General features: G+C 68.2%; 31 protein-coding genes (2 of these 31 only partly in view). 15 read left to right on the top strand and 16 right to left on the bottom strand.

Going from position 1 to position 57671, the window contains the following annotated elements; genetic code table 11:
* Nucleotides 1-399 carry the end of an AIM24 family protein gene (locus tag M1L58_RS03605; protein ID WP_248657849.1) on the top strand. 1002 nt of this gene lie to the left of the window's left edge, so only the last 399 of its 1401 coding nucleotides appear in the window; the start codon falls outside the window, past its left edge; its stop codon occupies nucleotides 397-399.
* A 20-nt stretch (nucleotides 400-419) separates the two neighbouring features.
* Here M1L58_RS03605 and M1L58_RS03600 read toward each other — a convergent pair whose 3' ends face one another.
* A complete protein-coding gene (locus tag M1L58_RS03600) occupies nucleotides 420-914 on the bottom strand; it encodes a hypothetical protein (RefSeq protein WP_143932529.1) in 495 nt (164 codons plus the stop codon).
* A complete protein-coding gene (locus tag M1L58_RS03595) occupies nucleotides 911-1771 on the bottom strand; it encodes a ParA family protein (protein ID WP_248657848.1) in 861 nt (286 codons plus the stop codon). Before M1L58_RS03595 ends, M1L58_RS03600 begins: the two co-directional genes overlap by 4 nt.
* Nucleotides 1772-1968: 197 nt before the next feature.
* Between M1L58_RS03595 and M1L58_RS03590 the strand changes: the two genes are divergently transcribed.
* The 3 genes from M1L58_RS03590 to M1L58_RS03580 all read left to right on the top strand — a co-directional run bounded on the left by M1L58_RS03590 (nucleotide 1969) and on the right by M1L58_RS03580 (nucleotide 6896).
* Complete coding sequence (locus tag M1L58_RS03590) at nucleotides 1969-2424, top strand: SRPBCC family protein (protein ID WP_006867015.1); 456 nt, start codon at nucleotides 1969-1971, stop codon at nucleotides 2422-2424.
* 373 nt (nucleotides 2425-2797) lie between these two features.
* Entirely contained in the window at nucleotides 2798-6208 is a 3411-nt protein-coding gene (locus M1L58_RS03585; protein ID WP_248657847.1) for a hypothetical protein, read from the top strand.
* 232 nt (nucleotides 6209-6440) lie between these two features.
* The gene (locus M1L58_RS03580) at nucleotides 6441-6896 is read left to right on the top strand and encodes an SRPBCC family protein (protein ID WP_248657846.1); all 456 of its coding nucleotides are present in this window, start codon (nucleotides 6441-6443) and stop codon (nucleotides 6894-6896) included.
* Between the two features lie 77 nt (nucleotides 6897-6973).
* On the opposite strand, the gene M1L58_RS03575 is transcribed toward M1L58_RS03580, so the two are convergent.
* From M1L58_RS03575 to rplN, 4 genes are read right to left on the bottom strand one after another with little or no spacing between them, the layout of a single operon-like run.
* Complete coding sequence (locus M1L58_RS03575) at nucleotides 6974-7159, bottom strand: type Z 30S ribosomal protein S14 (protein ID WP_004019490.1); 186 nt, start codon at nucleotides 7157-7159, stop codon at nucleotides 6974-6976.
* A 1-nt stretch (nucleotide 7160) separates the two neighbouring features.
* A complete protein-coding gene (gene rplE, locus M1L58_RS03570; protein WP_006867018.1) occupies nucleotides 7161-7742 on the bottom strand; it encodes a 50S ribosomal protein L5 in 582 nt (193 codons plus the stop codon).
* Between the two features lies 1 nt (nucleotide 7743).
* Nucleotides 7744-8061, bottom strand: coding sequence for a 50S ribosomal protein L24 (gene rplX / locus M1L58_RS03565; RefSeq protein WP_005197643.1), 318 nt, complete (start codon nucleotides 8059-8061; stop codon nucleotides 7744-7746).
* A gap of 2 nt (nucleotides 8062-8063) precedes the next feature.
* On the bottom strand, nucleotides 8064-8432 hold the full coding sequence (gene rplN, locus M1L58_RS03560) for a 50S ribosomal protein L14 (protein ID WP_006434640.1): 369 nt from the start codon (nucleotides 8430-8432) through the stop codon (nucleotides 8064-8066).
* A 569-nt stretch (nucleotides 8433-9001) separates the two neighbouring features.
* Between rplN and M1L58_RS03555 the strand changes: the two genes are divergently transcribed.
* The 7 genes from M1L58_RS03555 (at nucleotide 9002) to M1L58_RS03525 (ending at nucleotide 27620) form a co-directional block, all read left to right on the top strand.
* Nucleotides 9002-22795 (top strand): non-ribosomal peptide synthetase, encoded by a 13794-nt coding sequence (locus M1L58_RS03555; protein ID WP_248657845.1) that lies wholly within the window; start codon nucleotides 9002-9004, stop codon nucleotides 22793-22795.
* Complete coding sequence (locus tag M1L58_RS03550; RefSeq protein WP_005197647.1) at nucleotides 22795-23052, top strand: MbtH family protein; 258 nt, start codon at nucleotides 22795-22797, stop codon at nucleotides 23050-23052. Before M1L58_RS03555 ends, M1L58_RS03550 begins: the two co-directional genes overlap by 1 nt.
* Nucleotides 23030-24250 (top strand): ABC transporter ATP-binding protein, encoded by a 1221-nt coding sequence (locus M1L58_RS03545; protein WP_248657844.1) that lies wholly within the window; start codon nucleotides 23030-23032, stop codon nucleotides 24248-24250. Before M1L58_RS03550 ends, M1L58_RS03545 begins: the two co-directional genes overlap by 23 nt.
* On the top strand, nucleotides 24240-25022 hold the full coding sequence (locus M1L58_RS03540) for an ABC transporter permease (RefSeq protein WP_006867021.1): 783 nt from the start codon (nucleotides 24240-24242) through the stop codon (nucleotides 25020-25022). The genes M1L58_RS03545 and M1L58_RS03540 overlap by 11 nt, the downstream gene beginning before the upstream one ends.
* 47 nt (nucleotides 25023-25069) lie before the next feature.
* Nucleotides 25070-25678 (top strand): ECF RNA polymerase sigma factor SigK, encoded by a 609-nt coding sequence (sigK, locus tag M1L58_RS03535; protein ID WP_040536243.1) that lies wholly within the window; start codon nucleotides 25070-25072, stop codon nucleotides 25676-25678.
* Nucleotides 25671-26495, top strand: a complete 825-nt coding sequence (locus M1L58_RS03530) for an anti-sigma factor (RefSeq protein ID WP_248657843.1) — start codon at nucleotides 25671-25673, stop codon at nucleotides 26493-26495. Before sigK ends, M1L58_RS03530 begins: the two co-directional genes overlap by 8 nt.
* Nucleotides 26496-26615: 120 nt before the next feature.
* Nucleotides 26616-27620 (top strand): alpha/beta hydrolase, encoded by a 1005-nt coding sequence (locus M1L58_RS03525; protein WP_006867024.1) that lies wholly within the window; start codon nucleotides 26616-26618, stop codon nucleotides 27618-27620.
* Nucleotides 27621-27660: 40 nt separating this feature from the next.
* On the opposite strand, the gene M1L58_RS03520 is transcribed toward M1L58_RS03525, so the two are convergent.
* Complete coding sequence (locus M1L58_RS03520) at nucleotides 27661-28038, bottom strand: LuxR C-terminal-related transcriptional regulator (protein WP_248657842.1); 378 nt, start codon at nucleotides 28036-28038, stop codon at nucleotides 27661-27663.
* A 224-nt stretch (nucleotides 28039-28262) separates the two neighbouring features.
* Nucleotides 28263-28913, bottom strand: a complete 651-nt coding sequence (locus M1L58_RS03515; protein WP_248657866.1) for a helix-turn-helix transcriptional regulator — start codon at nucleotides 28911-28913, stop codon at nucleotides 28263-28265.
* A gap of 421 nt (nucleotides 28914-29334) precedes the next feature.
* Here M1L58_RS03515 and M1L58_RS03510 point away from each other — a divergent pair, with 421 nt between their 5' ends.
* Both M1L58_RS03510 and M1L58_RS03505 read left to right on the top strand, forming a co-directional pair.
* Nucleotides 29335-30090, top strand: a complete 756-nt coding sequence (locus M1L58_RS03510; protein WP_248657841.1) for an acetoacetate decarboxylase family protein — start codon at nucleotides 29335-29337, stop codon at nucleotides 30088-30090.
* 49 nt (nucleotides 30091-30139) lie between these two features.
* A complete protein-coding gene (locus tag M1L58_RS03505) occupies nucleotides 30140-31147 on the top strand; it encodes a pirin family protein (RefSeq protein ID WP_248657840.1) in 1008 nt (335 codons plus the stop codon).
* Nucleotides 31148-31176: 29 nt separating this feature from the next.
* On the opposite strand, the gene M1L58_RS03500 is transcribed toward M1L58_RS03505, so the two are convergent.
* Nucleotides 31177-31878, bottom strand: a complete 702-nt coding sequence (locus M1L58_RS03500) for an FMN reductase (protein WP_248657839.1) — start codon at nucleotides 31876-31878, stop codon at nucleotides 31177-31179.
* On the bottom strand, nucleotides 31875-32972 hold the full coding sequence (locus tag M1L58_RS03495; protein WP_006867030.1) for an LLM class flavin-dependent oxidoreductase: 1098 nt from the start codon (nucleotides 32970-32972) through the stop codon (nucleotides 31875-31877). The genes M1L58_RS03500 and M1L58_RS03495 overlap by 4 nt, the downstream gene beginning before the upstream one ends.
* Nucleotides 32973-33126: 154 nt before the next feature.
* Between M1L58_RS03495 and M1L58_RS03490 the strand changes: the two genes are divergently transcribed.
* Nucleotides 33127-33645: a hypothetical protein gene (locus M1L58_RS03490; protein ID WP_006867031.1), complete on the top strand. Its 519-nt coding sequence runs from the start codon at nucleotides 33127-33129 to the stop codon at nucleotides 33643-33645.
* A gap of 79 nt (nucleotides 33646-33724) precedes the next feature.
* Complete coding sequence (locus tag M1L58_RS03485; RefSeq protein WP_248657838.1) at nucleotides 33725-34378, top strand: DUF4190 domain-containing protein; 654 nt, start codon at nucleotides 33725-33727, stop codon at nucleotides 34376-34378.
* A 105-nt stretch (nucleotides 34379-34483) separates the two neighbouring features.
* Here M1L58_RS03485 and M1L58_RS03480 read toward each other — a convergent pair whose 3' ends face one another.
* The 6 genes from M1L58_RS03480 to M1L58_RS03455 all read right to left on the bottom strand — a co-directional run.
* Nucleotides 34484-34798, bottom strand: coding sequence for a hypothetical protein (locus M1L58_RS03480; RefSeq protein ID WP_119033037.1), 315 nt, complete (start codon nucleotides 34796-34798; stop codon nucleotides 34484-34486).
* Between the two features lie 321 nt (nucleotides 34799-35119).
* A complete protein-coding gene (locus M1L58_RS03475) occupies nucleotides 35120-35983 on the bottom strand; it encodes a glycosyltransferase (RefSeq protein ID WP_248657837.1) in 864 nt (287 codons plus the stop codon).
* Nucleotides 35984-36072: 89 nt separating this feature from the next.
* Nucleotides 36073-36306 carry an MbtH family protein gene (locus tag M1L58_RS03470; protein WP_248657836.1) on the bottom strand — a complete coding sequence of 78 codons (234 nt, stop codon included), beginning with the start codon at nucleotides 36304-36306 and terminating at the stop codon, nucleotides 36073-36075.
* A gap of 168 nt (nucleotides 36307-36474) precedes the next feature.
* Entirely contained in the window at nucleotides 36475-36708 is a 234-nt protein-coding gene (locus tag M1L58_RS03465; protein ID WP_248657835.1) for an MbtH family protein, read from the bottom strand.
* Nucleotides 36709-36761: 53 nt separating this feature from the next.
* Nucleotides 36762-48812: a non-ribosomal peptide synthetase gene (locus M1L58_RS03460; protein ID WP_248657834.1), complete on the bottom strand. Its 12051-nt coding sequence runs from the start codon at nucleotides 48810-48812 to the stop codon at nucleotides 36762-36764.
* Nucleotides 48813-48982: 170 nt separating this feature from the next.
* On the bottom strand, nucleotides 48983-57671 hold the 3' portion of the coding sequence (locus M1L58_RS03455; RefSeq protein WP_308221786.1) for a non-ribosomal peptide synthetase. 5477 nt of this gene lie beyond the right edge of the window; the window shows 8689 of its 14166 coding nt (coding positions 5478-14166); its start codon lies beyond the right edge, outside the window — the gene reads right to left on this strand; it ends in the stop codon at nucleotides 48983-48985.

The following is a 57671-nucleotide window of genomic DNA, read 5'->3' as shown; positions in this document are numbered from 1 at the left end:
ACGCTCCGCTACGACATCCAGCGCGTCCAGGGCGCCGGCGCCATGAGCAACGCGGGCCTTTTCAACTGCGTGTTCACCGGCCGGGGGCGCATCGCGATCACCACCGACGGGACACCGGTGGTCCTCAACGTCGACGCCGCGACATACGCCGACCCGCAGGCCGCGGTCGCCTGGTCGTCCAGTCTGCGGACCTCGGTGAAGTCCAACGACTCGTTCAATCTCGGCACCCTGATGGGCCGCAGCACCGGCGAGCGCTTCACCCTCGCGTTCTCCGGCCAGGGCTTCGTCGTCGTGCAGCCGTCGGAGTTGCCGCCGGGCGGGTTCATCGGCGGCACGGGCGGCGGTGGGGCCGCGGGCTCCGGCGCCGGCGGGGTGCTGGGCGGCATCCTCGGCCGCTGAGCCCGACGACCGGCGAACGCCTACCGGAAGACGCTTCCCTTGTTCTCGGACGCTTCGACGCGTTCGACGATCCAGGCGACCAGCACCTCGGGCTTGCGTTTGCGGCTCGTCTCCTTGCGGGTGTCGAGTTCCTGCTCGGCGATAATGTCGCGGAGCTGGTCGAGGGTCAGTTCGCTGAGTCGCGCCGACAGTTCCTGGGCACCCCCGCCTTCGCGGTAGACGACGAACGGATCGAACGCACCCGGTTGACGTGTCACCCGCTTCTTCGGCGCCGCCGTTCGCTTCCGCGGCGCCGAAGCGGGAGCGCCGTCGATCGCGCCGTCGACCGGCCGCAGCGCGTCGACCACCCCGGTGAGGGCCGACGCGAACCGGGATGATTTCTCCGCCTCGGCGATGATCACGGTGGCCAGTCCCGCGATCAGCTGTGCGGCCTGCGGATTCTTCGCGTCCAGCTGCGCGAGCGCACCGCCGACGGCCTGATATTCCATGCGGCGGCGGGTGTCGTCGGAACTCATCGGATCTTCTCCTGCGCCTCGGTCATCACGTCCATGGTCAGGCCACGGAACTGGTCGAACTGTCCGGAGTTGCCGTACTTCACCCGAAGCGTCCCGTACGACGCGAACTCCGCCGCTGCGGCAACGGAATTCGCCTCGTTGATGTAGCTTGGCAAGACGTGCTGGATGGTCGGGTCACGGCGAAGGCGCATCGCCGTCGACCGGTGCACGGCCGAGTTCGCCTTGTACTTCGTGATCACCACCCCAAGCTCGACGATCGTCCGACCGATCTCATGGCCGATCTTCCGCACCCGGGTCTGGATCTGCGGGATCGATCCGTACGTGGACAACACATCCGGGATGGTCGGAATGATGTACGCGTCCGCGGCGGCGAGCCCGTTCAGGGTGATGGGCCCGATGTTGGGCGGGCAGTCGATCAGCACGTAGTCGTAGAAGTCGAGCACCGGTTCGATCGCCTCGCGGAGGAAACCGGTACCACCGTCGGGCACCCGCCCCTCGACGCGCAGCGCGCTCAGGTCCTCCTGGACCTCGATGAGATCGAGCGACGATGCGAGCAGATCCACGGAATTGACCTTCTTCACCGGTGAGACACCCCGCTCGATGGCCTCGTCGAGCCGGAAGTACCGGGTGCCCTTGACCGCATCGGAGAACAACGTGGCCAGGGTCCGACCATTCGTGTTCAGTTCGAGCCAGCGTTCCTCGCTGATCATCATGGTGGTCAGGTTGATCTGTGAATCGAGGTCGATGAGCAGCACCCGCTGACCGAACTCGGCCGCCATGTATTCGGCCAGCCCGGCGGTCACCGTGGTCTTGCCGACCCCGCCCTTCAGGCTGATCGTCGCGATCACTTTGGCCATCGAAGAATCTCCGCCTTCCCTGCGGTCATGCGTCGGCAGGGAACCGGGTCGTCCCATCGCACTGATCAGCCGCCCCGGCGTGAGAGCTTAACACCACGATGCGTAGCGAAAATGCGCACCGTATCCGTGCTTTCGCCACGGATCCCCGGAGCGTGGGTAACGTCGGGGGCACCCGCCACCACCGCAGGAGTTCGTCGATGCCCGAAGCCTCCACCTCCGTCGTGATCAAGCAGCCGCCCGAAACGGTCTGGGAGTACTGCCTGGTCCCGGAGCACGTCGCGGCGCTCACGCCGGGTGTCGTCGGCATCGTGCCGGTGTCGGAGGGCCCCACTCGCGTCGGCACCACGTGGAAGGGCCAGATGAAGGCTCTGGGACGCACGGTCGACTGGGTCGGCGAATTCACCCGCGTCGACCCCGTGAAGGGGACGGAGTTCACGTCCACCGAGTCGCCGTTCGGATTCACCATCTCCGCGACCTTCGACGACGCCCACGACGGGGTACGACTCACCTACCGCGTGCACAACGACGGCGTCGGGGGCGGGGCGATCGGCAAGGTCGCCGACGCCTTGGCCATCCGTGCCTTCCAGCGGTCGCTGGCGGCCGGCGCCCGTAAGCTGCCGCGCCTCGTCGACGAATGGGCGGCACGACACTGAGCGAGCCGCACCCCGTCCGAAGGGCACGACACGACTGTCGTCCGGTCGGACGGTTTTCACCACGCACGGTCGAGCGAGGTGAAGCCGGACAACGGATCATCTCGCCATCTACGATCCGAACCTCGGTCCGGATCGCACCGAAAGTGCTGCACAACAGCACAACCTGGACGTCACCCGTTCAGGGGTCCCGGAAGGTCGGTGCAGACGTCGAACATCCGCTTCGATCCGACCGGATGAACCCGTCCACGAAGTGTTAGTGATCGCGACGACCAGCGGCTACCGTCAGAGGCATCGACTGTGTTCGCGGTGGTGAGCTCCTCACCCGTCGTCGTTCACGGCGAATGTGCTGCTTCGTATCGAAGGTCTTCCGAAGATGACCATGTCCACTGCGCGACCCCGCCGAGTCCGGGCGCTCGCGGTTGCAGCTGCCGTGGGGTTGGCCCTCTACTCGGGAGGCCAAGCCCCCGCGACAGCTGAACCGAGCCCGTTCGGCGGCGCATCGCACAGCGTCGACGCCCCGAGCTCCGGCGGCAACTCGGGCGGCGGCGACTCCAGCAGCGGCGACTCCGGCGGCAGTGACTCCGGAGGCAGTGGCTCCGGTGGAAGCGACAACTCCGGCGGCAGCGATTCCAGCGGAAGCGGCACGGGCGGGGGCAGCGGCCCCGGTGGCGGGTCCGGGGGCGGAGACTCCGGGTCGGGAAGCACCAGGTCGGGCGATGGCGACTCCGATGGGGGCGACTCCGGAGGCGCCGCCGAGAGCGGGCCCGAATCCGGGAGCGACCCCGGGACAACCCCCGATTCCGGCGACACCACGGGCGACCCCTCGGGCCCGGTCGCAGAGAACGACATCTTCCCGCAGTTCCCCGATCCACCCGCCGAGAGCGAGGGATCATCCGCAGGCGAGGCGGCCGTGCCGCCGGCCGCCGAGGAGACCGAGCCCGACCCGGAATCCTCGTCCGACGCCACCCCAAGACACACATCCCTCGATGTCGACGTCAAGAAGGAGCCGGGCCCGGCCGGGGCCGACGCGCCCGACCGCACGCGTGACGGCTCCACGCCACCGCCTGCAGCTGATGCCCCGCGGCCCGGGGACACCGCCCTCGCCGCTCGATCCGCCGACCTCACCCGATCGAAGTTCGCCGGTGGGGTGCCACCGTCCGGCAGCCCGCCGCCCTGGACGCCCCTTCTCAAGACCTCCACACCGCCGGTCGCCGTGGCCCCGCAGCCACACGAAACCGGCGCATTGGGTCTCCTGACGTTCCTGGGGATCAACATCCTCGGGGGCGGGAGCACCGGCGCGGCCAGCCCGGCACCGTGGACGCTCCTGTGGTGGATACGGCGTTTCGGCACCCAGAGCCCGGTCGCCTCGGTCGAACCCCCAGCCACCCCTGACACCTTCGGCCTGTCGGCCGACCCGGATCGATTCCTGGGCGCAGCCGACGGCCCGGACACGACCGGTGCCGTACCACAATTCGCTCTGGTCGGCGGTCTCGTCCTCGGATCCGCACTCCTCGGCCGCAAGCGCATGTCGGCGGCGGTGACGGTCACCGCCGGCGGCCCGACACCGACCATCCCGGTACCGGACAGCAGACCCGCCGGACCGATCCCCGCACCCGCGCCGAGCCCGGCTCCGGCCGGGATCCTGCACGGCTCGTTGCGATTCACCGATCCGGACGGGAACCCGATCCCGACGACGCTGCACGGCGTCACACCCATTGGAGACCGGACCTTCCGCACCGCGAGCGGCAGTGTGCTCACCTACGACGCACCTGCGGGCACGTACACCTATACGCCCACCCTGCAGGCGCGTATCGCCGCGACCGCACCGGGGGCACCGGAGTCGGCACGGTTCGACTCGGTCATGATCACCGCCGACGACGGCCGCGGCGGTACGACCCCGATAACGGTTGCACTGCCCATCACGAGCCCGTACTCGCTAGGGCAGGTGACCGTGCCGGGCTGTCAGATCGACGAGGTCGCCATCGGACTCGAGGACGTTGCCTTCGTGACCACCCAGCGCGGGGACGGGTGCACCCAGGTCTCCGTGGTCCGGCCGAAGTCCATGACGGTGGCGTCGGTCCCCATTGCGGGTTCTCCCACCGAGCCCGACCGTGGCGTCGTCCTCGGCCCCGACGGTCGGGCACATCAGGTCACCGAACTCACCGAGATCGCCGGGGACACCATCCGGACATCGGTGCGGATCACCCGGATCGACCCGTCCGGGGCGGCGTCGACCACGGGGCCGATCCTCGGACTACCAGCGGATCACCTCCGATTCGACGACGCGGGCGTCGGATACCTGCTGACCACCTGGCCCGACGACGACGGCCGGACCTACACCTACCTCACCGCTCTGGGCCTCGACGGCACCGCGTCGACCCTCCCTCGCATCCCGGGCACCGACAGCCGACTGATCCTGTCACCGTCCGGGAAGGTGTTGGTCTCGACGTCGGACGCCGATGGAACCCGTCTTCACGAAGCCGATGCCGGGAGACTGTCGCTCGTCGGGCAGGTGTTCGACGAAGAGGGCGGCGACATCTGGGCCCGGCACGGCGACTCGCTGTACTTCGTACGTCATCGTGTCGACCTCGACGCGCCGGTCGCCACGCTCGCGATCCGTCACCCCGACGGTTCACTGGACACCGTCGACGGGATACCCGGCCGGGTGGCCTCGGTGGTGCCCACCGACACCGCCGTCTACGTGGTGTCACGGTCGCCCGATTCGGTCGTTGTCACCGCGGTACATCCCGATGGGCGCAGATCGTCCGTGGCTTTGTCCGGCGTCAGCGACTGCGACGCCGTCGCCGGACCCGATGACCATCTCTACCTCCCGCTGGCGAACCCCCTGACGGGAGAGAACACCGTCGTCGGAATCTCTCCGGACGCTGTGTCCCGTGTCGTGACCTCGGGCATCGGGCAGGCCTGGGCGCGGGCCGACGAGAGTGGCAGCGTCTTCCTCACGACGACGACCCTCACGCCGGAAGGCGAGGACATCACCACGGTGACCGTCATCTGCGGTGACGGCACGAAGCACGCGGCGCGCGTAGACGGGACCCCGATCTCGGTTCACTTCGACCGACGCGGCGCCGCCCATCTCCCGATGCTCACCACCGACCCGGCGAATGGGGACCCGCTCGTCTCCCTCGCCGTGGTGCGCCCCGACTCCGCGACCGTGGTGTCCGCGACCGTCGTCGGAGAACCGGCCGGTCCCCCGGCGATCACGAACGACGGCCGCACCTACCTGCCGCTGACCCGTTTCTGCCCCGAAACCCGTTGGCCGAAGACAACTCTCGTGGTCTTCCACGCCGACGGCTCGGCCGTCGAAGCCGGCGAGTTCTACGGCCACTCGACACACGGCCCCGCCCTCACACTCGACGACGACGTCATCCTGCTCACCGACGACGCCGGCACCACGACGATCCGACCGATCCGGATGGCGACCGGCGGCGGGCGCCACGCCGCCGATCCCACCGCGGCCATGGTTTTCGACGTCACCCCGGCCATTTCCGACATCAACATCGACACCGGCACCGTGTCGGGGTCGGTGGCCGACGCAGCCTGCCCATCCCGCGCACTGAGTTTTCTGACCACCGACACCCAGGTGGAACTCGATTCCGACAGTGGCACATTCGTTTTCACCCCGACCGAGGATCAGCGACGAGCGACGGCCGAGACGGCCACCCACGAGTTCGCGGTTCTCGTATCCGACGAATCCGGCTCGTCCACGGTGATCTCGGTGAGCGTCCCGATCGTGCCGACGAGTTTCCTCGAGACGCTCGAATAGCCTGCGCGCCAACGATCCCGCTCAGAAGGGCGGCCGCGCGCACCCGCAGGCGAACAGATCCGGACTCACGAAGCGCTTTGCCTGCCAAAGTAATTGACCGTTTTATCCGGTGGTCCCGGGCCGATCGGCGGCGTAATCTCATCCGTGCACGGAACTCGGTCAAGCAAGCACCTACCCGCCTCACGCGCGCCGTAGGCCGTCACTCCTCGTCTTCATCCATTCAGGTTCAATCATGCTAGAAGCCAGCACATCCGTCCTCATCAAGCAACCCGTCGAGACGGTCTGGGAATACACCACCGCCCCGGAGAACATCGCCGCCTATCTGCCCGGCACCGTCGAGATCACCCCGCTCTCCGACGATCCGATCGCGGTCGGCGCACAGTGGAAAGGCAAGACCAGCGTCCTCGGCCGGACGGTGGACTGGCGGGGAGAGTTCACCCGCGTCGATACATACAAGGACACGGAGTTCCAGACCATCGAGGCCGCCTTCCCGTTCAAGACCCACTCCTCGTTGGAAGAGACCCCGGAAGGCGTCCGCATGAGCTACCACGTCGAATCCGCCAGCGGTTTTGGCGGGGTCTTCGGAAAGATGGCCGACCCGATCGTCATGCGGATCTACCAACGCTCGCTGAACGCGTCGATCGAGAGTATCCCCGACCTCATCGAGGAATGGCTCGCCCAGAAGTAGCGCCCACCGACGCGAAACGGCCCCACCTCCGAGATGGAGATGGGGCCGTTCGTCAAAGCGTCAGCCTTGGGCGAAAGTCACCAGCTGGACTTCTGCACGCCCGGGAGCTCGCCCGCGTGCGCCATGTCGCGCAGGCAGATTCGGCACAGGCCGAACTTACGGAACACCGAGTGCGGACGGCCGCACTTGTTGCACCGGGTGTAGGCCCGCACGGCGAACTTGGGCTTCTTGTTGGCCTTGTTGACCAGAGCCTTCTTTGCCATGTCAGTTGTCCTTAACGTTGTTGTCCTTGAACGGGAAGCCCAGGGCACGCAGCAGCGCGCGGCCTTCCTCGTCCGTGCGGGCAGACGTCACGACGGTGATGTCCATACCCCGCGGGCGGTCGATGTTGTCGATGTTGATCTCGTGGAACATCGACTGCTCGTTCAGACCGAACGTGTAGTTGCCGTTGCCGTCGAACTGCTGGTCCGACAGGCCGCGGAAGTCGCGGATACGGGGGAGGGCGATGGACACGAGGCGGTCCAGGAACTCCCACATACGATCGCCGCGCAGGGTCGCGCGGGCGCCGATCGGCATGCCCTCACGCAGCTTGAACTGTGCGATGGACTTGCGGGCGCGACGGATCTCCGGACGCTGACCGGTGATCTTGGCCAGGTCCTCGACAGCGCCGTTGATCAGCTTCGCGTCACGGGCGGCGTCGCCGACACCCATGTTCACGACGACCTTCACGACGCCGGGGATCAGCATCACGTTGGAGTATTCGAACTGCTCGTTCAGCTGGCCCTTGATCTCCTCGCGGTAGCGAGTCTTCAGGCGCGGCTGGATCTTGGTCTCGGTAGAGGTCATGTCAGATGTCCTTCCCGCTCTTGCGCGAGATCCGGACCTTCTTGCCGGTCTCTTCGTCGACGCGGTAGCCGACGCGAGTCGGGTTGCCATCGGAATCGACGACCATCACGTTCGAGACGTGGATCGAGGCTTCCTGGGTCACGATGCCGCCGGAGGAGGCACCGCGCTCGTTGGCCGACGCGGCGGTGTGCTTCTTGATTCGGTTGACGCCCTCGACGAGGACACGCTGGGTCTTCGGGAAGGCCTGGATGACCTTGCCCTTCGCACCCTTGTCCTTGCCCGAGATGACGATCACGGTGTCACCCTTGTGAACCTTCATGCTCAGATCACCTCCGGTGCCAGCGACACGATCTTCATGAACTTCTTCTCACGCAGCTCGCGGCCGACCGGGCCGAAGATGCGGGTACCGCGGGGGTCGCTCTCACCCTTGAGGATGACGGCGGCGTTCTCGTCGAAGCGGATGTAGCTGCCATCCGCACGACGGCGCTCCTTGGTGGTGCGCACGATGACGGCCTTGACGACCTCACCCTTCTTGATGTTGCCGCCGGGGATGGCGTCCTTGACAGTGGCGACGATCACGTCACCAATGCCGGCATAGCGCCGCGAGGAACCGCCGAGCACGCGGATGCACAAGATTTCCTTGGCACCGGTGTTGTCGGCGACCCGCAGGCGAGATTCCTGCTGAATCACTCGTTAGTCTCCTTGACCTGGCTTCTTATGTACGCCGGATTTCCGACCCGACGCACACGGTCCGTTACCACCGAACACACGCCTGCCTGGGGTTTTCCTCCAGGCTGTGACACCTGGACGCTTCGCCCAGTGGGTTCGTGAGCCGATTCGCGACACAGCAGTGCCGCAGGCAACCCCACAAGTGTAGGGGAACGTGCAGGTGGGAGCCAAATCCGTACCGCAGTCGACCGTGAAGCGTTTGGCAATCTCCCAAATCGGGCAAAACTTTTTTTGAACCGGACCCATCTGGCCCGGTACCCCGCACGAAGCACCCATAGGACGAGACCGGCCGGCACTGGCGATTCAAACCGCGAGCGACCAGTACGGCTTTCCGTCCGGAACGCAGTAAGCAAACCTGCGGCCGACGGGGCACCCGACGAGTAGGTCGAGTGCCGGGGGATCTGCTTCGACCCGAACGTGACCACACGTCTCACGTCATCGGGGTCCGACGTCCAGCACGACACGCGCGACCTGACCTTTCATGACTTCGGTCCTCGACTGCCGGGCGCGCGTACACAGGGGAGGAATGCGTGACCACCGAACACACGATCCGGCCGACCAGCCCTATCGAGAACACATCCGCCCCCGACCCCGCGATCCCGATGACCGCCGCCCAGCGCGGCATCTTCTATGCCCAGCAGCTCGAACCCGATGTGCCGCTGACGATTGACGCGTACATCGAGTTCAGCAGCAATACAACCGGTTCCGACGGCGCCCCGGTGGACATCGATCCCGAAATCCTGCAGCGAGCGACGACGCTGACCGAGCTGGAGACGGAAGCCTCCATGCTGCGGCTCACCCCGACGGATGACGCCGAACCAACCCTGACCATCGACCGGTCGCGCAGATTGGTCGTCGGCACACAGGATTTCAGCGACGCCGCGGACCCGCGCGCAGCCGCGCTGGCCTGGATCGACGACCACCGGTCTAAGAGTCCGGACATGTTCTCCGATCCCCTCCTCGACACACACCTGCTCAAAATCGGTCCGGGACATTCGATCTGGTACTGCCGCGGTCATCACATCGGGTACGACGGCTATGCCGCCATGTACCTGATGCTCCGCGTCTCGTCGCACTACACGGCCATCGTCAACGACACCGCTCCTCCGCTGGCGGACACCGCGACGATGGCCGAGATCGCTGCGATGGACGTCCAGTACCGGACGTCGGAGAAGTTCCTCGCCGATCGGGAGTACTGGTCGCACCATCTGGCCGACCTGCCCGAGTCGGCCACTCTCACCAGGCGTTCCGGTCCGGCAGCGCCGTTGTCGAAGGTCAACTCGGCGACCCTCGACGACGACCTGGTCACCCGCATCCGCTCCCTGGCACGAGCCCACCGGGTGCGGCCGGCGTCGGTCATCACCGCCGCCGTCGCCGCCTACGTCGCCCGGTTCACCGATCGTGACGAGGCGGTCCTCAGCCTCCCGGTCGCGGCACGCGACCGCGACATCCTGCGAACGTCCGCGGGCCTCATCTCCAACGTCGTCCCACTGCGCGTCGCACTCGACGACGACGCCACCGTGGCCGATCTGCTCGCGGAGGTCAACGCGGAGATCAAGAGCGCCGTGCGCCACCAGAAGTACCGCCACGAGGACATCGTCGCCGACATCCTGGGAGCCGCCGGGGCGCGTCGCGGGTTCTTCGGACCGCTGGTCAACGTGATGCTGTTCTTCCAGCACATCGACTTCGGGCCTGTGCACGGTGAGCTCAACGTGCTGTCCACCGGGCCGATCGAGGACGTCTCGGTCAACGTCTACGACAGCCTCGACGGCGGTATGAGCGTCGATCTCGAGGCGAATCCGAACATCTACTCCGACGACGAGATCGCCACCCATCACCGGCGCCTCGTCGAGTTCCTCGAAGCTCTCGTCACCGCCGCTCCCGACGCCCCGGTGTCCCATGTCAGCGTGCTGCGTGAGTGTGAGTACGCGGAGTTGTCGCAACACTCCACCGGCGCCCACGTCGAACTCGGCGACCGCACCCTGGTCCACCTGTTGGACGAGGCTGCCGCAGCCCATCCCGAAGCGCCCGCCCTCATCGCAGCGCACCCGCGGGATTCGGTCGAAACCGAGCCACTCTCCCATGCCGAGTTCGCCCGGCAGACACGGTCCCTGGCAGCCGCGCTGCAGGATCGCGGCATCGGAGCGGAAAGCATCGTCGCCGTCCGACTCCGACGCAGCGTCGACCAGGTACTGGCGCTGCACGCCGTCGTCCGGGCGGGCGCGGCCTTCGTCCCGGTCGACCCGGACGAGCCGGCCGATCGTCTCGAGCACATCCTGGCGGTGGCCGCCCCGGATCTCGTCCTCACCGAGGAGAATCTGGGCGAACTGCGCGCGAACCCCGACCTACGGGAACCCGCGCGGGTCGCCGGCCCCGACAACACCGCGTACCTGCTGTTCACCTCCGGCTCGACCGGCAAGCCCAAGGGCGTGGCGATCACCCACCGTGCGATCGTCAACCGGCTCGGATGGATGCAGGAGTGGTATTCCCTCACCGAGTCCGATCGCGTCCTGCAGAAGACCCCGGCCACCTTCGACGTGTCGGTCTGGGAATTCTTCTGGCCGTTCGTCACCGGGGCCGCGCTCGTGGTCCCCTCGCCCGACGGACACCGCGACCCCTGGTACCTGCGCGACGTGATCGACGAACACCGCATCACCACGGTGCATTTCGTCCCGTCGATGCTCACCGCGTTCTCCGCAGCCCTCTCCGCCGACTCCGACACCCCGGGCGGTGCACACCGTCGCGCCACGACCACCCTGGGGTCGTTGCGCCAGATCTTCACCAGCGGCGAGGCATTGACGCCGGGCACGGTCGGTACGACCGCGGCGCTCACCTCCGCACCGATCCACAATCTCTACGGTCCCACCGAGGCGGCCATCGACGTCACCCACCACGACGCCTGCCGTGCGGACGTCCCGGTCGTGCCCATCGGCCGACCGGTGTGGAACACCAGCGTGCACGTCCTCGACCACCGCCTGCGTCCGCAGCCGCCCGGCGCGGTCGGCGAGCTGTACCTCGGGGGCGTCCAACTCGCCCGCGGTTACCGGGCACGGCCCGACCTCACCGCGGCGCGATTCGTCGCCTCCCCCGACGGGAGCGGCGCACGTCTCTACCGCACCGGCGATCTGGTCCGCATGAACGCCGACGGTGAACTGGAGTACCTGGGACGCACCGACTCCCAGGTGAAGATCCGCGGCCAGCGAGTGGAGCTCGGCGAGATCGAGGCGACGCTGGGTTCTCTATACGGTGTCGCCTCCGCGGGTGTCGTCGTCCGCGACGACCTCGTGGTCGACGGACCGGTCCTCGTCGGCTACGTCAGCGGCACCGCCGACCTGCACACCCGCGAGCTGCGCAGAGAACTGGAGTCGGCGCTTCCCTCGCACATGATCCCGACGGTCATCATGGTGCTCGACGAGCTCCCGACCACCTCGAACGGCAAGCTCGACCGCCGTGCGCTCCCCCGGCCGGAACTCCGCTCCGACCGCGAGTTCGTCGCACCGGAGACCGCGCTCGACCGGTTCGTCGTGCGCACCGTCGCCGATGTCCTGGGACTGGACCCGGAGCCGACGGAGAGCGCGCCGATCTCGTTGCGCGACGACTTCTTTGCCATCGGCGGCACATCGCTGTCCGCGACCAGAGTGGCTTCCCGCCTGTCGAAGGCGACCGGCCGGCGGATCGGTATCCGCACGATCTTCGACGCCGCGGACATCGGCGGGATCGTCGAGGCGATCGCCGAACTGGGTGTCGGAGTCGACGATTCCCCGGAGGACACCTCCCCTCGCACCGGCTCACCCGTCCTCGCCGGCTCCCCGGTACCCCTCTCACCGGCACAGCACCGGTTGTGGCTCGCCACCCGCCTCGATCCGGCCGGCGCGGCAACCTACAACATGCCCTTCACCGTCCGGCTCGTCGGCACGCTCGACACCGACGCCCTGCGGCAGGCCCTCAACGACGTCATCGTCCGCCACGAACCGCTGCGCAGCATCGTCGTCGAGCGGGACGGCATCGCCTTCATGTCGCCGCGATCGCCGGAGACGGTCTCCGTCGACCTACCGGTCCTACGGACACCGGACGTGCGCGATCTCCCCGACCGTGAGTTCGCCTCCCAGACCTTCGATCTCGGCGTCGACATGCCGATCCGGGCGCGTCTCGTCCGCACCTCCGACGATGACCACCGCCTCACCATGGTGGTCAACCACATCGCCGCGGACGGATGGTCGTTGGCACCCCTCGCCGGGGACCTGGCAACCGCCTATCGCGCCCGGCGCGACGGCAACGAACCCGACTGGAACGCACTGCCCGTCACCTACTCACAGGTCAGCGCGGATCGCCATACCTGGCTGTCCGAGAGCACCGGCGCCACCGCCGAACTCGAGTTCTGGCGGGCCGCCCTCGCGGACGCCCCAGGCGAGACCGACCTCCCACTCGACCGCCCGCGTACCGGCCGCGGCGACGCATCGGGCGCGTCGGTGACCCACACGCTCTCACCCGACACGCACCGCGCCATCCGAGATCTGTCTGCCGCCACCGGCTCCACCGTGTTCATGGTGCTGCACGCCGCCGTGGCCGTCCTGCTGCGGTCGTTGTCCCAGTCGTCGGACGTCGTCGTCGGAACTCCTGTCGCCGGGCGCGGGGACGCCGACCTCGACGGTCTCGTCGGCATGTTCGTCAACACGCTGGCACTGCGCACGGCGGTCGACAAGGACGCCGCGTTCGTCGACCTGCTGGCGCACGTACGCGACGTCGACCTCAACGCGTTCGACAACGCCGACCTGCCCTTCGACCGTCTCGTCACCGAACTCAACCCGGACCGGTCATCGCACGTCCATCCGTTCTTCCAGGTGTCGCTCGCGCTCGAGGACCGTTCGGCCATCCGTCTCGACTTCGCCGGCCTCTCGGCGACCGCGTCACGCGTCGACACCGGGTACACCACCTTCGACCTTCAACTGACTTTCACCGAGACGCAGGACAGCGACGGCGAGCCCGCCGGACTCTCACTCGAGATCGGTTATGCCACCGCCCTGTTCGACCGGTCCACGGTGACCGCGCTCTCCTCGCGTCTCGACCGCCTGGTCCAGGCGGCCACCGCACAGCCGAGTTCCGCAGTCGGCGACCTCCCGGTCCTCGACCTCCACGAACGACTCGACCTCGTTCCCGCGGTCGGCGAGGGACGGCGACCCGTCGAGCATCTGACAACTCTGCTGTCCACGGCCGCCGCGTCCTCCCCCTATCGGATCGCCATCACCGACGGCACGCGGTCGCTGACATATCGCGACCTCGACGCCGCGTCGAACCGGCTCGCGCGGTTGCTGATCGAACGGGGCGCCGGTCCCGAACGCCATGTCGCGGTGGTGCTTCCGCGTGGCATGGACTGGATGATCGCCATGTGGGCCGTGGCCCGGTCCGGGGCCGCGTGGGTGCCTGTGGACCCGGCCTACCCGCCGGCGCGGATCGCGCACATGCTCGACGACTCCGGTTCCTGCCTCCTCCTCACCGACCGGTCCGCCGACCCGCGGACCGCATTGGCCGACGAAACCGCAAGCAGCCCCGGGCACCTTCCGCAGACTCTCGTTCTCGACGACGACGAGGTCATCGAATCGGTGCGCCGGATGTCCGCCGCCCCGGTGTCGTCCGCCGAACGCCCGGCCCCGCTCGATGTGGACCAGCCCGCCTACCTGATCTACACATCCGGCACCACCGGCACCCCCAAGGGCGTGGTGGTCAGTCATCGCGGTCTCGCGGACTTCGCAGCGCAGCAGGTCACGCAGTACGGGATCACCCCCGACAGCCAGACCATGCACATGGCCTCGCCCAGTTTCGACGCGTCGGTACTCGAGATCCTGATGGCGATCGCGGCCGGTTCGACGATGCACATCATCCCCCCGGGCATCGTCGGCGGCGCCGAACTGGCCGACCTGATGCGGGAAGGCCATGTCACCCATGCCTTCCTCACCCCGTCCGTGCTCACCACCATGTCGCCCGACGACGTCCCCGAACTCGAGGCCCTCGTCATCGGCGGCGAGCACCCGAACCCGGAGGTGGTGCGTACGTGGTCGAGCGGGCCGCGGCTGTTCAACGCCTACGGCCCGACGGAGACCACGGTCGTCGCGGCGGTGTCGTCGCCGATCGAACCCGACTACCGGACACTGACCATCGGACGGCCCATTCGTGGCGTCTCCGCACTCGTGCTCGACGAGCGTCTGCAACCGGTCGCCCCCGGCGCGGTCGGCGAGTTGTACATCGCCGGTGAGCATCTCGCCCGCGGGTACCACGGGGTGCGCCCACTGACCTCGAAGAGGTTCATCGCCAACCCGTTCGGCGACCCGGGCGAGCGGATGTACCGCACCGGCGACCTGGTGCGTTGGACGACCGACCACGAACTCGAGTTCCGGGGCCGCGCCGACCATCAGACGAAGGTCCGCGGTCACCGCATCGAACTCGGCGAGATCGACGCCGTGCTCGTCGCCGACGCCGCGGTGCGTGCGGCGGTCACGACCACCCACGGCGAGGGCGACCGCGCCCATCTCGTCTCGTACGTGACGATGGCGGACGGTACCGGGGACACCGCGTCCGACGTGCGTGACCGTCTGTCGGATCGTCTTCCTCGACACATGATCCCGTCGACGATCGTCGAACTCGACGAGATCCCGACGACTCCGATCGGCAAGGTCGACCTGCGCGCGCTGCCCGCACCGGAGGCCCTGCCGGTCGAGACCGGCGTCGCCTACGTCGCGCCGCTCACGCCCACCGAGCAGACCGTGGCCGACCTCATCGCCGAACGTCTCGACCTCGAACCCAACACCGTCGGCCGTCACCACGACTTCTTCGACCTCGGCGGGAACTCACTGCTGGCGACCCAGATCGTCGGCGCTCTCGAGCACCTGACCGGTCACCGGATACCTGTACGTGAGGTCTTCGACCATTCGACCGTCGCCGCCATCGCACGCCTCGTGCCCGCGCGGGATCTCGAGCGACCGGACACGAACGTGACGCGTATCCCCCGTCTCGTGCACGATCCCGACGCACCCGTCGAGCCCGGTCCCGCCCAGCAGCAGCTCTGGTTCCTCAACCAGCTCGCCGTCGGCGAGGCCGCCGACGGGGACGGTTCCGCGACAGCCGGTTACGCGATCGCGTTCGCGCTCGACCTCCGCGGTCATCTCGACGTCGAGGCACTCGCCGCCGCGATCCGGCACACCGTCGACCGTCATGTGATGCTGCGAACCGTCTATCCCGACCTCGACGGCAGGCCTGTCCTCGAGGTGCACCCCGCCGGCGCCGCCACCCTCGATCTCGCGGTCACCGACATCACGGAAGCGCACTGGCCGGAGATGGCCCGCGCTCTCGCCGCCCGCCCCTTCGATCTGACCACCGACCTCCCGCTGCGGACCGCACTGCACCGGATCGACGGCGACGCCATGCACCACCGACTGTCGATCGTCATCCACCACATCGCCGCCGACGGGTGGTCCATGATCCCGCTTCACCGGGACATCACCCACACCTACGCCGAACTCCGTGACGGAACCACGACCGGCGCTAGGCCCATGACCGACACCGCGATCGACTACCTCGACTACCTGCGGTGGCAGGCCGAGAACCTCGCCGACCACGGTGAGCTCACGGACTGGTGGCGACGCGAACTCGACGGGATCGACGCCGGTCCCATCCTGATCCCCGACGCCCCGGCCGGACGACCTCGTCGTGCCGAGGTCGTCGAGGTGGAGTTCGGCGCCGAGATCCGTCGCCGGCTGATGGCCGTCTCCCCCGACCACGCAACCGAATTCATGAGTGTGCATGCACTGTTCGCGGCGCTGCTCCACCGTCTACACGCCGATCCCGCCACCCATGTGGGTGGCGCGTCCTCCGACATCGTCATCGGCACCCCGGTCGCCGGGCGCAACGACCCCCGTCTCGCCGACGTCGTCGGGATGTTCGTGAACTCGGTGGTCTTGAGGACCCCTGTGGACGGTCGTGAGAGCTTCACGACTCTGCTCGACTCCGTTCGCCGGCGCGACCTGGAGGCGCTCTCGCAATCCGACATGCCGTTCGAGCGGATCGTGTCGATGGTCAATCCGCCTCGTGACGGTCGGCATCCGATCTTCCAGATCGCGCTCGCCTTCGACGCGCAGACGACCGACGCCTCCACCGACAGAGCGCCATCGGGTCCGCTCGCCGACGGCTCCGGGATCTCCGACCTGCGCATCGATGCCGACGAGATCGACACCGGCGTGGCGCGTTTCGATCTCGAGCTCCGTATCCGGGACGGGCGCGCACGGTTCACGTATGCCACCGACGTCCACACCCGCGCTCGCGTCGAGATCCTGGCCCGGATGTTCGCCGAACTTGCCGACGCCGCGACGGCGCACCCCGACGTCCCCCTCGACGATCTCCACTTGACGACGACCGCAGACCTCCAACCGGTCGGCGAACCCACGGTCACACCGCGCCACCTCGCCGACATCATCACCGCCACGGCACGCCGGTATCCCGACCAGGTGGCCGTCGAGGACTCCGATCGCAGTCTGACCTACGCCGAGATCGACGAGATCTCGACGATCTGGGCGCACAACCTGCAGGCTTTCGAGGTGGGCACCGACGACGTCGTCGCCGTGGCACTCGAGCGCAGCATCGAGTCGGTGATCGCCACCTGGGCGGTGGCCAAGAGCGGTGCCGCGATCCTTCCTGTCGACACCCGCTACCCCGCCGACCGGGTCGCCCACATGATCAGCGATTCCGGGGCCCGCCTGGGCATCACGTCCGCAGATCGCTTCGCGGACGTGCCACAGGAGATCTGGTGGGCCTCTCCCGGCATCCTGGGTGTCCCGTGGGAGAGTCCGACCCCGGGCGCCGACTCGCTCGCAGGTCCGCGCCACACCGACTCGCTCGCGTACGTCGTCTACACCTCCGGATCCACCGGAAAGCCCAAGGGCGTCAGCGTGACCCATCGCGGACTCGCCGCGTTCGGTGCAGCGCAACGCGATCGCTACCGGGTGGCCCCCGGGGACCGCACCCTGCATTTCGCCTCGCCGGCCTTCGACGCCGCGATGCTCGAGTTCCTCCTGGCCTTCGAGGTCGGCGCGACGATGGTGATCGTCCCGTCGACGATCTACGGCGGCGACGAACTCGTCGACTTCGTCGACGAGCGCGCAGTCACCCATGCGTTCATCACCCCGGCTGCGTTGGCCACCGCGGCCCCGCGTCCACTCCCTCGGCTGCGCACGCTCGGAGTCGGGGGCGAGGCCTCGACGCCGGAGTTGGTGGCACGGTGGGGAACCGACCGCAGCTACATCAACTCCTACGGCCCGACCGAGACCACCATCGTCGCCGTCATGTCGCAACCGCTCCGTCCGGGCGCGCCGATCACCATCGGCACCCCGGTCACCGACTGCACCGCACTGGTCCTCGACCATCGCCTACGCCCGGTGCCCGATCACGTCCCCGGCGAGCTGTACATCAGCGGACCGGGCGTCGCCCGCGGTTACCTGGACCGGCGTGGACAGACCGCCACCCGGTTCGTCGCCCGACCCAGTGGTTCCGGTGACGTCATGTACCGCACCGGCGACATCGTCCGGCGCGACACCGACGGATCGCTGATCTACCACGGCCGCAGCGACAACCAGGTCAAGGTGCGCGGTTTCCGCATCGAACTCGACGAGGTCACCGCCGCATTGAGCGCCGCCGAAGGCGTCGACTTCGCGACGACCGTCGTCCGCGGGCACGGTGCCGACGCGGTGCTGGTCGGGTACGTCACCTCCACCGACCCGGCCGCCGCCCCGGACACCGCAGCCATCCTGGACACCGTCCGGCAGCGGCTACCGCGCCACATGGTCCCGTCGGCGGTCGTCGTGCTCGACTCGATCCCGCTGACGCGCAACGGGAAACTCGATCATCGCGCGCTCCCCGCCCCCGCCACGACAGCGGTGTCGACGTCGGGTCGCGCTTCACGCACTCTCGCCGAGACCGCGCTGACGCACATCCTCGCCGACGTCCTCGATCTCCGTCCGGACGAGGTCGGGGCCACCGACGACTTCTTCCTCCTCGGCGGCACGTCGCTCCAGGCGACCACGCTCGTCAGCCGGATCAACCGCGTCCACATCGGTGAACGGCTGCGGGTACGGGACGTCTTCGATCACCCGACACCCGAAGCGCTCGCGCAGCTGCTCGTGCTCCCGCAGGGTTGGGACGCGAGTGCACCGGACGCAGCCGACGTCATCTCGGGGTCAGTCGAAGATGCTGCGCCCATCCGGCGTTCGGACCGGCCCGAGCGGTTCCCGCTGGCTCCCACACAGCGTCGACTCCACTCGATGGCCACCGCGCACCCCGAGTCCACCGAGTACCTGATGCCCTTCGTGCTGCACCTCCGCGGAGAACTCGACGTGCCGGCGCTGCGCGGCGCACTCGTCGACATCGTGGCCCGGCACACCAGCCTGCGCACCATCTTCGAATCCGACGAACACGGCCCCATGGGGCGAGTGCTCGACGACCCGGAGGCCGTGATCGGAGACCTCACCGTGCAGTGGACGACCGACATCGCCGCCGAGATCACCCGGTCCGCAACCCGGCCCATGGATCTCACCCGGCGCGCGCCGATCACCGCGACGCTCGTCGCGGACAGCACCACCGCGAATGCCGACACCGAACACGTACTCGTGCTCGTCCTGCATCACATCGCCGCCGACGGTGCGTCGCTCCCGATCCTCGTCGCCGACCTCACCCGCGCCTACGGCGAACGCCGACGCGGCCGTACCGAGAACTGGACGCCGGCCGACATCGACTACCGTGATCACGCGCTCGCGAGCGCAGACGCCGATAGCCTCGCCGACGACCTCCGCTTCTGGGAGGAGACCCTCGCCGACGCCCCGGCGGAGACCACCGTCGCACCGCTGACGGATGTTGCACAGCCGTCCGAATCCGGAGCAGGGTCCGTGAGTCTCGCACTTCCGGCACACACGCGGGCGGGCCTGATCGCCTTCGCCCGCGAGCAGTCGACCACGCCGTTCTCGGTCCTGCACTCAGCACTGGCGATCCTGCTGAACCGGCTCGGCCTCGGCGACGATCTCGTCGTCGGCAGCCCGGTCGCCAATCGCCTCGGCCACGACGCCGACCACGACTACAGCGGTGTGGTGGGCATGTTCGTCAACGTCGTGCCGCTGCGGACGCGCCTGAAGGCGGCCGACACGGTCGCCGGACTCGTCCGCCGGGTACGCGACGCCGACGTCGACGCGCTCGACCACCGCGGCCTCCCGTTCGACGACATCGTCGCGTCGCTGAACCCGCAGCGCACCCCGGGACGGCACCCGCTGTTCCAGGTGGCGCTGTCCGTCCACGACTACACCGCCGGGAACACCGAGGGACCAACCGAGGGCCTGCCGGCGACGACCATCGAGATGGATGCGGGACTCCGCGCGTCGATCGCCGAATTCGATTCCCCGGAAGCGAAGTTCGACCTGCAGTTCACACTGACCGGCATGCGCGACGGCGACGCCGCCCTCCAGGTGACCTACGACACGGCTCGATACCGGCGACAGGATGCCGAACTCCTGGCCACGCGCCTGATGCGGGTCGTACGCGGCATGTTGGGTGACCCGGGGCGCCCGATCGGCGACATCCGGATCACCGACCCACTCGAGATCGCCGAGCGCACACCGTCACTCGGTCGCCCTGCACAGATGCCGACCACGCTCGACCGGTTGTTCGCGCAAGCTGTGCAGCGCAACCCGGATGGCTTGGCCGCCATGGCGGGATCGCCGGATTCTCCCGAGACCATCACCTACGCCGAGCTCGACGCCCGTTCGAACCGGCTGGCCCGCGTCCTGCTGGGTCGCGGCGTCGGCGCCGCGGACGCCGAACACGTGGTCGCGATGGCCGTGCAGCGGTCCATCGAGTCTCTCGTGGCGATCTGGGCCATCGTGAAGACCGGTGCCGCCTATGTGCCGATCGACCCCACTTATCCTGCCGACCGGATCGCCCACATGCTCGGCGACAGCGGTGCACGGCTCGTCGTGACGACCTCGGCCGCAACCGAATCCATCGCTGCGGGGATGGCCGGGGAACCGACACCGCTGCTCGTCCTCGACGACGCGACGACGATGACCCGATTGCAGCACTCGTCGCCGTCGCCGATCACCGATGCCGAACGCGGTTCGACGATCCGGCCCGATCAGCTCGCGTACATCATCTACACGTCCGGTTCGACCGGCCGTCCGAAAGGCGTACTCGTGCCGCATTCCGGGTTGCGTCCGGTGCACGACGAACTCGCCCACCGGTTGGCCCCCGGCCCGATGTCGCGGGTGCTGCACTTCGCGTCGCCCAGCTTCGACGCTTCGGTGCTGGAAATGCTGCTCGCCCTTGCCGGTTCGGCGCCGCTGGTCATCGTCGGACCGCAGGTCTACGGCGGTGAGGCCCTCAGCGATGTCATCGACTCCGCGCAGGTAACCCATGCGTTCATCACGCCGGCGGCCGTCGCGAGCATGTCACCGGCCGCGGTGCCCTCGCTGCGGGCGCTCGCCGTCGGGGGTGAGGACTACGGCGCCGACCTGGTCCGGCGCTGGACTCCCGGACGCACCCTGATCAACGTGTACGGTCCGACCGAGACCACGATCATCATCACCGGCAGCGAATCCCTCGCCCCCGACCGGCAATTGACGATCGGCACGCCGAACAACGGGGTGGGAGCGCTCGTCCTCGACAAGCGTCTGCATCCCGTCCCGGCCGGGGTGGTGGGCGAGCTCTATCTCATGGGACCGCAGGTCACCCGGGGTTACCATCACCGGCCGGGCCTCACCTCGACCCGCTTCGTGCCGGCGCCGATGGTCACCGGACCGCGTTTCGCCGGTCGTCGGATGTATCGCACCGGCGACCTGGTCCGCTGGACCGAGGACGGGCGACTGGTCTACGTGGGCCGCAGCGACACCCAGGTGCAGGTCCGCGGCTTCCGGATCGAGCTCGGCGAGATCGACGACGCCCTGACGACCGAGCCGGATGTCGACTTCGCGGTGACCCTCGTCGAAGGGACCGGCGCGGCGGCGAAGCTCCGCAGCTACGTCACCGCGGCCAACGCAACCGCACCGGACCCCGCCGATCTACGACGCCGCGTGAGTCGCCGGCTCCCCCGGCACATGGTGCCGACCTCGGTGACCCTGCTCGACTCCATCCCGCTGACCCCCACCGGCAAGCTCGACCGCAAGACGCTGCCCGCGCCCACCGACGACGCCGCGCGTCGCGCACCGGCCCCGGGCGGCGAGACGACGATCGCGCAGATCTTCGCCGAGGTCCTGGAGGTCGCCCCGGACACCATCGGAGCCGACGACGGCTTCTTCGACCTCGGGGGCAATTCCCTGCTGGCCACCGCCGTCACCTCCCGCCTGACCGAACGGACCGGCCGCCAGGTGTCCGCGCAGTCGCTCTTCGGCGCGCCGAGCCCGGCGGAACTCGCTGCGGCACTGGGCATCGACGGGGCGGCTCCGAGCGACCCGTCGGAACAGTCCGGCACGGCAGGGCTGGACATGCTCCTGCCGCTGCGTCGACAACGCGGTGACATCGCCGAAAGTGTCGGCGAGCCACCTCTGTTCGTCGTCCATCCGGCGATCGGGCTGTCGTGGAGCTTCACCTCGCTCCTGCCCCACCTTCCCGCCGGCCGTGCCCTGTACGGGCTGCAACATCCGGCGTTGTCCGGGAAGCCCTGTCCACGCTCGATCGGCGACCTCGCCGCCGAGTACGTGGCGCAGATCCGGACCGTTGCGCCGGAAGGTCCGTATCACCTCGTGGGGTGGTCCCTCGGCGGACTGATCGCGCACGAGATGGCGGTGCAGCTGCGCGAGGCCGGCGACGAGGTCGCCCGGCTCGTCGTGCTCGACAGCTACGTCATCTCCGAGCGACCCGACCTCGACGCCGAGGCCTCGATCACCGACCTGATGCGCGAGTTCGGCCTGGAACTCGACAGCGAAGACCTCTCCGGGACAGACGAACTCACCGTCGCCGATGCCCACCGCCTCATCTCCACGGTGGGCGGGGCGCTCGGTGGGCTCACCCGGGAGACCCTGGGCACGGTCCACGAGGTGTTCCGCCACGCCTCCCCGCTGGCCGAGAGGTGGCGGCCGCGTCTCTACGACGGCGACCTGACCTTCGTCACCGCAACCGTCGACCCCCAGCCCGGCGCGCCCGCCGTCGATGCCTGGCACTCGAAGGTGACCGGACGGGTCGTCGAGATCGAGGCGCACAGCACCCACGCACGAATGATGTTGCCCGAGCACGTGTCCGACTGGGTACATGCCATCGGTGTATCGCCGGGAGCTCCGGCGGCCGCCACACGACAGGAGAAGTGATGACCAATCCCTTCGATGACACCGACGGAGTCTTCCGGGTGCTCGTCAACCACGAGAACCAACACTCGCTGTGGCCGGAGTTCGCCCCCGTCCCCGACGGCTGGCGGACCGTCTTCGGACCGTCCGGCCACGACGAATGCCTCGAGTACGTCGAACAGAACTGGCGAGACATGCGGCCCGCCAGTCTGATCCGGACGATGGAGAGCGCACAGGACGAGGGAAGCGAGGTCACCCGTGGGGCGACACAGTATCGCTGACGACGCACCGGACCGTGGGGCGTCACCGTACGCGTTGGAGCTCCGCGGGCTGCAGAAGACCTTCCGCACCGGATTGTTCGGCCGCGGTCCGCGTGTCCATGCCCTGAACGGCCTGGATCTGTCGGTCCCCACCGGAACGGTGCACGCCCTCCTCGGCCCCAACGGCGCAGGCAAGACGACCACGGTCCGCGCGGTGGCGACGCTGATGACCCCCGACGAGGGCTCGGTCATCGTCGACGGCATCGACGCCATCGCCGATCCCGGCGCGGTCCGGAAGATCGTCGGGGTGTCCGGCCAGTACGCCGCCGTGGACGGGAACCTGACCGGTTTCGAGAATCTCCGCATGGTCGGCCAGTTGTACGGGCAACCGCGTGCAGTGGCATCGGAACGTGCCCGCGAACTGATCGCGGAGCTGAACCTCGAAGACGCCGCCGACCGACCGATGCGGACCTACTCGGGCGGGATGCGGCGTCGCCTCGACCTCGCCGGCGCCCTCATCAATCGCCCCTCACTGGTGATCCTCGACGAGCCGACGACCGGACTCGACCCGCGCGGACGACGCCAGATGTGGGAGGTCATCGCCGAGCAGGTGAGCTCCGGCGCGACGGTTCTGCTGACGACGCAGTACCTCGAGGAGGCCGACGCCCTCGCCGACGAGATCACCGTCATCGACCACGGCACGATCCGGGCCCAGGGAAGCGCGGCGGAACTGAAGTCCGCCACCGGGGGATCGATCCTCACCGTCGAAGTCGTTGTCCCCCATACGGACGACGCCGACGCGCAGGTGTCGGCGTCCCTCACCGGCATCGGCGTCGGACCCGCAGAACGCCTGGGATCGGACGGTGGCACCGGCACCGATTCGGCGCGCTGGTCGGTTCCCGTCGACGCCGGCACCCGCAGTGCCGTGGCGGCGGTCCGGGCGCTGTCGACCGCCGGCATCGAGGTCGTCGACGCATCCGTGTCGACACCCACCCTCGACGACGTCTTCCTGACACTCACCGAGCGTTCCGGTGACAGAACTCCCCCGGTCGACGAGATCGCCGACGTGCCAACCGAGTCGGACATCACGGTCGCCGAAGCGGACATCAATGGCAAGGCGGTCAACAGATTTGCCGACGTTGTCGTCGGAACAGATGACAACTTCACGGACGTAACCGACATTCCGCCCAGCCGATCGGAGCGAGCCCGTGTTCACTGACACCGCAGTACTGGTCGAGCGAAACCTGCTGACCGTCAAACGTATACCGACGCTCCTCATCAGCGCGACGATCCAGCCGCTGATGTTCGTCTTTCTCTTCGCCTACGTCTTCGGAGCGACCTTCGGCGGTAGTTCGTACCGCGAATTCCTGATGGCGGGCATCTTCACGCAGACCGTCGTGTTCAATGCCGCCTTCACCACTGTCGGTCTGGCGAACGACACCTCGGACGGGATCATCGACCGCCTCCGCTCACTGCCGATGTCCCGACTGGGGGTCATCAGCGGCCGGGTCACCTCGGACATGCTCCTGGGCGCCGTCGGACTTGCGGTGATGGTCGCCTGCGGACTGGCGATCGGTTGGCGGATCTACGGCAGCGCCGGCGACGCCGCGATAGCCTTCGGCATCATCGGTCTCTTCGCCATCGCGATGGCCTGGGTCGGCGCCGTGTCAGGTCTGGCGGCGCCGAATGTCGAAGCGGCACAGAGCATCGGCTTCCTCTGGATGTTCCCGGTGACATTCCTGTCGAGTGCGTTCATCTCCGCGCAGAGCCTCCCCGGCCCGTTGCGCACCATCGCGGAATGGAACCCGGTGACTGCCGTCGCGACCGCCTGCCGGCAGCTCTTCGGGAACGAGGCGCCACCGATGTTCCCGACCGCGACCGGATGGGTTGCCGACCATGCCGTGGGGTATGCAGTGGGCTCCTCGTTGGTCATCCTGGCCGTGTGCGTCCCTGTGTCCCTTGTCCTTTACCGACGTTCCGCGAACCGGTGATCGCCGATCGCCGGAGAAGTTCCGACCGTTCCGGTTACCGTGATGAGGTGACATCGGACGACGGCGGCGCGACCCCCGATGCGGACCACGGACGTGGACACGAATCTCGTTTGTTGCGCGATCTTCTCGAATCGGCTTCCACCGGGGACCGTGCCGCGTTCACACGCCTGTACGACCTGACGAGTTCGCGCATCTACGGACTCGCGTTCCGCGTCGTCCGCGACCGCGAGTACGCGGAGGAGATCGTGCAGGAGGCCTACCTCCAGTACTGGCAGAAGGCGGACCAGTACCACGCCGCCCGGGGGTCGGTCCTCACGTGGATGATGACCATCGCCCATCGCCGGGCCGTTGACCGCGTACGCAGCGAACAGCTCCAGCAGGACCGGATGTCGGACTACGGCGCCGTCTCCGTGGAAACCCCACGCAACATTCCGCTCGAGGTGGTTGTCCACGCCGACGAGGCGCGTACGCTACGCACATGCCTCGGCGAGCTGACCGATCTGCAACGGAGCTCCATCGAGATGTCCTACTTCGGCGGTCTGACCTACCCGGAGGTGGCACAGCAGACCGAGACCCCCTTGCCCACCGTCAAGTCCCGCATCAGGGACGGCCTTCGCCGCCTGAAACAGTGCTTGAGGACGCAGGAGGATGCCTGACCTGACCATGACAACCACCGACGCGGAGCCCGACGACCGAATGTCCGCCTGGCTCGACGACCACATCGAGCTGTATGCCGTTTCCGCCCTGACCCCGGAGGAGACCCTCCGCGCGGAACGGGAACTCGCCGCACTGCCGCCGGATGTGCGATCGGCCTATGAGGCCCGGATCGTCGAGATCCACACCACCATGGCCGGATTCGCGAGTACATACGCCCTCGAGGCGCCCTCGGATCTTCGGCGCCGGGTGCTGACCCATGTCTTCGACGAGGCTGCCGAGACCGACGGCCCGGAACCGTCGACGACACCCCAGCCCGTCCCCATCGGCGGACGCCGACAGAGTCCGCGGCGGAAGGCAGCCGTGCTCGCCGCCGCCGCGGCGACCGTCGCCGTCGCCCTCGGCGCCGGCGTGCTCATCGGCCGCACTACGGCACCGGAGCCCTCACCCGCGGCGATCGCGGTCGGCGAGACGCAACAGGAGGTCCTCACGGTCCTCGCCGCCGGTGATGCGACCGTCACGGCCGAACCCCTCGCGGACGACCACGGCACGATCACCGTCATCACCTCCGCGACCGCCGGACGCGCGGTGACCTTGATCCGGGACGTGGGCAGTCCACTCTCACCGGACAGCACCTTCCAGCTCTGGCTGGTGGGCGGATCGGAGAATCCGATCCCGGCCGGTCTGATCCCCGGCGGCGACACCGAACCCGTCGTCGTCGACGATCTCGGGGACTCGCAGGTTCTGGCGGTGACCATCGAGCCCGCGGGTGGTTCCCCGCAGCCGACCACGCCGATCCTGGCTCAGGTCCCGCTCTGAGCCGAAGCGGTACCGCCCGGTCCGCCTGTATTCGATGCCTACACTGACGACGGGGCCACTTCGCCGCCCGGCGTGACCTGCGTCGGCAGAGGTGGAAAACAGAGAAGAAGGTGGGGCGCGGTGGACGTGAACGGCAGACGGTTCTGGACGGTCCTGATGACGGTGTCGGCGCTACTCGCCGCACTCGGTTTCGTGGCCTCGCCACCCGCCGGTGCGGCACCCGGATCAAAGGTCATCGATCGCTACGCCGACGACCCCCAGCAGACGACGCTGCTGGTGCACTCGGCGGCGATGGACCGGTCGGTCGCGGTGACCGTCCTGACCCCACGCGACCGGTCTCGACCCGCCCCGGTTCTGTACCTGCTCAACGGCGCCGGCGGCGGCGAGGACTCGGCGACCTGGGATGCGCGGACCACGTACAAGAGGTACTTCGCCGACAAGAACGCCTACGTCGTGACGCCGATCGGTGGCGCCTTCTCGTACTACACGGACTGGCAGCGTGACGACCCGGTACTCGGCCGCAACAAGTGGCAGACGTTCCTGACCGAGGAGCTCCCGCCGATCATCGACGAGGAGTTCCCGACCACCGGCGCGAACGCCCTGGCGGGCATCTCGATGGCGGGGACCTCGGTGCTCAACCTGGCCATCGCCGCGCCGGGCCTGTACCGATCCGTGGCCGCGTTCAGCGGATGCGCGAGGACGAGTGATCCGGTCGGACAGCAGTACATCCGGATGGTCGTCGAGGATCGTGGCGGGGCGAACATGGTCAACATGTGGGGCCCGCTGGACGGACCCGGGTGGCGCGCGAACGACCCGTATCTCAACGCCGAGAAGCTGCGCGGAACCAACGTGTACATGACCAGCGGTACCGGACTACCGGGCTCACACGAGCAGCTGGGCGACCCGAGCATCGACGGCAGCGCCTTCGACCTGGTCAACCAGGCTGTCGTGGGTGGCGGCATCGAGGTCGCCATCGACATCTGTACCCGTCAGATGGTGCAGCGGATGCGCTCCCTCGGGCTTCCCGTGCAGGTGAACCTCCGGCCGACCGGCACCCACTCGTGGGGCTACTGGCAGGACGACCTGTACGCGACCTGGCCCAAACTGGCGCGCGACCTGCGCTGAACCGCGTTTCGGGGACCACCGCAGGTCGCGCGTCAGAGGTTCACCAGCGATCGAGGCTGGTGTATCCGTCCTGGAGTGCGCGCGCGAAGAGATGGGTCTTCGTCGGCGCCGGACGGCCCACCGCGGTGTACTTGGCACGGATGCGTGCGAGGTGGGTGCTCACGGTCGACGCCGAGATGAAGAGTCGGGCTGCCGCCTCTTCCTTCGACTCGGCAGCGAGCCAGGCGAGCAGAACCTCGACCTCACGGTCGGACAGGCTCGGCCGCGGCAGCGCCGCCGGTGCACGGTCGACAGCCGGGCGATAGTCCACAAGCCGGGCGATGCCGTTGTGGAGCATCGTTTCCGGCGAGCCGACACGACGCTGGTCCACGGCCCCCCGGGACTGTGCGGTTCGGTAGAACTCTGAAGTGGCCGTCACTGGTCCATCCCCTATTTTCTGGCGCATCGCCCACGTCCCCCGACGCCGCACGCTCCACGCGTATTCCCAATGATCTGAAAGTAGTGCTGCTGTCGGTCGCCCGGTAGACCCAGAAATGGGGACTTCTACTGTTCCGGCGCCGATCGACCACTGAATCCCCACCGTTCCCCTTTTTTAACTACTGATTCCGAACCGGGTAGTCCCTGGACCCGATCCGGATCGACCTATTGTCGACGTTCCGACGAACCTCGGCTCCGGTGCCGTTGCGGCACCGGAAGCCAGCCGTCCTCCACCGCACGCTTGAACAAATCGACCTTGGTCCGGGTCGGCCTGCCGGCGTCTGCATACTTCTGGCGAATGCGTTTGAGGTACTCGTTCACCGTCTCGGCGGACACACCGAGGGCCGCTCCCACGCGCGCCGACGTCTCCCCCGACGCGTACAGGGCCAGCACCTTCTGCAACTGGGGCGAGAGATCAACCGCGGCCAGCTCGGGGTCGCCGTCGATGGCGGCAGCCCACTCGGTGGTGAGGACCGCCCGTCCCTCGGCGGCCGCCCGGATGGCGTCGATGATGACGGACTCCTCCGCCGACTTCAGCACCACTCCGAGCGCACCCGCTCGAGCCGCCGACCGCAGGAGCGCCGGATGCTCTCCGGATGTGTAGATGACCGTGGCAACACCGGCCGCGGACAGCGTGTTTACGTTCTCCCTGGGCGTGGTGCCGTCGTCGAGGCGCAGATCGAGCAGCACAACATCGAGTGGCATTCCCGCGAGCACGCCCGCAACCGTGGACGCCGAGCACGCCAGCGAGATGTCGTCGACGGGGTCGAGCACCCGCTCGATCCCCCAGATCGGCGAACGATGGTCATCGACCATCCCCACTCTGATGGCACGGTCCACCGCCGCCGCGTCGTGCGTCGTCACCGCGTGCACCTCGCCGTCTGCGCCTGGCTCGGTGCGGCACCCTTTCGGTGCGGCGATGCGACGTTACCCTCGGGCATCGACGACGCCCCCTTTCGTCGGCTCACCGGGCGGCTTGCACACGTCTCTCAGCAATTACACAGCGTGGCGCGACCGCACACGAGGCGAACCGTATACGACAAGTCGGACATCGGCCGGTTTCCGGCCGGGACCTGCGACAATCCGTCTCGTTTTGTCGCTTCCGGTGTCCACAGGATGGAGGACATCCGCCTTCTCCGACGTCTCCACGGCCTGATCATGCAAGACTAGAACACGTTCTAGTCTTGCGTCGAACCGTTCCGGAAGACCCCACGTCAGACCAGTAGAAGGAGTACCGGTGACCGCACCCTCGTCCCACGACATCCTCGGCACCACGGTGACCATGCCCGTCGAGATCCGGCACGCGCAGTGCTTCGTCGCGGGTTTCACCGCAGACGCGGCCGCGGTCCAGCGTGCGATCGACAGCGAGTCCGCACGCCCGGGCACCCTGCGTCCGCTCCGCATCCGACCGGGACGTGCGATGTGCATGCTGGTCTTCGTCGACTACGTCGACGGCGACCTCGGGCCGTACAACGAGTTCGGTGTCTGTTTCCTCGTCGACGACCCGTCCCAACCCCCGACCTCGCCTCTCCGCGCGCTCCGCTCTCTCGCGAAGGGCGACGCGCGCGCTCTCGTGCACCGCCTCCCGGTGGACGGTGACTTCACCCTCGCGGCCGGGCGCGGGATCTGGGGCTTCCCCAAGACCCTGGCCGAGTTCGACGTCGACCACGCCTCGTCGACCCGGCACGGTCGGCTCGAGGCAGACGGTTTGCTGATCGCCGACCTGCGGATCAAACCGGGGATCAAGGTCCCGGACACGACCGCAGACACCGTGCTGCACGCCTACTCCCAACTCGACGGCGTCACCCGGCTCACGCCCTGGCGCCTGACCTCGGTGAGCGGGACCCGCACCCGCCTCGGCGGGGCGAGCCTCACGCTCGGCGACCACCCGATTGCCGCCGAACTCCGCTCTCTGCGGCTCGGCCGGCACGCACTGATGACCAGCTCGGTACAGAAGATCACCATGCGTTTCGAGAACCCGGCCGTCGCCTGAGTCGCGGTTCCCGGCACCGGGGGTCCCGACGCCGGGGAGAATGGTCGCCATGAGCAATCTGGAGGCCCAGCCGGCCGAGGTCGAATGCCGCACCGACGCCGAGAGCGCGACCAGGTCCGGGCACCTTCATCTGGAGGTCCTCACCGCACGCGACGTACCCCTCGGCGGTCCGCGCGCGATGACCGTTCACCGGACCCTCCCCCAACGCTCGCGGTCGCTCATCGGCGCGTGGTGCTTCGTCGACCACTACGGGCCCGACGACGTGGCGAGTACCGGCGGGATGGATGTGCCGCCGCATCCGCATACCGGCCTGCAGACGGTCAGCTGGTTGTTCACCGGCGAAGTCGAGCATCGCGACACGATGGGCAACCACGCGATGGTCCGCCCCGGCGAGATCAACCTGATGACCGCGGGACACGGCATCGCCCACACCGAGGTGTCGACGCCGGAGACCACGGTCCTGCACGGCGTACAGCTGTGGACCGCCCTTCCTGCCGATGCCGTCGACACCCCACGGGACTTCGCCCACCACCGCCCGGACGACGTCGTACTCGACGGGGTCACGGCCAAGGTGTTCCTCGGCGAGCTGCTCGGCACCCGATCGCCGGTGCACACGTTCACGCCGCTGCTCGGCGCCCAGCTCGACTTCGCGCCCGGCGCGGCCGTCGACCTCGACGTCGATCCCACCTTCGAGCACGGCATCCTCGTCGACGCCGGGACGATCGTGGTGGCCGACACCGACGCTGCACCTCTCCAGCGCACCGAACTGGGTTACGTCGGAGTGGGCGCACAGCGACTGACGCTGACCAACGTCTCCGACGACACCGCCCGGGTGATCCTGCTCGGCGGCACCCCATTCGGCGAGGACATCGTGATGTGGTGGAACTTCATCGGCCGCACGCACGACGAGATCGTCGGATTCCGCGAGGAGTGGATGGCCCACAGTGAACGGTTCGGTCAGGTCCGGGGCTACGACGGCGACATCCAGCACCTGCCCGCACCCGCTTTGCCGCACTCTCGGCTACGTCCCCGGAAGAACACTCCGGGCCGCGCCTGACGCCGAGCCCCGCTCCCTGGGGAGGGCCATCACGAAGGGCCGAGCAACCGGGCGAAGTTGGCGATGCCCGCCGCCTCGATCGTCTGTTGGCGCACGTCGGGTCCCGTACCACGCGCGTCGTGCTGTGTGTCGCCGACGCGGCTCCGGGTGTCTGACGCGGCACCACCCGCGGCCCGCGGCCCGATGAGCCCTGCGAGTTCGTTTGCCGCACGGTCGATTCGACCACTCAGCCCGGAACCGCCGGCCGACTCGGCGCCCGCCCAGTCCTCTGACGCCGCGTACACCCCGGTCGGCACGGTCACGGTTCGCAGGTAGGAGAACAGCGGGCGCAGCGCGTGATCGAGCACCATGGAGTGCCGCGGGCTGCCGCCGGTGGCGGCGATGAGCACGGGCTTGCCGGACATCGCGTCCACGTCGACCAGGTCGAAGAACATCTTGAACAGTCCGCTGTAGGAGGCGTTGAACACCGGGGACGCCACGATCAACGCGTCCGCGGATTCCACGGCGTCGAGAGCGGCGCGGGCCTGTCCGGAGGCGAACCCGACGGTCATGGCGCGGCCGAGGTCGACGGCCAGATCGCGCAGGTCGATCACCTCGACCTCGACGGCGGCCTCCCGCTCGCCGAGGGCGTCGGTCACCGCCGCCGTCATCCGGTCGATCAACATCCGCGTCGACGACGGTTCGGAGAGCCCGCCGTTCACCGCCACAAGGCGCACCGCACCCCCGTTCATGACCGCACCTCGATCTTCTCGCCCTCGCGGCGGGCGGCCACCAGCGAGGCGTGGGTCGGCGCGTCCGGGACGTCGGCGGGCCTGCCCTGAGCGAACCCCTCGCGTAGCTCGGGCAGGACCTCGCCGAGCAGGTCGAGCTGTTCGAGGACGACCTTCAACGGCAGTCCCGCATGGTCGACGAGGAACAACTGTCGCTGGTAGTCCCCGAAACTCTCGCGGAACGACAGTGTCTTGTCGACGAATTCGGCCGGGCTGCCCACCGTCAGCGGCGTCTGGGAGGTGAAGTCCTCCAGCGACGGGCCGTGACCGTAGACGGGCGCGTTGTCGAAGTACGGCCGGAACTCCCGCACCGCATCCTGGGATCGCGGCCGGATGAAGAACTGGCCGCCCAGGCCGACGATGGCCTGGTGGGCCTTGCCATGGCCGTGGTGCTCGTAGCGCTCCCGGTAGAAGGCGATCAGCCGCTGGAAGTGTTCCTTGGGCCAGAAGATGTTGTTGGCGAAGAAACCGTCGCCGTAGTACGCGGCCTGCTCGGCAATCTCCGGACTACGGATCGACCCGTGCCACACGAACGGGGCCACGCCGTCGAGCGGGCGCGGGGTCGAGGTGAACGACGTGAGCGGCGTCCGGAACTTCCCCTCCCAGTCGACCACGTCCTCGGTCCAGAGCCGGTGAAGCAGGTGATAGTTCTCGATCGCGAGCGGGATGCCCTGCCGGATGTCCTGACCGAACCACGGATAGACCGGTCCGGTGTTCCCGCGCCCGAGCATCAGGTCGACGCGGCCGTCGGCGAGATGCTGAAGCATGGCGAAGTCCTCGGCGATCTTCACCGGGTCGTTGGTGGTGATGAGCGTGGTCGCGGTACTGAGCTGCAGTCGTTCCGTCTGCGCCGCGATATAGGCGAGGGTCGTCGTCGGCGAGGACGAGAAGAACGGCTCGTTGTGGTGCTCACCGAGGGCGAACACGTCGAGGCCGATGTCCTCGGCCTTCTTGGCGATCTCGACGATCGCCTTGATCCGTTCGTTCTCGGTGGGTGTCCGGCCCGTGGTGGGATCCGTCGTGATGTCGCTGACGCTGAAGATTCCGAACTGCATGTCGCGCCTTCCGTTGCGTACCGATCGCGCTGCCGTGGCAGCCTCGACCACCATAACCGGACCGCGGTCCGATTAATTCCCCCTAATCGCTGGGTTAGTGTTGGCTTACTACTCCGCGGTACCGACCGCGGAGGCGCCGCATGAAGGGGAATCAATGAAGATCCGGAAGTCCGTCGCCGCCATCGCCCTGGCCGGGTCCGCGCTGTTCGTCGCCACCGCCTGCTCGTCCGAGGACGTGGACGAGGCCACGAGCAAGGTGTCGACCGCAGTCGAGTCCGCCGCATCCGAGGTCTCCACCGCCGCCGGCGACGCGATCGACGAGGTCACCGGCCTCAGCGACTCGAAGGCCCAGGACATCCTGCGCAAGGCCGTCGACCCCGCGACCCCTGCCGACGAGCTCGACTCGGTCGTCGACACCTCGGACCCCGCCACCAAGGCTGCGCTCATCGCCTTCGCGAAGGGTTCGTCGGCCGCCGGCTACACCCCCGAGGTCTACACCGTGAAGGACGTGTCGAAGGACGGTGACAACAAGGCCGTCGCCACGGTGGCCGTCGCCAGCCCGCATGCCCCGGCCCCGGTCGACATCAAGCTCACCTATGTCGACGCCGACGGCGGGTGGAAGCTCAGCGGCGATGCTGTCACCCAGCTCGCCGGAATGGCGACCGACCACTGACACCGGCCGGCACCTCCTCGTCGCCGGTAGACTCGCCCGGGTACGGCCCGTCCCGCGAGCCGGCGAGCGAGGAGGTGCCGTGCGCGTCGACATTCCCACCCAGCCGTTCTCACCGGCGATCACCGAACGTCATGAGCGATGGCCCGCGGTCAACGATCTCGACGACAATGCACTCCCGGTCGTGCCGGACGCCGCAGTAGAGGCCGCGCCTCCTGCCCTACACTCGACATCCGGTCCCGCCCCACGGCCCGCCACACGTGTCGAGACCCGTCTCCGCCCCGCGCCGAAAGATCACGCCGCCCTCCCACCGGTGGGCGACTTCTGGGGCCTGCAGAACTCCGTCGAGCAGAGTCCCGTTCTCGGCTCCACTTCTTCCGCACCCGCTCGGCTCTCGGGCGGACGGCCGGTGCCGTTCGTCGGTTCACGGCCGACCCCGATCGTCCGGCCGTTGCCGTATTCGCCGCCCGCGGCGCGGCGTACGGTCGCACCCGCCGCGTCGCTGGCGCTGACCACCGGTCTGATCGCGATTCCCATGACCCTCGCCCTCGGACTCGGCGCGATTCTCGGCATGGTCGCCATCGTCTCGGGAATCATCGGTATCAAGCAGATCAACCGGGCGCCGATGAACCGCAAGGGAACCGGCCGCGCCGTCACCGGGATCGTGTGCGGTGTCGGCAGCGTAGTCGTCGGCGGGCCGATTCTGCTGCTCCTGGCGTTGGTCTTCGGTCTCTGACGCTCTGACGACCGGCCCGTGTCGTCGAATCCTCGGCCTCATAGAGACATCGAGACCTGCCCGGCTGTACCGGGCAGGTCTCGATTCAAGTTGTGGGTGCGGAGACTAACTCACCGCACGTAGATGGGTACGCGCCGGCGCAACCGCCCCGCGCCCGCGACCCAGCCAGGCCTCGACCTCGCTGATGACCTGCATTCGCGCCTCCAGCGGCTGGACCTCGCCCAGCGTCGGCAAGCAGTTCATCAGAGCGGCGTAGAACGCAGCAGCCTGTGACATGCCATGCGCGGAACACACATGATCGTATTCGTCGATCCGATGTGCGAGCTCACCGTAGGTGAGTGCCTTGTCGCCCAACCGCACCGCGGTCAGCTTCGGCGTGATCGCGCCACGATCCTGGATGTCGTGCACTAGATCGTTCATGAGTGACTACCTTCCCCCCCGCCCATAATGGCGTGACCGCGGCGTCCCTGCCTCCCCAGACATCGGTACGTTGCGGCCCTTCAACACAGTGTGCCCTACCCCACGAAATATGGGGACTCTTGCTTCAGCATCTGTGTCACATTCCACAAGCGATTCTGCGTGGAGAATGTGACATCATGTTACTGCTGAGGTGCCAGTTACGGGAGTTCGCCACTCGTGTTTCGTTGAGTTGTTATTCCCGCGGAACCGTCCCGATATTCCGGTAGGTCGATTCCAGACAAACCGGGTCAAGAACCGGCGGCCCTGTCGGCTTCCATGGGTTCAGTCGAGAACGGGCGATACCCGGACGGCCTCTCGTCGCTCGTCCCACAAACGTCTCGCACTCCAGCGTTCCGTCTCGGGATCCCATCCCCGCAATCTCACCCACAGGACGCAGAGATAGACAGAGGCGAACGGCAACACGAGAAAGGCCTGTTGCGCGAACACCTTCCAGTCACGTCGCGCCCACGCGGCCCGAGCCCCTCCCAGGGCGTATCCGACGTTCCGCCACGGCGGCACCCGGAAACGCCGCGACGAGCCCTCGACGATGAGACCGTAACTCAGCCACAGCCGCCTACCCGACTGACGGACGGCTGCGGACATGTCGTGATCCTCGTGGATGTCGTGACGCTCTGACAGGAGGAATCCCCGAATGGCTTCCCAGCAGGAGCGACGCATGGCGAAGCATTGCCCGATGACGCCGTTCGTCTCCCGGCCACCCTTGTCGGCGGCCAGCTTCTCGAGCTTCTCCTCCTGCTTGCGCCAGCCGGGAGCGTCGGTCATGAGGGGAAATCCGCCGATGACATCCCACTCGGCATTCGACTCATCGGTGAAGAAGCGCATCACGACGCTCGACCAGTCTCGGCGCGCCCGCGCGTCCGCATCGACCCGACCGATGATGTCCCCGGTCGCGTTGTCGAACCCTTTGTCACGCGCCCAGGCCACCCCTTGCCGTTCCTCGGTCAGCGCCCGGACCCTGGGGTGCTGTCGCGCGTAATCGCGCGCGATGTCCCCGGTCCGATCGGTCGAGCAGTTGTCCACGACGATGACCTCGTCGATCGGGAGCGTCTGAGCCAGGAGATGGTCCAGGCACGCACCGAGTTCGTGCTCCTCGTTGTAGGCCGGCACGACGACGCTGAGTTTCATGGGCGAAGCTCCTCGGAAGGTCGGTGAAACAGACCGTCAGGTCGGGTCACGCTCGCTCGGGCTCAGCGAACCACCCGGTGTCAAGTCAGTCAGTCGGCGGTTTTGGCCGCTTCGTCTGCGGCCATCGCCTCGATGAGGCTCTTCGGCCGGAGGTCGGTCCAATTCTGTTCGACGTACTCCAGGCATGCGGCACGGCTGTCCTCGCCGAACACCTTGGTCCAGCCCGCCGGGATGTCGGCGAAGGTCGGCCACAGCGAGTGCTGGTTCTCGTCGTTGACGAGTACGTAGAAGCGGCCGTCCTCGTCGTCGAATGGATTCGTCATCGTGGTACCTATCGTTGGGAACCAACCGAGGTCGGTTCAGAAAATGGACGAACTCAATCGTAGGAGACCCGGTGCCGGATCACTGCGCCTACGGGCCATGTCCCCGCCCCGATCGCTGACTTTCATCCGGTCGAGGTCTCGACCGGACGACGGGAGTCGGCGCCGGACTCAGTTCGCGGCTTCGCCTGCCTTGTCTGCTTCCATCGCGTCGATCAGACTTTTCGGACGCAGGTCTGTCCAGTTCTCCTCGACGTACTTGAGACAGGCCTCACGGCTGTCCTCTCCGAACACCTTGGTCCAGCCCGCCGGGATGTCGGCGAAGGTCGGCCACAGCGAGTGCTGGTTCTCGTCGTTGACCAGCACGTAGAAGCGGCCGTTCTCGTCGTCGAAAGGGTTGGTCATTAGTGTCTCCTCTTCCTGTTGTCCTCGGTCCGATCGCCTTGTCCGGCAATCGGTCACGAAGGTTTGTCGGGCGAATCGCCGCTCGGTTCACCTGTGGCGGACAGCGCCTGCTCCACCCTCGGCCCGATGATGGCGAGCGAGGCGGCATCGGTCATGCCGAGGTGATGGGTCGGGACGTCGGTGTTGTCGATGGTTCCGGACACATGTTCTCGCCACCCCTCGGGGATCGCGGCCGGGTTCTGCTTGTCGTCGGTCGCGGTAAAGAGCTGGAGAGAGCCGGCGAACTGCTGTGGGCGGTAGGCCATCAGCATGTCCGCAGAAACGGCGAAGCTGTCCATCACCCGGTCGACGACGTCGTCGGCGAGCAAACCCATCCCGGCGATCTGCGTCCGCACGATGTCGGCGACCTCTTCGGCACTCTCCGCCTTCACCGCGTCGTCGAGATCGAACAGGTCGCGCCAGCCGCCCAGGATGTCGGCGGCGTGGTCCGGGTTCGTCGTCGTATCCTCCTCGACGACCGTCTCGGGGATCTCACCGTCCACCGGCGGAGTGGTGTCCATGACGCCGAGGTAGGCGACGCGTTCCCCCGCGGCCTGCAGTCGTGTCGCCATCGCATGGGCGATGATTCCGCCGATCGACCACCCGAGTAGGTGGTACGGACCTTCCGGCTGGACCCTCCGGATCTCCTCGACGTAGCGTGCGGCGAGATCGTGCGCATCGGTTGCGCTGTCCTCGCCGTTGACGACATGGGGATCCTGGAGCCCGTAGATCGGCCGATCGGCGATGTACGGCGCAAAGCCTCCGTAGAACCAAGCGAGGCCACCGGCCGGATGCACGCAGAACAGCGGGGGTCGGGCGCCGTCGCCGCGCAGGGTGATCAGCACGTCATTCCCCATGGTGCCGCCCGCGTCGATGCGGCGGGCCAGTTCGCGGACGGTGGGATCGCTGAACAGCCATCGGAGCTCGAGCGGGAGTCCGCGGTCGTGGACCCGCGAGACAACCTGAGTCGCCGACAGCGAGTTGCCGCCGAGATCGAAGAAGGACTCGGTTGCCGACACGCGTTCGATCCCCAACACCTCGGCGAAGGCCTCGGCGATGGCCCGCTCGTTGTCCGTCTCCGGTTCGACATGATCGGTCGTCACCACAACCGGTTCGGGCAGCGCCGCCTTGTCGAGTTTGCCGACAGGTGTCATCGGCAGCGCGTCGAGTCGCGTGAGAGTCGCCGGGACCATGAAGGACGGGAGTCGCCGGGCGATGAACTCGCGAAGCTCCTCGTCGGTCACGTCCCCGGTGGTCACCAGATAGGCGGCGAGCGACGAGGCGACAGCGCCGCCCACGCCGACGACGACCGCGGAGTCGACTGCGGGGTGGGCAGTGAGAGCCGACTCGATCTCACCGAGTTCGATCCGGAGACCGCGCAGCTTGACCTGGTCATCGGTTCGTCCCGAATACGCCAGCGAGAGCGCACCGCCGGCGGTGCGCTGCCAGCGCACCACGTCGCCGGTGCGGTACATCCGGGAGCCGTTGTGCCCGAACGGATCGACGACGAACCGTTCAGCGGTCAGGCCGGGCCGGTTCAGGTAACCGCGCGAGAGCGGCAGGCCGGTGACGTACAACTCGCCGGGCACTCCGACGGGGACCGGATGCAGGCGACTGTCGAGGACCTGCAGACCGAGGCCCGCCAGCGGCCCGCCGAGCAGGACCGGGTCCCCCGGTTTCATCGGCTCGCTGATGGTGATGCCGATGGTGGTCTCGGTGGGCCCGTACAGGTTCTGGATCCGGCGGACCGTCGACCACTCGTCCTTGAGCGCCTGCGGAACCGCCTCACCACCGACGTAGACGAGCTCGAGGGATTCGAGTGCTGCGGGATCGAGCGTAGACAGGACCGTCGGCGTCAGGAAGGTGTGCGTCACGCCGTGCTCGATCATGAACTGCTGCAGCACTTCTCCGCCCACGGCGTCGCCCGGGCGATAGGCGATGAGTCCACCGCTCGCGGTGGCGAGCAGGTATTCGAGGACCGAGGCGTCGAAGCTCGGCGAGGCGAAGCCGAGCACCCGGGCGGGACCGGACACCGATCCGCGCCGCATCTCCTCACGCGCGAAGTTGGCGAGGCCGGAGTGACTGACGGACACACCCTTGGGCCGGCCAGTGGAACCGGAGGTGTAGATGACGTATGCCGTGTTCTCGATCCGGGCCGGGGCGAGACGCTCGGAGTCCGTCAGCGTCGCCGTGGTGAAGGCCGTGAGATCGAGGACGTCGAGACGATGCCACTCGAATCCCTGGTCGGGCAGCGGTCCGGCGGCGTCGGTCGTGAGCCCCAGTACGGCGCCGGAGTCCTCGACCATGCTCGCGACCCGCTCGGCCGGGTAGTCGGGGTCGATCGGCACGTAACCACCGCCGGTCTTGGCGACCGCCCAGATGGCGGTGAGCAACTCCACCGAACGCGCGATCGCCAGGGCCACCAGGGACTCGGGACCGATCTGATGTTCGATGAGCCAGCGCGCCAGACGGTTGGACCGGACGTCCAGTTCCTCGTAGGTGAGGGACTTGCCGGTGGCGTCGACCACGGCCACCTGCTGTGGCCACGAGCGAGCGGCCCGCTCGAATGTCTCCGCGAGCAACTCCGGCTGCGCGCCCCGGCCACCGGAGACCGGCGTCAGTCGGCCGATCGCGGCGTCGTCGAGGAACACGGCATCGCCGACCGGCACGTCGGTTCGGGTCGTCAAGGTGTCGAGCAGATCGACCAGCCAGTCACCGATGCGCTGCGCCGTCGACTCGTCGAACAGATCGGTGGCGTAGGTCAGCGTGGCGCGCCACGGCTCACCGGCTTCCTGCGCCGCCGCGACGCTCACCAGTAGGTCGACCTTGGCCGGCGTGGACGGGAGCGGCAGCGGTGCGATCGTGAGATCGCCCACCGACCCGGAGGGCAGGTCATCTGCGCCGGGTAGGCCCCCGGCGGCCTGATCGAACGTGAGCCAGACTTGGCTCAGCGGCGCGAACGCCCCGGATCGCGCCGGCTTGAGCGCGTCGACGACGGTCTCGAACGGCACGTCGGCGTGGGCGAAAGCTTCGACGTCGACGGCTCTGGCCTGCGCGAGCACCTCGCCGAACGACTGCGCGGGCGACACCTGAGTCCGCAACACGAGCGTGTTGACGAACATGCCGACGACCCGCTCGAGTTCTTCCTGTCCGCGACCGGCTATCGGCGTGCCGATCGCGATGTCGTCGGAACCGGAGAGTCTGGCGAGCAGCGTCGCGAGGGCGGCGTGGACCACCATGAAGTCGGTGACGCCGTTGTCCTGCGCGACGGCGGTGACCCGGTCGGCGACTCCGGCCGGGATCTGCACGTCGACCGTGGCGCCGACTCCCGATGCGGTCGCCGGGCGCGGGCGGTCGGTGGGCAGGTCGATGACGTCGGGCAGACCGGCCAGACGCTCGCGCCAGTAGGCCAGTTGCGATCCGAGGACGGTCGTCGGGTCGTCGGGTGAACCGAGCACCTCGTGCTGCCAGAGCGCATAATCCGCGTATTGCACCGGCAGCGGGGCGAACTCGGGCACGGCATCCGTGCTTCGGGCGACGTATGCGCCCACCAGATCGGTCACCAGCGGGGTGACGGACTCGCCGTCGGCGGCGATGTGGTGCACAACCAGCGCGAACACATGCTCATCGGCAGAGATGCGCAACCACCGCGCCCGTATCGGCCACTGCTTGGTGACATCGAACCCGATGGCCACGTCCCGCTCGAGATCGGCCTGGTCAGGGGCTTCGGCCCAGTCCAGTCGGTCGGCAACATCCGCGGCGGGATGAATGCGCTGTACCGGCCGACCCTCGATCGAGGGGAACGTGGTGCGCAGGGACTCGTGGCGCTCGACGACATCTTCCACAGCCTTGCGCAACGCACCCATGTCCAGCGGCCCGGTCAGTCGCAAAACCGCCGGGATGTTGTATGTCGGTGGCTTCCAGTCGAACTGGTTGATGAACCACATCCGCTGCTGCGCGTAGGACAGCGGAACGGTTTCGGGTCGCGGTTCCACCGCGGCGATCGGCGGCAAGCCGCGTCCTCCGTTAGCCGCTGCGGCGACCAGTTCACGGACGCTGGGCGCGTCGAAGACGTCGCGGACCGAGATGTCCGCACCAAGGGCGACCCCCGCGCGCGAGGCCAGTCGCATTGCCGAGAGCGAGTTGCCACCCATGTCGAAGAAGCTGTCGGTGACGCCGATCCGGTCGACACCGAGCACCTCCGCAAAGACCTCCGCGACCCGTGTCTCGTCGTCCGTTTCCGGCGCCACGTACTCACTCGAGGTGAACTCGGGAGCGGGCAACGACTTCCGGTCGAGCTTGCCCGCGTTGTTGAGCGGGAACTCGTCCAGCAGCATCCACACCGTCGGGCGCATGTACTCGGGCAGCGGGGTCGCGATGGTGGCCTTGATCGCATCGACATCAACCGTCTCGCCGGGTGCACCGGACACATACGCGACGAGGTGCTCGCCGCCGTCGGGGGCCTGGGCGACGGTCACCGCGGTGTGCACGACGCCGGGCGCCTGTGCGATCGCGGCCTCGATCTCGCCGAGCTCGATCCGCTGGCCACGGAGCTTCACCTGGAAGTCCGTCCGGCCCAGGTACTCCAGCTCGCCGGAGGCGTTGCGGCGCACCAGGTCACCGGTGCGGTACATCCGCGCGCCGGGCTCGCCGAACGGATCGGCGAGGAAGCGATCGGCGGTCAAGTCGGGTCTTGCGGCGTAACCACGCGCCAGCTGGACACCGCCGACGTAGAGCTCGCCGGGCACCCCCGACGGCACCTGGTTCAACCGTCCGTCGAGTACGTAGGCCGTCGAATTCCACACCGGCACACCGATGGGCACGGTGTCACCGATCTCGTCGAGCTGTTGATAGGTGATCTCGACGGCGGCTTCGGTCGGCCCGTACAGGTTGTACAGAACTGCGTCGGGCATCGCGGCACGGGTTTCGGCGGCCACTGCCGGCGGTAGAGCTTCGCCCGTCGTCGAGACGATCCGCAGACAGTCGAGCCGCGCCAGCCGTTCCGGACCGGCGAGCTCGAGGAACACCGACAGCATCGACGGCACGAAATGAACCATCGTCGCGCCGGTGTCGGCGATCAGGTCGGCCAGGTACGGCGGGTTGAGATGGCCGTCGGGTTCGGCGATCAGCAGCCGCGAACCCTGCATGAGCGGACCGAACAACTCCGCGACCGAGCAGTCGAAGGTGTAGGGCGTCTTGAGGACCACCATGTCGTCGGCGCCGATCGGCAGTTCGTCCAGGCCCCAGCGCAGCCGGTTGACGACGGCATCGTGCGGGAGGGTCACGCCCTTCGGCCGGCCGGTCGATCCGGAGGTGAAGATCGTGTACGCGGCGTGCTGCGGACGCAGTCGGCCACGGCGCTCGGCGTCGGTGACCGGCGCGACGGCACCCTCGAACGGGGCCGACGCGTCGACCGCGATCACCTCGACCGTGTCGCCGAGTCCGGCGATCGGCTCCGGGGTGGGCAACCCGGCGTGGACCAGAGCGACTGTCGCACCGGAGGTCTCGACCATGTACTCGGCGCGGTCGACGGGCGCGGCGGTGTCGACCGGGACGTACTGCCCACCGGCGGTGACGATCGCATGGATCGCGACCAGCAGCTCCACCGATCGCGGGATGCACACGGCCACCGCGACATCCGGGCCGACACCGGCCGCGATCAGTTGCCGGGCCAGGGTGTTCACCCGCGCGCCCAGTTCGCGGTAGGTGACGCTCCGGTCCCGGAACACGAGGGCTTCGCGATCGGGGTACTCGGCGGCGCTGGCGGCGAGCGCGGAGGCCAGATCCTCGGTCGGCAGCGTCCGGGCGAGGCCCTGCTGACCGGCGGTGATCGTCGTTGCTTCGTCGGTCCCGAGGATCGAGACGTCGCCGATCGGTCTGTGCACGTCGGTGGTCAGTGCATCGAGCAGCTTCACGAACCGCGCGGCCAGCGTGTGCACCGTCGACTCGTCGAAGAGGTCGGTGGCGAACACGACCGCACCCTGCCAGTCACCGGCGGGCTCGGAATTGATCATGAAGGTCAGATCCACCTGCGCCGGTTGGCTGTCGATCTCGACACCGGAGAACACCAGGTCGCCTACCGGGAAGCCGGTCGAACGCGCCGCGCCCCCGGGGTCGAGGGTGAGCATCACCTGGGCCAGCGGCGCGAAGGCCTCGCTGCGCACCGGGTTGACCGCGTCCACCACTGTCTCGAAGGGCACATCGGCGTTCTCGAATGCCCCCAGTGCGGTGGTGCGGGTCCGGGAGACGACGTCGACGAAGGACTCACCGAGATCGATCTTCGACCGCAGCACCAGCGTGTTGACGAACATGCCGATCAGCGGGTCGAGTTCGGGCCGGCCGCGACCGGCGACCGGGGTGGCGATGGCGATGTCATCGGTCGCCGACATCCGTGCGAGCAGTGTTGCCAGTGCGGCGTCGAGCACCATGAACGGCGTCGCGCCGGTGCGGGTGGCGACGTCGCCGATGCGGCGGGCCAGATTCTCCGGGATGGTGAACGCGGTGGCCCCGCCCCGGCCGGTGGCGACTCTGGGCCGCGGCCGGTCGTAGGGCAGTTCGAGCAGGTCGGGCATCCCGGCGAGTGCCTCGCGCCAGTATCCGAGCTGCCTGCCGATGACCGACTCGGCGTCGTCGGGCGAACCGAGGACCTCGTGCTGCCAGATCGCGAAGTCCGCGAACTGCACCTCGAGGGGCGCGAATTCGGGCGCGAAGCCCTCGTGCCGCGAGCTGTAGGCGGCCACCAGGTCGGAGATCAGCGGACGCAGGGACTCACCGTCGGCCGCAATGTGATGGATGACGATCGCAAGCACGTGCTCGTCGGTACCCACCGGCCACAGCCGGACCCGGATCGGCCAGTCGACGGCGAGGTCGAACTCGGTGGTGACCGCGGACTGAATGTCTGCCATCGACTCCGCGGTGCTCCAGTCGAAGCGGCCGGCCACCTCCGCGGCGTCGGCGACCTCCTGGTATGGCACACCGTCGTCGGCGGGGAACGTGGTCCGGAGTACCTCGTGTCGCATCGCGAGGTCGATGAAGGCGGCACGCAGCGCGGGAACGTCGAGAGGTCCGGACAGTCGCAGTACGTTCGGCAGGTTGTAGGTGGCGTTGCCGGGTTCGAACCGGTTGATGAACCACATGCGCTGCTGCGCGAACGACAGCGGCACCCGCTCGGGTCGAGGTTCGACGGCGGTGATCGGCGGCAGCGCCGGGCTCCGTCCCGCGACGGCTTCGACGAGTTCTCGGACCGAGGGTGTATCGAACACGTCGCGGACACGGACCTCGGCATCCAGGGCGGCCGACACGCGCGCTGCCAGTCGGGCCGCGTTGAGGGACGTACCACCGAGATCGAAAAAGGACTCGGTGACGCTGACCTGCTCGACACCGAGGATATCGGCGAACACTGCCGCAACCGCCTCTTCGTCGGCACCGACCGGCGCGACGACGTCGACTCCGCCGAAGTCCGGTGCGGGCAGACGCTCGCGGTCGACCTTGCCGGCCGCGTTGACCGGCATGTCGTCGAGCAGCGTCCACACACCCGGGCGCATGAACGGGAGCAGACGGTCGGCGGCGTGGTCGCGCAGTGCGGTCACCGTGACATCGGCGTCGGCGGTGACGTAGGCGACGAGACTCTGTGCGCCGTTGGGAGTCTCGAGGACCGTGACGACGACTTCGCGGACCCCCGGCGTCGAGGCGATGACGGACTCGATCTCGCCGAGCTCGATCCGCTGCCCGCGGAGCTTGACCTGGAAGTCGACACGTCCGAGGTATTCGATCTGACCGTCGGCGCGCCAACGCACGATGTCGCCGGTCCGGTACATGCGCGATCCGGCTGGTCCGCTCGGGTCCGCGACGAATCGTTCGGCGGTCAGACCCGGGCGGCCGATGTACCCGCGGGCTATCTGAATACCGCCGAGGTACAGCTCGCCGGGTACGCCGACCGGCACCGGATGCAGTCGCGAGTCGAGGATCTGGGCGGTGGCATGCGGGGTCGGGGCGCCGATGGGCACCGTCGACAGTCCCGATCCGACCTCGGCGATCGTCGAGTAGATGACGGTCTCGGTGGGCCCGTACTGGTTGTGGAGGGTGGCCTGTGGCCACACCCGGTGCATGGCATCGGCGAGGGCGGGAGGCAGCGCCTCGCCGCCGAGCTGCACGGTCCGCACCGATCGCATCGCCGCGAAGTCGTCGTCGGACAGCTCGCCGAGCATCAGCGAGAGCATGGACGGCACCATCATGATCGAGGTGACGCGATGCCGGATGACGTAGTCCCGCAACGCCCATGGGTCGCGTTGCTGACCTTGTCCGACGATGACGAGCGTGCCCTGACTGATGACCGGACGGAACAGGTCGAGCACCGACGGGTCGAAGGTGAAGTCGAGCACCGCCAGGATCACGTCGGCCGGGGTGAATTCGTGGTCGAGGTGATCAGCATGCAACATCGCCATCGCCGCACGGTGAGACACGGTGACGCCCTTCGGCTTACCCGTCGAACCCGAGGTGAAGATGGTGTACATCGCGTGGTCGGCGTGGAGCGAGGCGGTGCGGTCGGCATCGGTGATGGTCGACGCGTCGCCGGTGAGGGGCGCCGAACCGTCCACCTCGACGACCTTCACGCTTCCCGGCTCGACGCGGTCGGCGGCCTCACGCGCATGCGCCGAGACCACGAGTACGTCGGCACCGGTTGCGTCGAGGATGTAGCGGACCCGCTCCGCGGGGGCGTCGACGGACACGGGGACGAAATGACCGCCGGCGGCGATCACGGCGTGCGAGGCGATCACCATCTCCATCGAGCGCGGCAGCGAGATCGCCACGGGCACGTCAGGACCGACGCCCAGGCTGATCAGCTGTCGCGCAACCGCATTGGTGCGGTCGGTGAGCTCGCGGTAGTCGATGGTGCGGTCACCGTCGATCACCGCGGTGGCGTGCATGAACGACGGCTCGACCTTCTCCACCAGATCGGCGATGGTTCCTGTCCCGAGCCCCGCCTCGCGATCGGTTGCCGATCCCGACCAGTCCGCGATCTGCGAACGCTCCACGGGGTCCAGCAGATCCATGTCGCCGACCAGTACGTCGGGGTCGGCGACCGCCGCAGCCAGCACCCGGATCAATCGGTCGGCCGTCGCGCGGACCGTCGACTCGTCGAAAAGATCGGTCGCATAGGTGACCGAACCCGACCAGGGTGCACCCACGGGCGCGGTGTAGACACCGAAACCGAGGTCGACCTTGGCGAGCGTCGGGCCCTCGTCGGCGGGTGAGACGACCAGCCCGTTGGGCAGTTCGGCCGATTGCTGACCGGCGCCCTCTTCGACACTCAGCCACACCTGGGTCAGCGGTGCGAACGCCGCGCTACGGACCGGATCGACCGCTTCGACGACCGACTCGAAGGCGACGTCGGCGTGCGCGAACGCGGCCAGGTCGGTGTCGCGGACGTCGGCGAGCAACTCCGCGAAGGTCTCGGATCCGGCGACGCGCGAACGCAATACGAGAGTGTTGACGAACATGCCGACCAGCGGTTCGAGTTCACGCTGGCCACGGCCGGCGAACGGCGACCCGATGGCGAGATCGTCAGTACCCGACAACCGGGCGAGAACCACGGCCAGGGCCGCGTGCACGACCATGTACGGGGTGACGCCGCGTTGCGCGGCAAGTCTCGTGATGCCGTCGGCGATATCGACGGGGATGTCGAAGGCGGTCTGTGCACCCCGGCCGGTCGCGGTCTGCGGGCGTGGTCGATCCGTCGGCAGCTCGAGCACATCCGGCAGACCGGCGAGCTGCTTGGTCCAGTAGGCGAGCTGACGGCCGACCACCGACGCCGGGTCCTCCGGCGAACCGAGCACCTCACGCTGCCACAAGGCGTAATCGGCGTATTGCACCTCGAGCGGTGCGAACACCGGCGCCTCACCGGTCGAACGTGCGAGGTACGCAGTCACCAGATCGGAGACCAGCGGCGCGAACGACTCACCGTCGGAGGCGATGTGGTGCATGACCATCGCGACGACGTGCTCCCCCGGCGCAGTCTCCCAGACGCGCACTCGCACAGGCCATTCCCGGTTCAGCACGAATCCGGTCGAGACCGCGGCCTCGATGTCTGCGACCGAACCGATGTGTCGCCAGTCGAGATGCTCGGGGATCTCGGCGACCTCGTGCACCAACTGGAACGGTATGCCGTCGGCGTCCGGGAACGTCGTCCGGAGCGTCTCGTGCCGGGCGACGACGTCACCCACCGCGACGCGCAAGGCCACCACGTCGAGGTCACCGCTGATCCGAAGGACCACCGGGATGTTGTACATACCGCTGGCCGGGTCGAGCTGGTTGATGAACCACATCCGCTGCTGCGCGTACGACAGCGGTACGAGCTCGGGACGCGGATCGATGCGCTGCACCGGCGGCAGCGCGGATTCACCACCCCGGACCGCGGCGACGAGTTCACGCACGCTGGGCGCGTCGAAGACGTCACGCACCGAGACGGCGACCCCGAGTTCGTTGGAGACCCGGGCCGCGATACGTGTGGCCGACAGCGAGCTGCCGCCGAGGTCGAAGAACGAATCGGTGACTCCGACCCGATCGATACCGAGCAGTTCGGCGAAGAGCTTGGCGACGGTCTCCTCGTCGGCGGTCTCCGGCGCCACGTACTCGGCGGCGCCGAGGTCGGGCGCCGGCAGAGCACGACGGTCCACCTTCCCCGACGTGTTCAGCGGCATCGACGCCAACCGGACCCACGTCCCCGGCCGCATGTACTCGGGTAACCGCGCGGCGACGCTCTGGACGACCGCGTCGAGTTCTACGTCTTCGGGCGACAGGTACCCGGCGAGCACCTGGCCACCCGGGGTATCCACGACCGACGCGGCCGCGTGCACCACGCCGGGGGCCGCTGCGATGGCCGCTTCGACCTCGCCGAGCTCCAGTCGCTGACCGCGTAGTTTCACCTGGAAGTCGGTACGGCCGAGGTATTCGATGGCGCCGCTTCGATTCCAGCGAACCAAATCGCCGGTGCGATAGAGGCGTGTTCCGGGATCGCCGAACGGGTTGGCGACGAAACGTTCGGACGTCAGGTCCGATCGCGCCGCATAGCCGCGCGCGACCTGGACGCCGCCCAGATACAGCTCACCCGGGACACCGGCCGGAACCGGGTTCAGGGACGAGTCGAGGATGTAGGTCTGGGTGTGAGGGACGGGGACGCCGATGGGCACGTGCCGATCGCCGCGAACGACCGGCTGGGCGGTGACGTCGACGGCCGCTTCGGTCGGACCGTAGAGGTTGTGGATCTCGAGGTCGGGCAAAGCCGCCAACACTGGTTCGGCCACCGCCGCGGTGAGCGCCTCCCCCGAGGTGAACAGCGTGCGGATGGCGGTGAGTTCTCCGAGCCGGTCGCCGAGTACCTCGGTGAACGCCGACAGCATCGACGGGACGAAATGTACGACCGTCACCGATTCTGCCGCGATGAGGTCGGCGACGTACTCAGGGTCTCCATGGCGACCCGGCTCTGCGATGACCAGGGTGGCGCCGAGACCGATGGGCAGGAACAGTTCCCACACCGACACGTCGAAAGTGATCGGGGTCTTCTGGACGAACACGTCGCCGGCTGTCAGCGAGTACCAGTCACGCATCCAGCGCAGCCGGCTCGCGACCGAGCGGTGCGAGACCGTGACGCCCTTCGGTCGACCGGTCGATCCAGACGTGAAGATCGTGTACGCGGCGGTCTCTCCGCGGACGGGCGAGCGCCGGTCCGCGGCGGTGATCGGCGCCGCTTCGGGTGTGGGGCCGTTGCAGTCGACGACGCGGACCGTAGCCGATCCCTCGTAGCGATTCCGCGCTGCGTCGGACTCCCCCGCGACCAGGACCAGCCGTGCACCAGAGGTGGTGACCATGTAGCGCAGACGTTCGTCGGGCAGCTGCCCGTCGAGAGGCACGTAGTGCCCGCCGGCTTCGGTGATCGCGTGAACGGCGACCAGCAGTTCGACGGATCGCTCGATCTCGACGCCCACCGCGACCTCAGGTCCGACCCCGGCCGCGATGAGCTCACGCGCCAGGTCAGCGACCCGCGCGATGAACTCGTCTCGCGACACGCGGCGACTGCCGAAAACCAGAGCCGGGTTCGACGCGGCCTGTGTCGCAGTGTGAGTCCTGATCAGCTCCGACACGTTTCGCTGACTCTCCTCGTGGTTTTCGGTGTGTGCACCGCCGTGGTCTCCTGTGCGGGCGTCTCGGTGCTTCCAGCTGTGTTCGGCGCCGTCCCTCATCGGAGGTTACCCGTCACGAACTCGAGCAAGGTCTCCTCCGCGGGGCCGTCCGACGCGCCTCGAGACCAGCCGAGGACCTCGTCCTGCTCCGCAGGGGTCATCAGCGGAGCCTCCGCCACGAGAACATTCGGCAGCGATGTCAGATGGTCGAGAACCGCGACGAACCGCTCGGCCAACCGTTGTGCGGTCTGGGTGTCGAAGAGGTCGGTGGCGTAGACGAGCCGGACCTCCCCGTCGCCGCTCCGGTTGATCCCGACGGTCACCGTCAGGTCGTACTGCGCAGGCACCACCGGCGACTCGACTGGGGTCACCGTGAGCTCGCCTGCCTCGGCGGGCCCGTCCGAGGGGCCGGCTGCCGTCTGGTCGACGACCGTCACCATCACCTGTGCCAGGGGAGCGAACGCCTGCGTGCGGACCGGCTGAACACGCTCGACGATGGATTCGAAAGGCACGTCGGCATGCGCGAATGCCTCGAGGTCGACCGAACGCACCTCGTCGAGAAGGTCGGCGAACCGGCCGCGCGGCGCGACGGGTGTCCGCAACACCAGCGTGTTGACGAACATGCCCACCAACGGTTCGAGGGCCTGCTGTCCACGGCCCGCGATCGGGGTGGCGACCGCGATGTCATCGGTTGCCGACAACCGCGACAGCAGCACCGCGAGTGCCGCATGGACAACCATGAACGGGGTCACCCCGCGCTGACGGGCGAGTTCGTCGACCCGCGCGCTCACCTCGGCGGGCAGCGGCACCGTCGCCATCGCACCCCGGTGCGAGGCGACCATCGGTCGCGGGCGGTCGGCCGGCAGCTGCAGGACGTCCGGCGCCCCGGCAAGTTGCCGCTCCCAGTAGTCGAGCTGCCGACCGACCACCGACGTGGGGTCGTCCGGCGAACCGAGAGCATTCCGCTGCCACAACGCGTAGTCGGCGAACTGTACGTCCAGAGGCGCGAACCGCGGGGTGTCGCCGGCCGCACGTGCGAGATACGCGCTGACGATATCGCCGATCAGCGGCCGCATCGACTCGCCATCGCCGACCAGATGATGCAGCACGGCCAGCAGGATGTGCTCGTCGTCGCGCACCTTCAGCAAGCGCACCCGGAACGGCGGTGCTGCAGCGACGTCGAATCCGGAACCAGCGGCGGCCACCAGATCCTCTTCGCCGGAGGCGATCGCCCAATCCGGCTCGGCTGCAGGCGAATCCGCGGCGTGGACCAGCTGGAATGGCTCTCCGTCGACGTCCGGGAAGGTCGTCCGCAGGACTTCGTGACGGGCCACCACGTCGTGCACCGCCGCCTCGAGTGCGGACACGTCCAGGCGACCGGACAGGCGGACGCCGACCGAGATGTTGTAGGTCGGGGCCTCCGGCTCCAACTGGTTGATGAACCAGATCCGCTGCTGCGCGAACGACAACGGAACACGATCCGGACGCGGATCGACCGCGGTGACCGGCGGCAGCGCGGCGGTCTCGAAGCCGCCGATGGTTTCGGCGAGGGCGCGAACGGAACCGGCCTCGAAGACGTCGCGAACCGAGACGGCCACGCCGAGCTGTTCGGACAGCCGCGCCGCGAGCCGCGCCGCGGACAGCGAGTCGCCGCCGAGTTCGAAGAAGCTCGACGTCGCCGAGACTCGACCGGCGTCAATACTCAGGACCGCGGCGACCACGTCGGCAATTGCGGTCTCCGTGCCGGCGGCCGGCGCGACGTACTCGCCCGCTTCGAGGACCGGCTCCGGGAGGGCTCGCTTGTCGAGTTTGCCGACCGGCGTCAAGGGCAACTCATCGATCACGCTGAACGACGACGGCACCATGTACGCCGGCAACCGCCTACCTGCGAAGGCCTTCAGCTCGGACACCTCGACGGTTCCGTCGGCCGGGACGATGTATGCGGCCAGCGCTGTCGCCACCGATCCGCCGACGCCGAGGACCACCGCGGATTCGACGGCGTCGTGCTCGGTGAGCACGGCCTCGATCTCCCCAAGCTCGATGCGCAAACCGCGGAGCTTCACCTGGTCGTCGGAACGGCCGGTGTACTCGAGCGTGAGGCCGCCGGTAGCGGCGTCCGGTGTCCACCGGACCACGTCGCCGGTGCGGTACATCCGTTGCCCGGCTTGGCCGTAAGGGTTGGCGGTGAACCGTTCGGCGGTGAGTCCGGACCGATCGAGGTAGCCGCGGGAGAGCGCTCCCCCGGCCACGTAGAGCTCGCCCGGCATGCCAACGGGCACCGGCCGCAGCCGGTTGTCGAGGACCATCAGGTCCACCCCGCCGATCGGGCCACCGAGTCGGACCGGCTCGCCGGGCTGCATCGCCGCCGAGATCGTGATGCCGATGGTCGTCTCGGTCGGGCCGTACAGGTTGTGCAGCTCCGTCGCCCCGGCCCATCGGTCGACGATCGGCTGCGGCACTGCTTCGCCGCCGGCGGCGATGACGCGAAGACTCGGCACCGCGGCCGGGTCCATGGTCGAGAGCACCGACGGCGTCAGGAACGTGTGCGTCGCACCGTGTTCGGCGATGAACCGTTCCAGTGCTGCTCCGCCGACAGCTTCCGACGGCCGGTATGCGAGGGTGCCCGCGTTGACGGTGGCCAGGAGGTACTCGAGCACCGACGCGTCGAAGCTCGGTGAGGCGAACCCGAGAACCACCGGGTTGTCGCCGGCATTCAGGCGTTCGGATTCCTGGCGGGCGAAGTTCGCCAGCCCCGAGTGGGTGACCGCCACGCCCTTCGGACGGCCGGTCGAACCGGACGTGTAGATGACGTAGGCGAGGTTCGCCGGTGTCACCTCTCCGAGCCGTTCGGCTTCGGTGATCGGTCCGGCGGGCGCGGCGGCGATCTCGGCAGCCACCGTGTCGTCGTCCAGTCGTACCCAGTCGAACTCCCGGGCCGGCAGGTCGCCGGACGCGACGACCGACAACCCGAGCACTGCGCCCGAATCCTCGATCATCGACGCGACGCGCTCGGCCGGATAGTCGGGGTCGATGGGCACGTAGGCGCCACCGGTCTTCGCCACCGCCCAGATCGCGGTCAGCAGTTGAGCCGACCTGCCGATCGCGAGGGCGACGGCCCGCTCGGGTCCCACCTCGCGACCGATCAGCCAGCGGGCCAATCGATCCGAGGCCTCGTCGAGTTCCCGATAGGTCAGTCGCTCACCGGCACCGTCGACGACGGCCACGTTGTCCGGAGCGCGGCGCACCGCGGCCCGGAACAGTTCGGGCAGCGTCACCGGGTCCGTCGCGGGCCCACCGGTCACGGGGGTGAGTTCGACGCCCGCTTCAGCAGGAAGGAGCGGAATCTCGGCACATGTCGCGTCCGGGTGGTCGGCGATGGCCCCGAGCAGCCCGGTCACGACGTCGGCGAAGACCGCGACCTGTTCCGGAGCGAAGGCCGTCGGAAGGTACTTCAGCTTCAGTGCGAGTTCGGCACCGCGACGGGACGCGGAGAGGTTGAGCGGATAGTGCGTGGCATCCGACGTCTTGGCACCGACCAACTTCAGGCCACCCGCGGACGATGCGTCGATGCCGGCGACCGAATCGACGTTCACCGGGAACGACTCGTAGACCGCGAGCGTGTCGAACAGCGTCGGCAGCCCGGTCTGTGCGACCAGCATCGGCAGGCCGATCTGCTGGTGGTCGAGGACCTTCACCTTGTCGTTCTGAACGGTGGTCAGGACGTCGAGGACAGTGGCGTCGGGGTCGACGTCGACGACCGCAGGGATCGTGTTGATGAACATGCCGACCATTGATTCGATGCCCTCGATGTCCGGTGAACGGCCGGACACTGTCTCCGCGAAGGTCACCGTCCTGGTGCCGGTGAGTCGAGAGAGGAAAACCGCCCAGGCGAGCTGGACCACCGTGGCCATCGTGGTCGAGTTGTCCCGCGCGAGTGCTTCGAGGCGCTCGGTGACTTCCACGTCGAGGGCGAACTCGTGGTCACGCGGCGGCGCATCGGCGGAGGGTTCGTGGCCCGGCGCGACCAGGGTCGGCTCGGTCACCGATGCGAGAACCTCGCGCCACGCGGTGATCCCGGCGGTGACGTCGGCGGTGGCCACCGCTCGCGCGTGCTCGGCGAAATCGCGCCCGGTCGCTCCCGGCAACCCACCGGTGAAGGTCTCTCCCGTCGCATAGAGCGACAACAGATCGGCGAGCACGAGAGGGCTCGACCACCCGTCGATCAGCAGATGGTGGTTGGTGACCACGAGCTCGGCGCCCTCTCGATGCTCGACAAGCACCGCGCGGATCAATGGGGGCTCGGCCATGTCGAACGGCTTGGCCTGCTCGGCCGCCAGCACGGCCTCGACGCGACCGTCGAGGGAGTCAGGATCTTCCGCCCGTAGGTCGATCACGCTCCACGGAACGCTCACCTCTGCCGGCACCACCGTGACCGCAGCACCGCTCGGCACCCGGACGAATCCCGACCGGAGAACCCGCTGTCGTGCGAGGAGCTGAGCGAGGGCGGTCTGCAACCGCCCCGAGTCCACCTCGCCGGCCAGCGACAGCACGGTCTGTGTGACATAAACGTCGAGGGCCTCGCCGTCGTCGGCGACGGTGTGGGCGAGGTCGGCCTGGAAGAAGAGCCCTTGCTGCAGCGGGGTCATCGGCCAGACGTCGGCCCCTGGGTACTGCTCGGCGATCCGGTCCAGGTCGTCCTGGGTGACGTCGACACCGGGTACGTCGGCACGACTCAGGCCGATGTCCGCACCACCGTCGACCAGCTCGACGACCGCACGCAACTCGTCGTGCCAGCGTCGGGCGATATCGGAGGCCGCCGTCTCGTCGAGTACATCGGTGGCGTAGGTGACCTTCGCTTCGAGCCGCTTCGCTTCCCGACCGGCCGTACTGATGTTGATCCCGAAGATGCTCGGCGATCGCATCGCACCGGTGATGGTGCTCGGCATGTTCGGCCGATCGGACACGGGCAGGAAATCATCGGGAGCGGTGTCCGTGGCAGGCGCCGTGCCGCCGCCGAAGTAGTTGTACATGATTGTCGGAAGCGGGCGGTCGGCGATGTCGCCGTCCGAGTTGTACCGGAGGATGCCGAATCCCACACCTCCTGCGGGACGTGCCAATCGCGCATCCTTGGCCGATTTCACCGCGTGGACGACATCGCTCGAGGCGTCGACCGCGAGCGGCGTGATGCTCGTGAACCACCCGACGGTGCGGGACAGATCGATGGCGCCTTCGTCGCCGGCGATGCTCTCGTCCCGGCCGTGCCCCTCCGTCGAGACCGTGACGGGTCCGTCGTCGGTGATGCCGCTGGCGCGTTGCCAGCCGCGGACGGCCCGCGCCAGGGCGCCCAGGAGCACGTCGTCGACACTGCTTCCGAACGCCTGCGGAACCGAGGTCAGGATCGACCCGGCCACGTCGTCGACCACATACATCAGCGAGGACTCGTCGCGCCACCTGTGTAGGGCGCGATCTGCGTTGTCACCGAACGATGTCGGCGTCGCCGGTAGCTGCCGGCGCCAGTAGTCGATCTCGCCCGCGCGCGCGTCGACCTGGTTCGCGAGCAGGTGCGCGATCCGTCGCGCAGACGTTCCTTCGGGACGGAGTTCGATCGGTCGCCCGGACGTGAGCTGCGCCCATGCCGTGACGAGGTCCTCGACGAGGACAGGCCACGAGACTGCATCGACACCGAGGTGATGGATCGCGATGACCAGACGACGGCGGCCCTCGCCGTTCACCACGACGGTTCCGAATAGCGTTCCGGTTTCGGGATCGAGTGCGCCGAGCAATTGCCGGTGAGCGTCGACGAGTGCCGAGTCCAGCGGACCCGCGGTGTCGATTTCGCGGACGGCCGGGACTTTGCCCCCGCCGGCGGTCATGGTCCAGTCGTCCCCGGCTCGTCTGAGCACTGCGGTGAGCATCGGATGGGCGGCCGCCACGGCCTCAACGACCGTCTGCAGGTCGGAGACTGCAGCGGCACTCGGCACATTGAACACGAGCGACTGCGAGAAGTCGGCGAAGTCGGACGGCTGCTCGGAATGCTCGATCATCCAGGAAGTGACCGGCGGGAGCGGCATGTCGCCGAATCCGCCGCCCGGCAGTTCCTCGATGAGCTCGACCGGTCCGCCCGAGGCCGCCGCGGCAGCTGCCATGGCGCGAATCGTCTTCAGCTCGAAGATCTCTCGGGGCGACAGATGGATACCTGCCGCCTTCGCGGCCGACGACAGCTGGATCGACATGATCGAGTCGCCGCCGAGAGTGAAGAACGACTCGGTGACGCTGATCCGCTCGTCACCGAGCAGGCCGCCGACGATCCGGGCGAGGTTCTCTTCTGCGGGGTTCGCCGGTGCGACGTACTCGGCCGGTTCGGGGGCGTGCGGTTCGGGCAGTGCGGTGCGATCGAGCTTGCCCGCCGGGGTCAGCGGGATCTCGTCGATGACGAGCGCCTGGCTGGGCACCATGTGCGCCGCCAGGTGCTGGGCCGCCTCGTCGAGGACCGCGCTGCTGTCGATCGCCGCGCCCGGCTTCGCGACCAGATAGGCCACGACCTCGGTGTGCTTTCGTCCACCCCGGGTCGACTCGACTCCGACCACGACCGACTGGGCGACACCCGGCTGGGCGTCGAGTACGGCTTCGATCTCGCCGAGTTCCACGCGCTGGCCGTTGATCTTGACCTGATGGTCGGCGCGGCCGGCGAATTCGAGGTTGCCGCCCTTCGCCACCCGCACCAGGTCGCCGGTCGCATACATCCGCGCACCCGGCTCGCCGAACGGGTCGGCGACGAAACTGGTCGCCGTCTGACCGGGACGGCCGAGGTAGCCGCGTGCCAGGCCGGCGGTCGACAGATACAGTTCGCCCACGACGCCCTGGGGCACCTCGTGCAACCGTCCGTCGAGGACGCGAACGGTGAAGCCGTCCACCGGCTTTCCGATCGTCACCGGCTTGCCGGCCGTCAGACGCGACCGCGTCGCCCACACCGTCGCCTCGGTGGGCCCGTAGCAGTTGAAGATGCGGCGGCCGCGCTCCGACCACCGCTCGACCAGCTCCGGCGGACATGCCTCACCACCGGTCGCCAGGTTCCGCACGTACGGTGCGCGCTCCGGATCGACCGTCGCCAACACCGACGGCGTGATGATCATGTCGGTGACCTCGTCGCGCTCCAGCACCGTCGCCAGCGCGTCGCCGGCGAAGTCGGCCTGGGGTGCGATCACCAGGGTGTGCCCGGCGGGGATGGCCCAGGCCATCTCGAACATCGATGCGTCGAAGCTCGGCGATGCGACATGCAGGATCCGGGTGTCGGGCTCGTCTTCCGGTGTGCCCGTGGTGATCTTGGCGAGCGAGTTGACGAAGTCGACGATGCCGGTGTGCGAGACACCGACGGCCTTCGGACGGCCGGTCGAACCCGAGGTGTAGATCAGGTAGGCCAGGTTGGTCAGCCGCACCGATCCGTTGCGCTCGGCATCCTCGATGTCGTCGCCGGATTCGGCTTCGGCTTCGAGGTCTGCGAGATCGACCCATTCGCAGGGGGATTCGCCGAGACGTGCACGGGTGCCCGCATCGGTGATGCCGAGGGTCGCACCGGAGTCGTCGAGCATGTAGGCGATGCGGTCGGCCGGGTATGCCGGGTCGACGGGCACATAGGCGGCACCGCTCTTGATGACGCCCCACGTCGCGAGGACCGAGCCGATGGACCGCTCCATGCCGACGGCGACGACGTCTTCGGGCGAGACCCCGCGGGCGAGCAGCGCCCGCGCGATCGCGTTGGTGCGCGTCTCGAACTCGTCGTAGTCCATCGCGGTGCCGTCGCAGATGAGCGCCGGGTGGTCGGGATCGAGGTCGCGCTGGGCGAGGACGTCGATGAGCGTCCCCTCCTCGACCTCGCCGCCCCGGCCGACCATCGCGCCGGGTGTGCGAACCGGAGCGGCGCACGCGCGTGCCGGCTCCTCTCGTTCGGCACCCACGATGTCGATGTCGCCGACCGCGATGTCCTGGTTCTCGACGACAGCCGTCAAGACCCGCCGGTACACCGCGGCGAACCGCTCCACGGTGGACTCGTCGAAGAGATCGGTGGCGTAGATGAAGTCCGCAGCCATCGGTGCGCCGGCGCCTCGTGCACGGATCGCCACGGTCAGGTCGAACTTGGCGTCGGCGGTAGCCTGGCCGACCGGCTTGGCTTCGATACCGGCGGCCGCGAGTCCGGCGGTTTCCTCTTCCGCGGCTTCGGTGTAGGTGAACGCGATCTGCGCCAGCGGCTGATATGACGACGAACGTTCGGGTGCCAGCGTCTCGATCAGATCGTCGAACTGGACCTGGTCGTTGGCGAAGGCGTCGAGCACCGTCGTGCGCACACTGCCGAGCAGCTCGCCGACGCTGTCGCCGGGATCTACCTGCGTACGCAACAGCAGGGTGTTGACGAACATCCCGATGAGGTCTTCGAGTGCGGCATCGTTCCGGCCCGCGATCGGGGTCCCGATCACGACGTCGGTGGTCGAGGCGAGTCGGGCCACGGTGGCCGCGAAGGCCGCCTCGGTCACCATGAACGCGGTCATGGAGTTGCTGCGGGCGAGCGTGTCGACGGCGTCGGCGAGGTCGTCGTCGAACTCGACGGTGACCGTCGCGCCCGCCGTGCTGAGCACGGCCGGCCGTGGCCGATCCATCGGCAGGTCGGTCACCGTGGGAAGTCCGGCGAGAGAGCTGCGCCAGTGTGCCAACTGCCCGCCGAGGACGCTCGACTCGTCCGCGGCGTCGCCG

Origin of the sequence: Gordonia sp. C13 (genome assembly GCF_023218005.1) — a bacterium.
GTDB classification, from domain to species: domain Bacteria; phylum Actinomycetota; class Actinomycetes; order Mycobacteriales; family Mycobacteriaceae; genus Gordonia; species Gordonia namibiensis.
Note: the sequence above shows the minus strand (reverse complement) of the source record. Positions and strands in the feature narration are given on the sequence as shown.

Coding starts and splice junctions, on each gene's coding strand:
- M1L58_RS03530 (WP_248657843.1), top strand. CDS start 25,671: ATGCCTGACCTGACCATGACAACCACCGACGCGGAGCCCGACGACCGA.
- M1L58_RS03585 (WP_248657847.1), top strand. CDS start 2,798: ATGACCATGTCCACTGCGCGACCCCGCCGAGTCCGGGCGCTCGCGGTT.
- M1L58_RS03470 (WP_248657836.1), bottom strand. CDS start 36,306: ATGACGAATCCATTCGACGACGAGGACGGCCGCTTCTACGTACTCGTC.
- M1L58_RS03490 (WP_006867031.1), top strand. CDS start 33,127: ATGAAGATCCGGAAGTCCGTCGCCGCCATCGCCCTGGCCGGGTCCGCG.
- M1L58_RS03505 (WP_248657840.1), top strand. CDS start 30,140: ATGAGCAATCTGGAGGCCCAGCCGGCCGAGGTCGAATGCCGCACCGAC.
- M1L58_RS03465 (WP_248657835.1), bottom strand. CDS start 36,708: ATGACCAACCCTTTCGACGACGAGAACGGCCGCTTCTACGTGCTGGTC.
- M1L58_RS03580 (WP_248657846.1), top strand. CDS start 6,441: ATGCTAGAAGCCAGCACATCCGTCCTCATCAAGCAACCCGTCGAGACG.
- M1L58_RS03515 (WP_248657866.1), bottom strand. CDS start 28,913: ATGGTCGATGACCATCGTTCGCCGATCTGGGGGATCGAGCGGGTGCTC.
- M1L58_RS03500 (WP_248657839.1), bottom strand. CDS start 31,878: ATGAACGGGGGTGCGGTGCGCCTTGTGGCGGTGAACGGCGGGCTCTCC.
- M1L58_RS03475 (WP_248657837.1), bottom strand. CDS start 35,983: ATGAAACTCAGCGTCGTCGTGCCGGCCTACAACGAGGAGCACGAACTC.
- M1L58_RS03600 (WP_143932529.1), bottom strand. CDS start 914: ATGAGTTCCGACGACACCCGCCGCCGCATGGAATATCAGGCCGTCGGC.
- rplE (WP_006867018.1), bottom strand. CDS start 7,742: ATGACCTCTACCGAGACCAAGATCCAGCCGCGCCTGAAGACTCGCTAC.
- M1L58_RS03575 (WP_004019490.1), bottom strand. CDS start 7,159: ATGGCAAAGAAGGCTCTGGTCAACAAGGCCAACAAGAAGCCCAAGTTC.
- rplX (WP_005197643.1), bottom strand. CDS start 8,061: ATGAAGGTTCACAAGGGTGACACCGTGATCGTCATCTCGGGCAAGGAC.
- M1L58_RS03590 (WP_006867015.1), top strand. CDS start 1,969: ATGCCCGAAGCCTCCACCTCCGTCGTGATCAAGCAGCCGCCCGAAACG.
- M1L58_RS03595 (WP_248657848.1), bottom strand. CDS start 1,771: ATGGCCAAAGTGATCGCGACGATCAGCCTGAAGGGCGGGGTCGGCAAG.
- M1L58_RS03480 (WP_119033037.1), bottom strand. CDS start 34,798: ATGAACGATCTAGTGCACGACATCCAGGATCGTGGCGCGATCACGCCG.
- M1L58_RS03550 (WP_005197647.1), top strand. CDS start 22,795: ATGACCAATCCCTTCGATGACACCGACGGAGTCTTCCGGGTGCTCGTC.
- M1L58_RS03495 (WP_006867030.1), bottom strand. CDS start 32,972: ATGCAGTTCGGAATCTTCAGCGTCAGCGACATCACGACGGATCCCACC.